Source organism: Maribacter sp. UBA3344, from assembly GCF_002362375.1.
GTDB lineage: Bacteria > Bacteroidota > Bacteroidia > Flavobacteriales > Flavobacteriaceae > Maribacter > Maribacter dokdonensis.
Genome location: NZ_DERI01000026.1, coordinates 128,191 through 185,861, shown reverse-complemented (window position 1 = coordinate 185,861; position 57,671 = coordinate 128,191). Strand labels below are relative to the sequence as shown.

Here is a 57,671-nt window from a genome sequence, read left to right as displayed (position 1 = left end):
TTCAGCCTGATTTTCACCTACGTTCAGTACTTTACTTGGAACTTCACCATATAAGTTACCGGTAAGTACCATGACGTCTTCCTTGTACTGCTCAACAATTTTCTTATCAATACGTGGTACGTAGTATTTACCGTCTACAAAGGCTATTGAAGACATTTTTGCCAAATTCAGATACCCTTTTTTGCTCTTGGCAAGCATGACTATTTGGTATCCATTATCTTTTTGAGATTTGTTGGTATGGTCTTCACATACTTGAAATTCACAACCAATTATGGGTGTGATCTCTTGTTCTGGTTCGGGCAATTCCTCTAAAGGTTCTTGACCTTCTTCCAGCGTTCCGTTTTGGGTAGCCTCATAGCGCTTTTGATTGGCTTCGTTCCTGGATTCTACTCCTTTATTATGATTGAGTACGCCGTTGACGAAATGAAAGGCGCCCATCATATTCGCATGGTCCGTCATAGCTACTGCCGGCATTTTTGCCTTGGCGGCTGCCGCTACTAGATCAGGAACACTTATGGTGGACTGTAGAATAGAGAATTGCGTATGGTTATGTAAATGCGCAAAACTTGCATTTTCTAATGTCGCTAGGTTCTCCTGTATTTCTTCTTGTGAAACTCCGCCCGTATCTTGTTCCCATAGGGCATCGGCAATTTTTTTCGATGCTTTTTTAAGGTTGATATGCTTAAGACCGATAAGTTGAATCTCTTGCGGATTAGCTTCGGAGAAATTCTTGAAATAATCGGGTTGAACGTCTAATTGTTCTTTGGTATATTGTTGCTTTCGTATAAGTTCTAGAAAACAACGTGTGGTAGCTTCAACATCGGCGGTTGCATTGTGGGCTTCACCGAATGGTTCGCCAAACAAAAATTCATGCAGTTCTGTCAGTGTGGGTAATTTGAACTTACCACCACGACCACCGGGTATTTGGCATAGTTGTGCAGTGTGTTCTGTACAAGTGTCTAAAACAGGAAGTTCTTGTAATGGGTTTTCAACACCTAAACGGTGAAATTCCGCTCCCATGATATTCACATCGAATCCAACATTTTGCCCAACAATGAATTTTGTTTTGGACATAGCAATGTTGAATTTCTCTAAAACCTCTGCAAGAGATACACCTTGTTGCTCGGCAAGTTCTGTAGAAATCCCGTGGATCTGTTCAGCATCATAGGGTATGTTGAATCCGTCTGGGCGCACCAAATAATCTTGATGTTCAATACAATTACCCATTTCATCATGCAACTGCCAAGCGATCTGTATACAACGTGGCCAGTTGTCCGTGTCAGTAATAGGGGCATTCCAATTTTTTGGAAGACCGGTGGTTTCGGTATCAAAAATAAGGTACATATCGTGTTTTCTGAGTGTTCAAAAGAGGTCAGAATTTTGACCTAAAAAGTGCCTATAAAATTACGAAAAAGGAGGTGTTGGTGAAAACGTAGTTGCTAAGAGTTATCAACGGGTGATTTTTTAGCTATTTTTATTTGGGCTATTCCTGATTTAAATAATTGAATTTGAGTGTTTTTAGAGCTTGAAAAGAATTTTGGGTTTGTTGATTCAAATAACTTTAAAACATTGTTGCCAATTCAGCATTTTGAATTATATTTGCACCCGCTTTCAGATGGGCTTTGCTTATTGATGGCGAACGAGTTAAAAAACTAGAATTAATAATCAGGGGTCGGGCACCCTACAAATTAATGTGATATGCCAGTAAAAATTAGATTACAAAGACACGGTAAAAAAGGTAAACCATTCTATTGGGTAGTTGCTGCAGATGCAAGAGCTAAAAGAGATGGTAAATTTTTGGAAAAATTAGGTATCTACAATCCTAATACAAACCCTGCAACTATTGAACTTGATGTTGATAGTTCTGTAAAGTGGTTACAAAACGGAGCACAACCAACGGATACTGCTAAAGCTATTCTTTCTTATAGAGGTGTACTTTTAAAGCATCATTTATTAGGTGGTGTTCGTAAAGGAGCATTGACCGAAGAGCAAGCTGAAGAAAAATTCAACGCTTGGGTTACTGAAAAAGAAGCTGCAATTGCCGATAAAGTTGGTGGATTGGATAAAGCGAAAGCAGAAGCTAGAGCTGCTGCATTAAAGGCTGAGAAAGAAGTAAACGATAAGCGTGCTGCTGAAGCTGCCGCTGCTGCTTTGCCAGAGACTCCAGAAGGTGAAGACGCTGAAGCGGAAGTGGAAGCTGTTGAAGCTGCTGGTGAGCCAGAACAAGCTACTGAAGCTCCTGCTGAAGACGATAAAGCATAATTTTTAATAAACGATGCGAAAGGAAGATTGTTTCTACCTAGGTAATATCGTTTCAAAATATAGTTTCAAAGGTGAGGTATTGGTTAAACTAGATACCGATGATCCTGAGATATACGAAAATATGGAATCAGTATTTGTTTCTTTAGGAAACAATCTGGTTCCATTTTTTATTAAAAGATGCCGACTTCATAAATCTAACTTACTTCGTATAGATTTTGAAGAGGTGAAATCAGAATCAGATGCAGATCGTATCATGAAATCTGGACTTTATTTGCCCCTTACCATGTTGCCAAAACTTACCGGCAACAAATTCTATTATCATGAGATTATCGGTTTTGCTATGATCGACTCCGTTCACGGTGATATTGGTATTATACAAAGTGTTAACGATACAACTGCACAAGCGCTCTTTGAGGTAGAAAAAGATGGCGCACAATTATTAATACCCATAAGTGATGATATCATCACTAAGGTAGATCGTGAGAATAAGCGTATTCTTGTAACTACACCAGAAGGTCTAGTGGATCTGTATCTATCGTAAAATCAAACACTACTGCTTATTGCTGTTTTTACAAGTATTTCAAGTATTTTTTGAGATAATCATATTTTATGATTTCATTTTTACGAATTTTGGTATTATTTAGCTTGTTTGCTCTGTTATTGGTCGAATTTTAACGGTTATTAAATGGTAAAGTTTGTAAGTTCATTACAGATTTAAAACCGCCATCAATGACCAAGAATGTAATGAGCCAATTGTTCAGCATTGCTGCTATTGTTTTTGCAAGCTGTGTATTATGCAGTTGTGCTTCCGAAGCTGATAAGACAATTGCATTGGAAGATGGCAATAAAGAAACGGCCATACCCGAAAAAATCGATTTCACTTTTCATGTAAAGCCTATTCTATCGGACCGATGTTTTATATGTCACGGTCCAGATAAGAATGCCGTTGAAGGTGATCTATCCCTTCACTCCGCCGAAGAAGCATACAGGGCTTTGGGCGAACTTAAGGACCATGCGGCCATTGTGCCCGGTAATGCAGCTAAAAGTAGTTTGGTAGAACGTATTTTCAGTGATGATCTTAATTTGATCATGCCACCACCGGAATCTAACCTTGTTTTAGAGGATTTTGAAAAGGCTATTCTAGAAAAATGGATAGCACAAGGTGCCGAGTATAAAACACATTGGGCATTTATACCACCTACTCCGCAAGAAGTACCGGAAAATGATGGTGCTAAAGTTTGGGGCAGCAATGAAATAGATGCTTTTATCTTAAATAAATTGACCGAAAAAGGGCTGAGCCCTAGTTCTCGGGCAAGTAGTGAAAAACTATTGCGCAGAATTACTTTTGACTTAACCGGATTGCCACCCACTTTAGAGCAAATAGAAAAATTCGCGGCAAATCCTTCACAAGAAAAATATGAAGAGGTTATAGATTCATTGCTGTTATCGGTGGATTATGCCGAGAATATGGCGGCGGAATGGATGGATATTGCCAGATACGCAGATACACATGGCTATCAAGATGATTTTGAACGTACCATGTGGCCTTGGCGAGATTGGGTTATTCACGCTTTTAAGGAGAATATGCCATATGACCAGTTTGTAACCTATCAATTAGCGGGTGATCTAATGCCAAATGCCAACCTGGAACAAATATTAGCTACCGGTTTTAACAGGAATCACAAGATAACTGCCGAAGGTGGGGTGATTCCTGAAGAATACCGGGTTGAATACGTAGAGGATAGAAATACCACGCTCGGTACGGCGTTTTTGGGGCTTACCTTAGAATGTGCAAGGTGCCATGACCATAAGTATGATCCCATTAGTCAAAAAGATCACTTTCAGTTTTATAGCTTCTTCAACACAATACCTGAAAAAGGCTTGTTGGATAATGCTGCAGATTTGCCCGAACCTTACATTAAAGTGACGCAGAAAGAGGTGAACGATATTCTAGGATTCATCAACCTAGAGAAAAGTGAGATGAAAGAGGTACCGGTGATGGTGATGAAAGAAATGGATCAGCCTAGGTCTTCATTTATCTTAAAAAGAGGTATTTATGATCAATATGGCGATGAGGTATTTCCTGATACTCCGGAATCCATTTTATCTTTTGATAACTATCCGAAGAACAGATTAGGATTGGCAAAATGGTTGTTTGATGATGAGCACCCACTTACGGCAAGGGTTGCGGTGAACAGATTGTGGCAGCGAATGTTCGGTAGTGGTATTGTTGCATCTTCTTTCGACTTTGGTAATCAAGGTTCGTTGCCTACACACCCTGAATTATTGGATTATCTGGCAATCAAATACAAAACTGAAGGTTGGGATACCAGAAAAATGTTGAAATACATTGCAATGTCCGAGGCATATCAGCAAGATACAAAGGCTAGTCCCGAGAAATTGGAACAAGATCCTGAAAATAAATATTTGGCGCGCGCCTCTCGTTTACGACTTTCTTCCGAGGCTATTCGTGATCAAGCCTTGGCGTTTAGCGGATTACTGAATAGGGAAGTGGGCGGTCCTAGTGTTAAGCCCTATCAGCCAGAAGGTATCTGGGAAGAAACTACGGGTGGCGGTGGTGGTAGTACGGCTTCCTATACCTTAAGTGAGGGTGAAGATGTGTATAGAAAAAGTATTTATACGTTTTGGAAACGTACCGTTCCACCACCAAGTATGATGACTTTTGACAGTAGCTCAAGAGATTATTGTTCGGTTAAAAGGCAAGAGACCAATACCCCGTTACAAGCTTTGGTATTATTGAACGATCCACAAATAGTTGAAGCCGCAAGGGTTGCCGCCGTAGGAGAGATGGAGGCAAACCCAAATGCGGAGAGCGAGCAGATAAAAACCCTGTTTTACAAAGCAACCTCTCGTATGCCCAATGAGGCGGAGATACAGTCTTTGACCGATTACTATACTGAAATGTTGTCGAAATTTGAGAACGGTGATATTTCTACAAGCGAGTATTTAAGCATAGGTAGAAGTGAAGTGCCTACGGGTTTAAACAAAGAAAAGTTAGTGGCAATGACCTTAACGGCACACACAATTTTGAATTTAGACGAAACTATAAATAGAGGCTGATTATGAGCGAAAAGAAAATAGTTGAAGAGCGGTCGCTAATTTTAAACAGAAGATCCTTTCTAGGAAAGGCTGCATTGGGAGTTGGTGGAATTGGATTGGCTTCCTTATTGGGTACAAACTTATTTAGAAAAGGTGAAAACGGATTATATACGGCAGATAGCGGACCTACTGGAGTAAAGGGCGTGTTGGATTCGCTACATCATCCATCGAAAATTAAAAGGGTCATTTATCTTTTTCAAAGTGGTGGTCCTTCGCAATTGGAGTTGTTTGATTATAAGCCGCTTTTAAACAAACGTAGAGGTGAAGATCTGCCGGAATCTATTCGTAACGGACAACGATTAACGGGGATGACTTCCGGTCAAGATAGATTTCCTTTGGTGGGCTCTAATTTCAGTTTTCAAAGACATGGTAAAAATGGCACATATATAAGTGACCTCTTCCCATATACCGCCAAAATGGTGGACGATATATGCATTGTAAAATCAATGTACACGGAAGCTATTAACCATGATCCTGCGGTAACATTTTTTCAAACGGGATCACAGCAACCGGGCAGACCAAGTATTGGCTCGTGGTTAAGTTACGGGCTGGGTAGCGAGAATGAAAATTTACCCGCTTTTACGGTGCTTCTGTCAAGAGGTTCGGGTAGACCTAACGGGCAACCGTTGTATACGCGACTATGGGGTAACGGGTTTTTACATTCCCTTCATCAAGGAGTACAATTCAGAGCGGCAAAAGACCCTGTTTTATACTTGAATGACCCTAAAGGAACTACGGCGGATGTTAAAAGATCTATGCTTGATAAATTGGCAGAACTCAATGATCAACATTACCAAGAATCTAACGATCCTGAAATTCAAAGTAGAATTGCCCAGTATGAAATGGCATACAGAATGCAAACTTCTGTACCAGATGTCATGAATACGGATGGTGAGCCAGATTATATTTATAAAATGTATGGTTCGGATGCTAAAATCCCAGGAACCTTTGCAGCTAATTGTCTTTTAGCAAGACGTTTGGCAGAGAAAGATGTTCGTTTTATACAATTGTACCACATGGGCTGGGATCAGCATGATAACCTTCCCGGAGCAATAGAAAAACAGGCTAAAGATGTGGATCAAGCGTCTGCCGCTTTGGTGGCGGATCTTAAACAACGTGGTATGCTAGAAGATACTTTGGTGGTTTGGGGAGGAGAATTCGGTAGAACCAATTACTCACAAGGTTTGCTCACAGATACCAATTATGGTAGGGATCACCACCCAAGATGTTTTACCATGTGGATGGCTGGTGGCGGTATTAAACCGGGTATTGTGTATGGTGAAACCGATGATTTTGGGTATAACATTACCAAGAACCCGGTGCATGTTCACGATTTTCAGGCTACTATGTTGCATCAGTTGGGTATTGATCATGAGAAATTCACCTATAAATATCAAGGTAGACGATTTAGACTTACCGATGTTGAAGGTCATGTGGTTAAAGACATTTTATCGTAATGCAGAGAAGAACATTTATAAAAAATACCGCCGCAGCCTCAGCGGGACTTTTAACTTGCTCTTCTTTTGGCGCAAGTATATTGGAATATAAAGATGCCGTTATTGGTCATGGCAGTCACCGGTATAAAATAGATTTGAACTGGGGTGCATTGAATTCTAATTACCATCCGGTGAACGATTGCCATGAAATGGTGCAAGATTCCAAGGGCAGGATTTTATTGTTAACCAACCATACCAAGAACAATGTTATTGTTTATGACCGTTCTGGTAAATTGTTGGAAACTTGGGGAACGGATTATCCCGGTGCACACGGTTTAACATTGAATGTTGAAAATGGTGAGGACTTTCTGTACATAGCGGATAACAATAGGCATGAGGTGATTAAGACAACCATAGACGGTAAGGTGGTACAAGTTTTTTCATATCCCAAGGAATCGGGAAAATATACTGCCAAGGAGCAATACATACCTACAGAAACGGCTATTGCTGAAAATGGCGATGTATATATTGCCGATGGTTATGGCGCTCAATACATTATGCGGTACAATGCCAAAGGGGAGTTGTTACAGACTTTTGGCGGTAAAGGCGATGCAGATCACCTTTTTAATAATGCCCACGGTATTTGTATAGATACCAGAGGCGGGAAGTCTCCCGAACTTTTAATAACAGCAAGACAGCAAAATAAGTTGAAACGGTTTACCATGGATGGGGAATTTATAGCAAGTATAGATTTGCCCGGAGCATATATTTGTAGACCGGTAATTAAGGGTGATACCATTTATTTGGCAACTATCTGGTCTGGTGATGGGTCTGATGGTACCGGATTTATCTCCATATTGGATAAGCAAAATAAACTTATATCCGCACCTGGCGGATGTACTCCTGTTTATGGGAAAAATGGTTTGGAGCCCATGTATCAATCCATCAAAATATTTACGCATCCGCATGATGTATGTGTAGATGATGAAGATAATTTATATGTTGCCCAGTGGAATTCAGGGAAGACGTACCCTATAAAACTGAATAGAATATGATCAAAAGAATTTTCTATTCAATAGCTATAGTTCTACTATTGTGCCAAGCCTGTATTTCTCAAAATACGGAACATGCACCAACAGCCTTATTTCAATTATCCAACCCTCGTGTTCAAGCGTCGTCCATATTTTTCGATTCGTATACTATGCTCAATTTCAGCATAGATATGCCAAATTCAATAATAAAATATACCTTGGATGGCAGCTCGGTAAATCAAAACGCAAAGGTGTTTTCTGAACCATTGAAAATACAGGAAAGTGCCGTAATCAAGGCTAAAATGTTTCATCCGGATTATAAAGAAAGTGATGAAGTTGTATTAGAAGTGGTAAAGATTGCCAAGAATAGTGCTATTAAGCAGGTAACAATTAAACCGGAACCTAGTGAGAAATATTCAGGTATGGGTGCCATGGGATTATCGGATTTGAAAAAAGGAAGTGCCCAATTTGCAGGGGATAAACAGTGGATGGGTTTTCAAACGGAGAAGATAACGGCATCACTTCAGCTAGAAAAGAATAGCACGGTCAATAAAATAGTGGTCAGTGTATTGACCAATCAATCCAACTGGATATTCGCACCTGGTAAAATTGAAGTTTTTAATGAGGGCGAATTAATTGGAGAAAGGACGTTTGCAAAGAGTGAACAAGAAACACCTAACAGTCCCACATTTGTACATGTACCGGTAAGTACAGGAATGTACAATACGTTGAATGTGGTAATACATCCACTAAGCGAAATTCCAGCATGGCACCAAGGAAAAGGAACAACGCCTTGGGTTTTTATAGATGAAATAATTATACAATAGCATGATTCAATTAGGAATACAAATAGGACACCTGCACCCGCTTTTTGTTCACCTGCCCATAGGTATCATCATGCTTGCCTTTATTTTAGAGGTTTATGGTAGATTAAAGTCAAAAGAATCTTTTGCTGAGGTAGTAGAATTTACACTTTTGGTAGCGGGTATTACGGCAATATTTTCACTGGGTACCGGGTGGTTCCTCGGAGAGGAAAGTGGTTATGATGAAGATTCCCTTTTTCTACATAGGTGGATGGCGGTTGCGTTTACCGTTACAACAGTACTTCTCTATTTGGTGAAACGAAGTAAAATTGGGTGGGTTAGAAAAACCTATATTCCAACGTTTTTATTGGTATTGGCATTAATTAGCCTTACCGGTCACTTTGGCGGTAATATGACCCATGGAGAAGATTATTTATTCGTAGATGAGAAAGAGGCTATTGTCATTACAAATATTGAAGAGGCTCAGGTTTACGCCCAAGTCATACAACCTATTTTTGACGCTAAATGTGTAAGCTGCCATAATGAAAGCAAGGCTAAAGGTGGTTTGCTAATGGGTTCACCTAATGATATTATTAAAGGTGGTGATACGGGTAGTCTTTTAGATACTATTTCAGGTCAAGAAAAATCTTTGTTCTTGGAAAGGGTGCATCTGCCTTTAGATCATGATGAACATATGCCTCCAAAAGGTAAGGTGCAATTGACCGATAATGAAAAGGCTTTGCTTGAATGGTGGATGGAAAATAACAATTGCTTTGAGTGTAAAGTAAATGAACTGACTAGGGAAGGAAATATAGCTGGAATATTAACTTCATTGGAACAAGATACTTCTGCAATTGCCGTATTAACGAAAGAAGCAATGGAAGTGCCGCAACAGTGGTTGCAAAATGTTAGGCACGCCGGTATATCGGTTCAAACCTTATCTAGTGAGAATCACTTGCTCTCGGTGAATATGGCAAGTATGGATTCTATTACTGACGATACGTTAGAAGTGCTTGAAGAATATGCATCCAACATTGTGGAACTAGATTTAGGGTTCAGCAATTTTAACGATGATCTTGCCTCAGAATTGAAACCGTTTAAAAATCTGTTGAAATTAAAGTTACAGCATACTAAAGTAACTGATGCTATTGGGGAATATCTTAGTGATCTTGAGCTGTTAGAGTCATTAAATTTATATGGTACCGCTGTTACCGATAAGATCGTTCTTGATTTAAAGGAAAACAAAAAGCTTCGTAATATTTATTTATGGAAAACTGATGTTACGGAAGACGGACTGGCACAATTACAGCAGAATTTACCGGGAGTGACCATTCAGCAAATTGGGGCAGATGTATTTAAGGCAACCGTTTTAGATCCGCCCACCATTATAAGTGACCGTAGTTTTTTTAGTGATAGTTTAACCATAGCTATTGAAAGCCTATTTGATGGTACTGAGATTTACTACACGCTTGATGGCTCTGAGCCAACGGAATCTTCCTTGAAGTATGATGGCGCGATCACATTAGAGACAACGGCAAATGTGAAAGCGATTGCTGCAAAAAAAGAATGGGAGCCAAGCAACATCACCGAGCGAACGTTTATTAAGAACAATATAGCCTATGCCGATGTAGATTTATTAACGGTGCCCAATGATAAGTATCAAGGGAAAAAAGGTAAAACTTTAATGGATCAAAAGCGTGGGTCTACCAATTTTGTAGATGGTAACTGGTTGGGTTTTGAAGGAAAGCACTTGAATGCAGTGGTAGAGCTGAAAGAGCAGAACGCCATTTCAAAAGTATCTGTTGGTGCATTGTCCGCACCTGCGAGTTGGATTTTTTACCCCACATCTTTTGTGGTATCTGTTTCTAATGATGGTACTAACTTTAAGGAAGTAGGGAGAAAAGATATGGGAGAAGAGAAACCCAATGCCGAGGTGAAACTCACTTTTTTCGATTTAGATATACCTACCACCCAAGCAAAGTATGTAAAACTATCCATTAAGAGTCCCTTGAAAAACCCCGATTGGCACACTGATCCTGGTGGTAAAAGTTGGATTTTCATTGATGAAGTAGTGCTGAATTAAAAAGTGGAAAAGGGATTGAAAAATGTCCATTAATAGAGTAAAAATAATAGTTATGAGTTTAAGATCAGTTTACTTTATAGTATTCCTATTGGTTATGGGGCAGTGTCTTTTGGCTCAGAAAACCGGAGTTGCTGCAAATGATAGACCTAATGTTATTTTAATTTTTACGGACGATCAAGGTTACAATGATGTGGGCGTTTTTGGTGCTGACGACATAGATACTCCCAATTTGGATCAAATGGCTAAAGATGGTGCAATGCTTACCCATTTTTACGCTGCTCAAGCTGTGTGTTCCGCCTCAAGGGCAGGTATATTAACGGGGACATATCCTAATAGGATCGGTATTCATAACGCTTTTATGCCCAATAGTAAAGTAGGTTTGAATCCTGATGAAACTACCCTCGCCGAATTATTGAAAGCGGAAGGGTATGCTACGGCTATTTTCGGAAAATGGCATTTGGGAGATGCAAAAGAATTTATGCCCAATAATCAAGGGTTTGATGAATATTATGGCATACCTTATTCCAATGATATGTGGCCGTTACATCCGCAGCAAGGTCCTATTTTTAATTTTGGTCCCTTGCCTCTTTATGAGAATGAAAAGGTGTTGGATACATTAACGGATCAAACGAATTTGACTACAGAGATTACAGAGCGCAGCGTTGACTTCATTAATCGTAATAAAGAAAATCCATTCTTTTTGTATGTACCGCATCCTCAGCCCCACGTACCTTTATTTGTGTCCGATAAGTTTAAGGGAAAGTCTAAAAGAGGATTGTACGGCGACGTTATTATGGAATTGGATTGGTCTGTGGGTGAAATTATAAAGGCTGTTGATAAGAATGGATTAACCCAAAATACCATTATTATTTTTACTTCTGATAATGGACCATGGTTGGCATACGGAAATCACTCCGGAAGTGCTTTGCCTTTTAGAGAGGGTAAGGGCACCGGGTGGGAAGGTGGTCAACGTGAACCGTTCATCATTAAATATCCGAAAGAAATAAAAGCGGGAATTACTATTGAGGCACCTGTTATGGCAATAGATATTTTACCTTCAATAGCAGCCGTTGTCAATGCCCCTTTGGCAGAGAAAGAGATAGACGGTAAAAGCGCATGGTCTTTATTTACAGGCAAAACAGATGAGAGTCCGCAAGAAGCCTATTTCTTTTATTATCGCGTAAATGAGCTATTTGGGGTGCGGTATGGGAAATGGAAGCTTTATTTTCCTCACAAGTACAGAACTATGAACGGACAAACCCCTGGTAAAGACGGATTGCCCGGGGTGTATAAAATGATTGATCTAGAGCAAATTGAACTCTATGATTTGGAGCAGGATGAAAGCGAAACTACCGATGTAGCAGCAGCTCATCCAGAAGTGGTAAAGACCATACAAAAATTGGCGGATGATATGCGAGCCAAATTGGGCGATTCCCTTTTGGACATAAAGGGTAGTGAAACCCGGTCTCCCGGGCGTATTGATTAATTAGTTTTTCTGTAATTCAAAAATCTGAAGGACATCATCATTATTGCCCACCAAGAAATAGTCATTTTGAACATTGCTTAAGGTAACCAGTTTTTTGGCGTCCCTATCTGCAAAGAACCCTATCTCTGGCCCTCTTTTAGCAGAAAAGCTCCCGGTACCATCTCCCAACAACAGTAGTCCTGTTCCTGCGTCGTTTCTTGGGGTTTCTATCTCTGAAACGTATAAGTTGCCTACGGCAAGAACATCTAATGCCCCATCGCCGTTAAAATCCCTTACAAGCATATCATTGAGATTAGATAGTTGAGCTACATTGGGCAAGTCCGTTATTTTAAATTGACCATTGCCGAGATTTTCAATGTATACCGATGCAAAAGTGTCTGCGCTGTAATGCAGGGAGTTTTTCAGTTTTTCTTCACCATATACATCCTTTAGCTCCATAGCGGCAAAAGCATCATACTTTACTATTTTTTTCTTTAGGGCAGGAATTTGTTCCGATGAACATGAAAACCCTCTTAATGGATAATGTTTTTCCTTGTTGTAATATCCTAGAACAATATCTGCATTACCATTGGCATCAAAGTCATTATAATATACATCAAAAGGTTTGTCAGAGCTGGTTTTGTACTTGTAGTTAAGACCTAAATTACCCGCTATATAATCCATATCTCCATCATTGTCAAAATCTCCTTGTTCTATGCTGAACCACCAGCCGTAGCTAGATGTAAAGTTTTCATTCTCAACCTTTGATAGGTTGCCATTATTGTTTTCAAAAATGGTAATTGGCATCCATTCGCCAACAATCATTAAATCTAAATCTTGGTCATTATCATAGTCACTCCAAATGGCATCGGTAATCATTCCTATTTGCAACAATTGTGGGGATAATGATTCTGTTTGGTTCACCAATTGCCCATTGTCGTTTACCAATAACATGCTAGAAGATGGGTTTGGGTATTGTTGCGGAGTATGTCTACCACCAACAAAAAGGTCCATATCACCATCACCGTCATAATCGGCGGATTTTACTACAGAGCCACTAATTCTACTAGCATTTAAAATGGCTCCTTTTTTAAAGGTCGCATTACCTTGGTTTAAGTAGATTCTATCCGTATAGTGAAAATCGTTATTTGGATACTCATTACCACCACTTACTACGTACAAATCTTTTAATCCGTCATTATTGATGTCCACAAATAAGGCATCTACATCTTCATAACCAGCTTCTTTTTGCCAAAATACAACCTGACTTTCTTCAAAATTGCCATCTTTTTGTTGAATAAATAGGGTAGGTGCTTGGTTGGCGGCACCGCCAATATAGAAATCATCCAATCCGTCATCATTGATATCTCCCGCGGTAAGGGCTGGTCCAAATTGAGAAAGCTTATGTGGCAACAGTATTTGTTTCTCAAAATCATCGAATTGATTCTCTTGATGTTTAAATTTTGCAGGAAAAACATCGGTCATATCTGCAAAAAGAGTCTTATCCGTTCCTTCATTTTTAACGTCTAAAATTTCAGATTCGTCAGATGAAATTTCTAACAGTTGATTTGCCGAGATGTCTCTTTTAACAGTACTTTTTCCATTGGGCCAAACAACTGTTAGACTGTCTACTTGTGTCAAATTCTTTAATCCAAAATGTAGCGTAGGTTCACTGGTAGAATAAATACCACGTACGTTTGTGGTCTCTAAGGTTTGTACACCATTTTGAGTGTACATATTTACCCTAGTTCCAAATGTTGGTCTGTTGTTTTTATCGACCAATTGTATTCTTAGATAGTTACTGTTTGGTTTTGCTTCCGAATTGTTTCTGTAAATAAATGCCTCACTGTTGATGTTATTGACCACCAAATCTAGATCACCATCGTTATCTAAATCGGCATATGCTGATCCGTTGGAGAAAGATTCATTGTCCAAACCCCATTCAGTGGAAGTATTTTTAAATTCCAAATCGCCCAAATTTTGATAGGCGTAGTTTTTTAAAGGTTGGGATGGGACCATGCTAACCGCTTTTTCAAGGTCTACGATATCCCATATACTTTTAATGTTTTGGGTATTGGGATTGTTCTGTAGCCATTGTGCTCTAGTGGTATTTATATAATGGGCTACATTTTTATCAGCATCTGTATTTCTAATATCCCGCAATAATCCGTTGGTGACATACGTGTCCTTTAGACCATCATTGTCAAAATCGGCTATAAGATTAGACCAGCTCCAATCTGTTGCAGACATGCCGGTAAATTGGGCAATGTTACTGAAGGTTTCATTACCGTTGTTTAGCTGTAGTGTATTATACATGTATTGATATCCGCCACCGTCTTCTACTACTTTCCAAAAAGCACCAATGTTCATACCGCTCATGTTAGATTTTAATCTGAAATTATCTTCAGACACCATATCCAGTACAAATACATCTAAATTTTGGTCATTATTGATATCGGCTACATCTACACCCATACTATAGTAAGACGTTTGTTTTAAAGCGTTTTTTTCAATGCTTGTAAACGTACCGTCTTGATTATTTAGAAATAGAAAATCTGGTGCATAAAAATCATTGGCCACATAGAGGTCTGGCCATCCATCATTATTAATGTCACTTGCCGATACGGCATTAGGAAAACCGGTGCGGTCTATACCTGCAGTTTTTGATACGTCTTTGAACGTAGAACCATTGTTTTTGTAAAGTTTAAGTGCATATTCCGGTATGAGTAAATTGTCCGCACTGTGATATTGAGAAAGACTTCCCGGATTTGGAGGTTGGGTCAATAGAAAAAGATCTAATAGTCCGTCTTTATCAAAATCTAAGAATGTTGCGTGTCTTGTTCTTTCGGTATTTGCAATGGACAACTCTTCAGCTTTTTCTGTAAAAGTGCCATCTCCATTGTTAATGTACACCAAATTTCTGCGCCACTCCGGGTTTTCATCATACAGTTCTCTGCTAACATAAATATCTAGGTGTCCGTCATTATTGATATCTGCAATGGTGACCCCGGTAGACCATCCATCAAAATTTTTGATACCGGCTTTTAGGGTAACATCTTCAAAAACCAAATTTCCTTTGTTCAGATATAATTTATCAGGTACCATATTTCCTGCAAAAAAAATGTCTTGCAGTCCATCATTATTAAAGTCGCCCACACCAACACCTGCCCCGCCATAAAAATTGGCATAGGCAAATATGTTTTTATCCTTATCATCTTTAATAATATTATTAAAGTCAATTCCTGTATCATTGGAACTGAGAAGTGTAAATAATTTTGGTGTTGCCTTGGTCTCTTCAGGAGCATTTTCACAACATAAAACGAGTAAGGAGCAGAAGTATAATAAATGCCTAATTTTCATGATTACAAGATACTATTTTATACAAAAAAAGGAGAGTTTCCTCTCCTTTTCAAACTCAATAAAAAATTAACTCAAAACTATTATGAGAGGTTTCACTCAAAAACCAAACTTAATTGTTATTATTCAACATCCCACCACACTCTAGTGGTAAGAACATCTGGGCCTTGTGCGGCTATTACAGCGGCATAATTATCAGGGTTGTTACTTTGTTCACTTTCAGAATACGTTAATCTTCTTGGTATAGTACCGTTGGTGACATTACCAGGGTAGTTTACCGGTGTAAGTGCCGGGAAACCTGTTCTTCTCCAGTTAGAGAAAGATTCATATTCATTTAAGAAAGTGGCAGCCCAATATTGTGTATTGATCTGCTCTAGTGCATTAGCCGAATCATAAGGATTGGCAGCAAGATAATCTGCAATGTCGGCATCTGCAATAATACCGGCATCACCATAAAGTGATAATTGTTTCATAGCAGCGGTAACTCCATTGTTATAATGTGTTTCTGCATCACCTGCTAGACCCCATCTTACATTTGCTTCTGCAAGCATAAACTCTACTTCCGCATAGGTTTGAAAAATCATAGGGGCAGTTTCTGAGGTAATTAAAAGACGATTAGGCTCAGAATAGTCGTTTAAGTTGCTGAAAAGATTATCAAGATCAACATCTTGTTCTTGTAGCATAGGAAGATCCTTACCATTGGACAGACCTCTTTGTGCGTCTGGATCTAGTCTTTCCTCCACTGTTCTATCTTCTCTATAATCTTCTATGAACAGACCAGGGTTATCAGGGTCTTCTTTGAAAATTATTTTCTGTGCAGGTAATGATGCCAATACCGTTAATCTTGGGTCATTTGCATCTTTTAATAAATTAATGAACGTATCGCTCATTCTTGGATTTCCATCAGCCGTAAACACTTCGCCAATACCATTTTTATTGTCCGCATCATGTTGTAGGTAAAAGATGTCATCATTAGATGTCATTACACCTCCGTCAATAGCTTTTGCAACCCAAGCTTGTGAAGCGGTAGGGTCTACTTTAATTAACCTAAGACCTAAACGTAACATCAAGGAATTAGCTAACTTTTTCCATTTTGCTTGATCACCATTATAGATAACATCTGCAGAACCAAATTCAGAAATACCAGAGCCTAATGCAGCAGAAGCCTCTTCCAGTTCATTTAACAAATCAGGGTAAATTTCGCTTTGCGCATCATATTTAGGAAGAAAAATACCTTCTATAACTGCTTTTCCTGCCTCGCTATAAGGTACATCACCATATAGATCGGTAAGTCTGGAATAAGCAAAGACACGTAGTATTTTTACAATTGCCTTCATTTCTTCAAGAGCTTCTTCCTCTTCTAATTGAAAGGTCAAATCCTCAATTGATTTAATGGCATTCTCATAATAGCGATCCAATAAGGATGAAGCATAACCTTTGTTCCATGTATATTTATCACCACTCCAGTAACCGGCAGTTGTAGCTACATGTTGCATCATGGTAGATTGATAGATCATGGCCGCTCTCCAGTTGTCATATCTTTCACTAGATATAAATTTCATCACCGCAGTTAGCTTATTACCCGCAGCAACTTGGGTAGGTTTTGTTGGATTTACATTCAAATCTTCAAAACCATCATCACATGCACCTACAGAAAGTAGTGCAAACATTAGTATATATATTGATTTTTTCATAGTTCTCTTTTAAAACTTTACATTGATAGTTAGACCGTAACTTCTAGAAGAAGGAACTCCAAAATATTCCAGACCCTGTGAGTTGCCAACGGTGTATGCACTTTCCGGGTCAATATTATCTACACTTCTTTTTATGTAGAATAAGTTAGAAGCGATTAGTGATACATTAACATTGGTTAAAAATACATTGTCTAAGGCTTTCTTTGGTAATGAATAACCTAGGCTTAATTGTCTGAATTTTATATAATCAGAGTCTTCAACGAATTCTTCTGCGATATCTGCAATTTCACCATAATAGTCAGCTAGATTTTCAGGTGCCACTGTCGTAGTAAATGCAGCCCCGGTTTGGTCAACACCAGATACGGTTAAACCATTTTCTCTACCTTCTAAAGTGTTTTTGTGAAGTCCATTACTATAAAGTATAGTGTTGGTACCAGAAAAGATCTGTCCGCCAAATTTTCCGTCGATCAAGAAGTTAAGGTTAAAGTTTTTGTAAGTAAATGAATTTGAAAATCCTAACGTTAATGGAGGTACACCCTCACCTAAGATTTTACGCTCACCTTCAACAGCTCTAGGTACACCATCATCACCTACTTCATAAACTATGGTACCGTTTTCATCACGCTCATAAGAAACACCAACTATAGAACCATAAGTTTCACCAACTATATGTGTAATTCTTACGTTCTGTGTTCTTGGTTCATCTAAGTTAACGTCAGAATTAACATCATCTGTTGCAACTACCAGTCCTTCATTATAAGCACCATTTACGGTCATATTCCAAGAGAAGTCATTAGTTCTGATCGGTGTACCACTGATTAAAAATTCAACACCCTCGTTGGTTACCTTGCCTAGATTTGCGCTAGCCCCGGTATAACCAGAATATAAAGATGTTGATACATCTACAATGTCATTTGTAGTTTCATTGCTATAGTAAGCAACATCAAAAGATAGTCGGTTATTAAAGAATCTCATATCTAAACCAATTTCTGTTTCACTTTTGCTAAAAGCAACTAAATTGGCATTAGGAACAATGCTACCGGAAACTCTACCTAATGGCTGACCGCTGATCGGGATTCCGAAAATTTCATAGTTCAAAGCCAATGTATAAGGATCTTGAGCACCACCTGCAACTTCAGAATAACCACCTCTTAATTTTAAGAAGCTAACGAAAGAAGGCATATTAAAAGCATCCGATAATATTAAACTACCATTAACTGAAGGGTAAAAATCATCATTTGGTGTAGTCTTGCCTGGGAATGATAACGTAGAGAACCAGTCATTTCTACCAGTAAACGTTACATATGCCCAACGGTCATAAGATAATTCTAACGAACCGTAAACGGAACCAATTTTTCTTTCCGAATATTCTCTACTACGAGATTGGCTAACTGTGTTGCCTATGTCTTCTAAGCCTGGAACAATGAAGTCGTTACCACCTAAAAATAAATTTTCAGATTTAACGTGGTTGTTGTTTGCACCTACTAATGCAGAAATGGCAAACTTATCTGTAATATCTTTTTCTGCCGCTAAAATTAAATCGGCATCCACTTGATTGTATCTTCTTTCTTCCTCGTTAATGCCTCCCAATGGTTTATAAGCCGTACCGAAAGGTTCAACGGAAGTTCTTCTAATAATGTCATTATCAATACCAATTCTACCGGTTAGCGATAGCCAATCCAATATATCATAACGAAGAGATGTTGATGCAATTATTCTATTTCTGACATCTTCATTATTGAAATTATATGCGGCAAAATACGGGTTGGTAGAAAATGTATTGTTTGAGAATTGTCTTTCAGAACCATCAGGATTGGTAGATGGCTGTAATGTAGTTACATCTATATTGCCTGGAAGTAAAGCCACTGAAAAGTTGGCATTACCAGGGGAATCTGAAAGTCTAGGTCTGTTTTGTACCTTTTCTATAATGTATTTGGCATTTACGCTACTAGTTATCTTATCTCCTAAAATAGCACTGGAGTTGAAAGAAAAAGATTTTCTGTTCAATCCTGCATTTGGTAATACATCCGCATTATCCAAATTAGATGCAGAAAGTCTATAGGTCAAATTTTCTTTAGCACTGGTTATAGCAACCGTGTTAATGAAAGTAGACCCTGTTCTATAAAATTTGTCAACATTGTTACCTAAATAGGAATAAGGTCTTGAAACACCATCGAACTGAGGAGAATTTACACCATCATAAGCTTCTCCCCATGAAGAACTACCTGCTTCTAATGCGGCGCTTTGTGAAGATGGTCTTACACCTCTAACTCCTTGTCCATATTCTGTTTGAAAATCTTGTAATGAAGTGTCTACCTTGTCAAAGGTTACGGAGCTACCTACTTCTATGCCAAAACCTTCCTGGCCCTTACCGGATTTTGTGGTAACGATGATAACACCACCCGCAGCACGAGAACCGTACAGCGCAGAAGCCGCACCACCTTTTAGTACGGAGATAGATTCAATATCATCTGGATTTAAACTAGAGATACCGTCCCCACCATCTGATCCACCCCATAAACTGGCAGAACCGTTATTACCATTTCCGATTGGAATACCATCCACTACATAAAGTGGTTGGTTGTTACCGGATAATGAACTTGCACCTCTAATGACTACTCTACTAGAACCGGCGGCACCAGTAGCATTTTGAGAGATGTTTACACCTGCAATTTTACCTTGTAAAGAATTAATTGCATTTGGAGTTTTAATGGTTGCAATTTCCTCGGCATCTACTTCAGTTAAGGAGTATCCTAACGCTTTGGTTTCTTTACGTATACCAAGTGCTGTAACAACTACTTCGTCCAATTCACTGGCATCTTCCGCTATTGAAGTGTTTACTGTAGATCTACCATTTACTCCTACTTCTTTGGTTTTGTACCCTAAAGAAGAGAAAACCAATGTAGCATTTGCATCAACGTTGATGGAGTAATTACCATCAAAATCAGTAGAAGTTCCATTTGTTGTGCCTTTTTCAACGACGTTAACACCTGGCAAAGGTGAACCGGTGTCATCTGTGACTACACCAGATACGGTCTTGTCTTGACCTATTACTGCTTGAAAAAACAGCAGCACAGCAACGGTCAAAAAACTTGAGATTTTTTTATTCATAAATGTTTGAGTTAAGTTAGTTTGTATAAAATACTGTCATAAGGTGAGCTATATTCCAATTAATTATTAAAAATTTCGACAAATAACAATTATGAAAAGCTTAACAGCGTGTTAATAAAAAGGAAATTTTTAGGTACGAAACAATTATTGAGGGTTTTGTGATGCTCTAATTACTTGCCATTGTTCTTCAGTTATGGCAGGTCCATCAAAGAAAGATACTCCTTTTGCACCGTTGCTAATAGATTGATGTATAGCTTCCTGCAATTGTTCTGGTGTCATGCCCGGCACATATATGCCAGTATGTAACTCAGTGTTTTTCCCTTTTAAATCATTAACACCTTGCTGGGTTGCATACCCGATCCAATCTATTTCTTCATTATAAAAGACATTGTAGATCATGGGTAGAACTGCATCTATATTCCATTTATCCCAACGTTGACGAACCATGTGATCTGCCATTTCTGGATAAGGAAATACCGCTGCGGTAAGTATTTTGCCATTTGCATGTGTAATTTTATATGCCTCGTCTACAATAGCTTTTACTTTATTTAAACGGAAGTTTTTCCACTCCATATCTATCGCTGGGTTGCTAAAATCATTTGGGTTTTTATGATGTTCTTTTTCAAATTCCGAAGTACAGACATCGCAATAGCAAAAGTCATATCTGGGCAATTCCGTTTCTTGTTTTAAATTGTATTTAGGAAGAAGACCTATAGGTAAAAAAATGTCCGAGTATCTAATATAATCTAAATGGAAACTTGCTACACCCTCTACTTTTGACAATCCTTCAATTAAACTTAGTATGTGTTCGCGAGATTCTTTTCTTGTGGGGCAAAGCCATTTGTAATATCCTACATAGGGTGGTTCATCAAAGCAAGACTTGCCATCTCTGCTTACAGCATACCATTCTGGATGCTGTTCTGCAACTTTATCGCCAGGGCGGTTCATAGTGAACATCCAAGCATGGACTTCTAAATTGTATTTTTTGGCTATTGGTACCAACCTAGCCAGTAATTCTGGATCTCCATAGGTATTTATAAGTATTGCATTAATACCATTGTCTCCGTACTTTTTAAACTCTTCATCAAAAGATTCATCTGTCCGTGCTTTGTCAGCAGTAATCCATGTCCATAATTTAAATGTCTCAGTGTTAGATGAAGTATCTGTAGTGGCTATTTTCTCTTTTTTTTGTTCATTTGTTCCGCATGAGATGAAAAGAGTAATAAGTACAAGAAGTAATGCCTGTAAAAACTTAGTTGGTTTGATCATAGTCAGTTGTAAATTTTCCGTCAGTATGTATAATTAGTCTGTTGTTCGTGAATGGGCTTTTTGCCCATATGTTAAAGCCAAAGTTGTTGTTTTCTAAAACAGCAACAACCGGTTTGCCCTGTATTAAAATCGGCTTTTTTTGCAGTTCCCCATGTATGGACAACCATTTTTGGTCGTTTTTGGTCTTGACATTTCTATATAGTTTGTATAAATACCATTTTATATGTTCATCATCAGGTATATCGAATTTGGTGGTTTTGCTACCTTTATTGAAATAGACATATCCCCAATGTTCTGGCTCGTGCATATTAATGACTCCCTGTGGTGACCATACCCAATTGTATTCTGGTAAAAAATTACCATTGCTATCTTTCTTTCTAGAATACGTACCATTATCAAGATCAAAATCCCAGTTTACTCTAGAGAAGTTTATTCTCCAATATTCATTTTCCGGTACTTTAGTTGTTCCACCTGGGGCTGTAGTAAAAGACCATGGTATGGCTACTTCAACAGTCCAACCTTGGTCTATGTCCGTTGAGTTGTTCAATGTGCCGTTGCAATGTATGGCGGTTTTAATGCCTTTAAAATCCCAAGCATCGGTAACGTGCCCATTATTTCTGTATGGTTTTGATAAGTAGAGGTCCCATATGGTATTTAGGGCATTTATTTCAAATTCGTAATAGTTGTGCGTATCGCCATCTGGGTCCAGGAATATTTCAAAATCGTTATTGTAAAATATTATGGTATCCTTTTGCTTTAGTGTGGCCCAAATATGTGGTTCTTCAATTTTTGCAAAAAAATAAATGTATTGTTGGTCCCATAGCATTTTGAATTTTGTGTTATACGTGGGTTTCTTAGTGCCTTCAATATCAATGAAATCGCTAGACCAACTGGTTGTCTGCCATGCACTCTCATTCATTTTGCCATCTATGGATATGTTTTCAAGTGTATTTTCTGCAATATATGAGCGTGGTGTTTCTTGGGCCATTAGGGAAATTGCTCCAAGGTATAGTAGAAACAATAATAATGCTATGGCTTTTTTAGTTTTTAAAGATTTTTTATTGATTATATCCATAGCTTAATAGTCTGTCCTGTACTTGTTGATGATCTTATAATCCTAAGAATAGAAAAATGTAAGTAGTGAATAATCTGCTACTTCTGTATTATGCTAAGCTTTTCTAAAGTTTTTGAATGCACAAACTAAGCGATGAAGTTGCTTTTCTATTTTACAAATTACACTATTGCTTAGGTCGTTTTTAACTACATTTAGAAATAATTAAGCTAAGGAGGCTATTCTGAGATTATAATTGAATATTTTTAAAATTCTTCGTAAACTGAATGTTTTTAGCTTAACAACCGTAGATTGTTGCTCAACGTCAAAAAAACGGATAAAATAAATTGGTTTTAGTAGCCTATGGACATTAGATTAATGAAGTTTTTGAGAAGGCCCAAATTTTTTGGTACAAGTGAAATTAAACCTTGGCACCATATTTTATTTTGGTCTGTCTATTTTATCTTTAATACGTTTAGGTGGACCTTTATACATGACGACTTTTTACTTTCTTTACGTACCAACCTTATAGGTTTTCCCATTCATATGTTTTTGGCGTATTTAAATGCCTATTACCTAATGCCAAAATTTATATATACCAAAAGATACTTTGAGTATACGGTATATATACTTCTGTCATTGTTCATAATGCTCTTGATGAAGTATAACCTAACGTATTACTTGGTAAGTACAGATGTTATGCCCGAAGCACAGGATGTTATCAACTCATTGACCATTGGGTATGCCGTGCAGACAATGATTGGTGAGGTTTATGTGATATCGTTTTTTACAGCGATTAAATTGACCATAGATTGGTTAAGGGAAAGTAGCAAGCTACATGATCTTGAAAAACGACAGCTAAAGACCGAACTTAGATTTTTGAGGTCGCAGGTGTCACCTCACTTTTTCTTCAATACCTTGAACAATATATATTCATTGACCTTGGAGAAATCTGACCAAGCTCCAGAGGTGGTTTTAAAACTTTCAGAGCTAATGCGTTACTTATTGTACGCAACCAAAAAGCAACGACAGGATTTAACCAGTGAAATTAATTGTATAAGAAATTACATAGATTTGGAACGTATAAGGTTCGATGATTCTTTGAAGATTGATATGAATATCTCGGGGAATCTTGATAACTGTAAAATACCACCTATGTTATTGATACCACTTATTGAAAATTGCTTTAAGCATGGGGCAAGTAAGAATATTGGGGATATGAAGATTAAAATCGATGTAAATGTTGACGATAGTTTTATGGATTTTAAAGTATCCAATTCCATACCAGTAGTAAAGAAAGAATATGTATACCCGGTAAAACGAGGAGGTATTGGTCTTTCTAATGTGAAAAAGAGGTTAGAGCTGGGCTACGCTAAGAGTGAGTACGATTTAAAGATTTTTGAAGAGGATAAAATGTTCAATGTGTTTTTAAAGCTTAAGGTAATATGATTTTAAAAGTAATAGTAGTAGATGATGAGCCGTTGGCAGTAAATGTGATTAAGAACTATATACTTAGGGTAAAAGAATTACAGCTAGAGGGTACTTTTTCCAATGCCTTGGATGCATCGACCTTTTTGAGGGACAATGAGGTAGATATCATGTTCTTGGATATCAATATGCCCTATTTGGACGGATTGGAGTTTTTAAGCACCTTGCACAAAAAACCGTTCGTAATCATGACCACCGCTCATGAAGAACATGCATTAAGGAGCTTTGAACTAGAAGCCATTGACTATTTGGTGAAACCCATTTCATTACCTCGATTTTTTAAATCCATAGATCGTATTATAGGTCTTAAGAAAATAGGTAGTAACGGTAGTGCTGAAAAAGAAGAGAAGCCTTCCATTTTTGTTAAGGTTGACAAAAAGAAGTTACAAAAGATTTATTTGGACGAGATTATGGTGATAGAGAGCCTAAAAGATTACATTAGGATCATAACACCAACGGCAAAATATATAATTCACAGAACCTTAAGCAGTTTTACAGATGAGTTACCAGGTGATAATTTCATAAGAATACACCGTTCCTATACTATAGCTGTTGATAAGGTAAGTGTGGTTGAGGGCAATAGCGTTGAAATTGGCGGTATTAGGTACACCATAGGTAGAAGCTATTTAGCAGATGCCAAAAGCAGAATACTTAACAACCTTACAGATTAAAATTTCTTATTCACTATAGAATTAAATTGCCTTGAGCCAACTATTTAAATTTAAACAATTTAGTATTGAACAAGATCGTTGTGCCATGAAAATTGGTACAGATGGTGTGTTGTTAGGTGCATGGACGCCAGTGGACACAACATTGGAATCTATTTTAGATATTGGCGCCGGTACAGGAATCATCGCTTTAATGCTGGCCCAGAGAAGCAATGCGGATGTGGTAGATGCCATTGAGATAGATGCTGATGCTTATGAACAATGTGTTGAGAATTTTGAAGGCTCCCCATGGGGAGATCGGTTGTACTGTTATCACGCCGGCTTAGATGAATTTGTTGATGAAATCGAAGACCAGTATGAGTTGATCACGTGTAATCCTCCTTTTTATTCGGAAAATGTCAGTTCTGGCAACTTACAGCGGGATCAAGCACGCCAGAACGGTTTTTTACCTTTTAATGAGCTTATTGCCTCGGCTGCTGTTTTGTTGGCGGAAAATGGATTGTTTACAACGGTAATTCCCTATAAAGAGAAAGATGAGTTTGTCGCCATGGCAGAGGAAAAAGGTCTTTATCTTATCAAATGTACTTATGTAAAGGGTAATTCTACTGCAGAGGTGAAGCGGGTATTATTGGCATTCTCAAAAAATAAAACACCATTAGAATCGTCAGAATTGGTCATTGAAACTGAAAGGCACTCTTATACTGATGATTATATAGCCTTAACTAAGGAGTTTTATTTAAAAATGTAACTATAGTGTTTCATATTGTTATATTTCTTTATTTATCTTTGATAAAAGCATAGTTATGAGACCAGATTTATTTGAAGCCCCAGACTACTATCACTTAGATGATTTATTATCTGAAGAGCATTTGTTGGTACGTGATGCCGCACGTCAATGGGTGAAAAGAGACGTATCCCCAATTATTGAAGAGTATGCCCAAAAAGCTGAATTTCCTAAGCAGATAATAAATGGCTTGGCTGAAATTGGTGCATTCGGACCTTATATTCCTGAGGAGTACGGCGGTGCGGGATTAGATCAGATTAGTTATGGACTTATTATGCAAGAAATTGAAAGGGGAGATAGTGGTGTTCGTTCTACGGCATCGGTACAGTCCTCTTTGGTAATGTATCCTATTTATACGTATGGAACCGAAGAACAACGTAAAAAATACCTACCTAAGTTGGCTACTGGCGAATGGATGGGCTCTTTTGGGTTGACCGAACCAAACCATGGTTCTAACCCTAGTGGTATGGAAACCAAGTATAAGGATATGGGCGATCATTATCTTTTGAACGGAGCCAAACTTTGGATTTCCAATGCTCCATTTTGTGATATTGCGGTAGTATGGGCAAAGAACGAGGAAGGACGTATTCATGGTTTGATCGTGGAGCGTGGAATGGAAGGTTTTACAACACCGGAAACCCATAACAAATGGTCATTGAGAGCTTCGGCTACCGGTGAATTGATATTTGATAATGTAAAGGTCCCTAAAGAAAATCTAATACCTAATAAATCTGGTTTAGGGGCGCCATTAGGATGTTTGGATTCTGCCAGATTTGGTATTTCTTGGGGCGCTATAGGTGCTGCTATGGACTGTTATGATACTGCCTTAAGATATGCCAAAGAGCGTATTCAATTTGGTAAACCTATTGCGGCAACTCAATTACAGCAGAAGAAATTGGCAGAAATGATTACGGAGATCACCAAAGCCCAGTTATTGGCCTTTAGATTAGGTCAATTAAAGAATCAAGGGAAGGCAACCTCTGCCCAAATATCTATGGCCAAGAGGAATAACGTAGAAATGGCCATAAAAATAGCACGAGAGGCGAGACAAGTTCTAGGTGGTATGGGTATTACTGGTGAATATAGTATAATGAGGCATATGATGAATTTGGAAAGTGTAATTACCTATGAGGGTACTCATGATATTCATCTGCTGATTACAGGGGCGGATATTACTGGAATGCCTGCTTTTCAATAATTTAACGGTTTGCTTTAATGGGCATAACATTTAACTGTTGAACACCATCTATCTTTGATTTGCGCGTGTAAGATGTGTGCATGTTTTTTTTAGATATAAGCTATGGCCGATGGAGACATCGGCTTTTTTAATGCTAATTTTTTCGCGACAAAAAATCGGCAAACCATTTACCAGAGGCTTTAATAGTCCTTTTTAAGGTTTTAAAATTAATATGTACCAAGCCAAACCTTGGGAAATACCCTTCTGCCCATTCAAAATTATCCGTAAAGGTCCACACGAAATATCCGTGGATATTCAACCCTTCTTTTTTGGCTTTAAGCACTTGGTTTAAATAACGCTGCAAATAATTTACCCTAGCGATATCATTTATAATTTCTCCGTCAATGGAATCTTTAAAAGCAGCACCGTTCTCGGTGATGATGATTTTTTTAATTTGCGGGTATGAACTGTATTTCTTGATCATGTTGTAAATACTAGGCGGATATACCTCCCAATCCATCAAAGTTGTAGGTACATTTCTCTTACTTGCCTTTACAATTTTAGCTCTTATGTACGGTACCAAAAGACTATATCTTACCTTTTCTCGAGTGTAATTTTGAATTCCGATAAAATCGAAATCAAACAGGCAATCTTCCATATCAGTAGGTTGAATGTAAGGTTGTAGTTTTTTTAAAACTGGGGCTTCTTTGGTTGGATAACCTAAACCCAATGCTGGTTCAATAAATAACCGATTCAATAAGGCATCAACCAGAACAGCTGTTTTCTTGTCTCTGTTATTTTGTCTGTAAGGTGAAATTTGCGAACATGAAAACGTGGTGCCTATTTGGGCATTGGGTACTAGTTTACGAAGTAATCTGCCACCTTCCGCTTGGCACAAAACAGCATGGTGCACGGCGGGAAGAAAATTTTTCAACCTTTTTTTTCCAGGTGCATGTACGCCTAGAAAGTAACCGGCACCCGTAAATACCATGGGTTCGTTCAAAACCATCCAATGTTTAACCCTATCACCAAAAGAAGTTGCGCAAAGGCTGGTAAATTCTGAAAACCATTGTATAATGTTTCTATTCGTCCATCCGCCTTTATCCTCTAACACCTGTGGAAGATCCCAATGGTATAGGGTTACCCATGGGGTAATACCTTGTTCTAGACAAAAGTCAATGACATTATTATAAAATTGAATACCTGGTTCGTTTACAGAGCCAATACCATTAGGTAAAATTCTTGTCCAAGAAATAGAGAAACGATAGTTGTCAATATTCATGGACTTCATCAATAGGATATCTTCCTTGTATTTATGATAGAAATCGCAAGATACATTGGCATTGTCACCATTTAAAACCGTATTTGGTTTGGTGGTAAATGTATCCCAAATAGAGGGTCCCTTGCCATGGGTGTCGTACGCGCCCTCAATTTGGTATGCTGCGGTGGAAACTCCCCAAGTGAAATTTTTGCCAAATTCATGGGCATTTAAAAAGAATTCTTCTTGTTCTCTCAATAGAGTAGTGGCTTTTTAATGTGTTTTTAGAGATTTCTCTAATAGTTGGCTCACAATTTGGTCGGTAATATCTGGGTAGTCTACCGGCACAATGGTTTCGGTATCTAACCAATGTTGCAACTTGGGTAAGTGTTTTGTTTTAAGCGATTTTATTACCGGTACACCCATATCTGCCAAGGCAGCTGCATTACATTGCTGCTCATATTGCCCTTTCATAGGCACTACCATTAGCTTTTTTTGCATGTGTAGGCTTTCAGCTGGTGTTTCAAAACCTGCACCGCATAGTATTCCTCTACTACTTGCCATGCTTTTTACAAATGCCTCATTGGTTATTGGCTTTATATGAATGTTCTTTTTAAAATATTCATAGGTATTGTGCTTTGAGAATACTTCCCATTTTACCCTTTTCATCTTACTTAAAAACTTCAACAATTTCTCATCACTGTAAGATGGTAGATATACGGTATAATGCTCGCCTTTGGAAATTGATGCCGATCGTATATCGTTTCTGATTATAGGTGTATAGATATTAGGTTCATAAGGTTTGAAATGAAGTCCGAATTGATGGCTGGTGGGTGCATAATTATTAAGAATCCATTTGCCCATTCTGTCCGTTTTTTTAGGCTTTGGAGCTAATTTGGAGAGTACTGCCGCTTGGTGGCTAAAACTATAGCAAGGTATATTTTTTAACTTGCACGCCCACGCCGTAACCGGTTCAAAATCATTAATGATGAGGTCGTAATCTTCTACCGGTATACTTTTTATCTCTTTTTGCAAACGCATAGAGTTTGCTTTGTAATAGGTTTTCCAAACATCTACACCTCCTTTTTTGCCGAAAATAAAGCTTAATCCTTTTAGCTGATACTTAATGGGGTAGGGTAGTTTTATATCTGCTTGAATGCCGCTTACTAAAAGATCTAATGAAACATTATGTTTTAATATTGCAGGTATTACATCTCTAGCCCTGCTCAAGTGTCCGTTGCCGGTACCTTGAATTGCGTATAGTATTCTCATTTACTCTGTTGCGTCATTCCACTTATTCTAAACTCTTCAAGCAAGCTTTGAAACAGTTCAGCTTTTTCCAGTACATAGGTTTCTTCCTTACTATCCTCTTTATGGTCAATGGTTAATTGATCTTCAAGATAAGAGTATAGTTTCCAGTGACCATTATGATACTCAAGTGCGGTTAAATTTTCTATCCAATCTCCAGAATTTAAATAGACGACTTCTCCTTTATCTGTTTTTATATTGCGAATTTCCGGTTGGTGAATGTGACCGCAAATAACATAGTCATAGCCATTTTCTATGGCAATATCTGCGGCAATCTGTTCAAAGTCGTTTATGAACTTAACGGCAGACTTTACACCGTTCTTAATTTTCTTGGACATTGAAATTGGACCCTTGCCCATTTTTTTGCTTATAAAATTAATGGCTCTATTTAATAGAATTAAAAAGTCATATCCTTTTGCACCAAGTTTGGCTACCCATTTTGAATGCTGCATGGTAACATCGAACACGTCACCATGAAAAATCCAAGCTTTTTTATCTTCAAGCGGAATCACCATTTTATTGACAATATTTAATGAGCCCATACTGTTGCCCGAAAATTTCCGCAAAAGCTCATCGTGGTTACCTGTTATATAATGTACCGGGATTCCTTTGGCTACCCACTCCAATAAAAGTTTAATGACTTTCATATGAGACTTGGGCCAATAGCGTTTGCTAAATTGCCAAATATCTACAATATCGCCATTGAGGATTACCTCTTTTGGCTTAATGGACTTTAAATATTTTAAAAGCTCTTTGGCGTGGCAGCCATATGTTCCTAAATGAACATCGGAAATGACCACAATATCAACCGGTCTTTTTTTCATAAGTGAATGAGGGATTCCTTTCTTGGGAATTTTAGAAAATTAGAAAGAGATAGAACCACCTCAAACTTGACATTAAATGCAAGAATGGCAATACATGAGGCGGCCAAATCAGTAGATTTCATATGCTGAAACTTATGACCGTAAAGTTTCAAAATTTATGATTATAGAAAGGTTACTGTTAACTTATTATTCGGTTACGAGATTGTTAAGTAATTGAATTTCAGAAATGTATTTATTAACTATTTCTTTACTAGTCTAACCTTTACAGACTTGCTTATTGGTGTTTTGCTTTTATCGGCAAAATGATTGTAGGGTACTAAAACATTGGTCTCCGGAAAATAGGAAGCCAGATTTCCAGAAGGAATATTATATGGAACGATCTTAAAATTATGGGCTGTTCTTACAATACCGTCATAAGTACTGGTAATATCAACAATGTCCAGTTTGTTTACACCAATGGCTTTCATATCGTCTATATTCATAAAAACCACTCTTCTTGCATTGTAAACACCTCTGTAACGGTCATCTAATCCGTAAATAGTGGTGTTGAACTGGTCGTGAGAACGTATGGTCATCAACATGTATTCATCTTTTTCCAAGGTGTGTTCAGGAAGTTTGTTAATGGTAAATTGTGCTTTACCGTTGGGCAACATGCTAAAATCCAATTCACGTACATTATTTGGTAAGTAATAGCCTGCGCCTTTTGAACGTTCTTCGGTATCATTGAACCCCTTTGCAACTTGGTCAATTCGCTTTCTGATCAATTCATAATCTTCACCTAAAGATTTCCAGTTCATAGGATGTTCTTCGCCGAACAAGGTATGCCCTAAATTGGCAATAATCTCTGGTTCGCTCATGATGGCCTCTGAAGCTGGTTTTAATATTCCCTTGGATCTTTTTACCCTGCCCATACTATTTTCAACCGTAAAATGACGAGGCTTGCCATTTTTCATATCCTTTTCAGACCTTCCAATAGTCGGTAAGATCAGAGCGGTTTTACCGGTGATTAAATGTGTACGATTTAATTTGGTACTGATCTGTACCGTTAAATCGCAATTTTGAATTCCCTTTGCGGTATATTCTGTATCAGATGCCGCCATTAAAAAGTTACCGCCCAAGCACATAAATACTTTGGCATTACCTTCATACATCGCTTTTAAGGAGCCTACAACATCTACACCTTCATGCTCAGGTGGGGTAAACCCTAAATGTTCTTTAATACGTGCGTTCATGGCACTATCTACAAAATGCTGAATACCAACGCTGCGATCACCTTGAACATTACTGTGGCCACGAACCGGACATGTACCTGCATTTGGTTTTCCAATAGCACCTTTCAACAATAGAAGATTTATGAACTCTCTAATATTTTCTACGCCATTCTTATGTTGGGTAAGACCCATGGCCCAGCACACTATAATTTTAGATTTATTCGCCAATAGTGCAACCGTGTCATTTATTTTTTCTTCGGATACGCCAGTTTGGGCTAATAGGTCTTCTGCATTGTAGTTTTTTAAATCAGAGATCAAAGACTCATAACCATCTGTATATTTTTCAATGAATGCATGGTCAAAAACTGTATTTCCTTTTTCTTCTAATGCAACTAATTTCTTTAAAATTAATTTTACCAGGGGTATATCTTGGTTAATGTTGACCGCCAAATGAATATCTGCCATGTCCTCACCACCGCCGATCCATCCGCCTAGATGTTGCGGATTTTTAAAATTCACTAATCCTGATTCTTCTAACGGATTTATACTAATGACCTTCCCACCGTTCTGCTTGCATTTTTCTAATGCGGATAACATTCTAGGGTGATTGGTACCTGGGTTCTGCCCAGCTATCAATATGACCTCTGCTTCGTATAAATCCTCTAAAGTGGTTGATCCCTTGCCTATGCCCAATGTTTCTCCCAAGGCAACACCGCTGCTCTCATGGCACATGTTAGAACAATCCGGAAGGTTGTTGGTGCCTAATGCACGCGCAAACATACCGTATAAAAAGGCAGCTTCATTACTTGATCTACCAGAAGTGTAAAAGATAGCCTCGTCCGGATTGTCCAACTTTTTTAATTCAGCTGCGATCAAATCAAATGCGGCCTGCCAAGAAATTGGCTCATAATGAACGTTGCCGGGTCTTAATACCATAGGTTCAATTAAGCGCCCAAATTTGTTGAGTTCGTAATCAGTAAGTCGAGAAAGTTCTTCTACAGAGTTTTTTTTGAAAAAATCTGCACCAATATGTTGGGTAGTAGCTTCATCACCTAAGGCCTTGGCTCCATTTTCGCAGTACTCAGCTACTGGTGATGGGTGTTCGGGATCGGGCCAAGCACAACTTGGGCAATCAAAACCGTCTTTTTGGTTCATGCTCAGCAAGGTGCGCATTGATCGTAATACGCCCATTTCTTTGAATGTATGCTTTAGGGCTTCACGTACGCCTAAATAACCTGCAGCATGTGTTACAGGTTCTTTTACTTCAATATCCAGAAATTCTTCAGACCCTCTAAAAGAGACGTTACGTTCGTTTTTTGCATTCATGCAATAAACTTAAGAAATGTAATAGTAACGTTTATAATCATTTCTATTAAAACTGTAGTCCAAATGATTAAAATGGGATATTTTAACTCAACTTAGGATTGGGGTAATTGTCAGATTGGTCTTCTATAGTATTGTCCAAACAGGTGAAATCTTTTTCCAATAGCAAGTACAGGTTGTTGCCAGCGGTTGTTTTCAAGGTATGGTCAAAAGTTATGATATCATTGGAAAACCAGGATCTGCCATTAGCCTCTGGCATAGAAAGGATAATACTACTGTTTTCAAAATTGATATTTAATTGCTCAATATCGCTCTTTAATACTACACCATAGTTAAATTTTGTAGTTCCAAAATTTGTACTGTCGTAAATTTCTCCACTTTCCGATAATGTTTGCACTTCAGATTGGGTTAATCTAAACCGTACAGAATCGCCTTTTATTCTAATTTTCATAGCTATAGATTCAGTTCACAACAAAAATAGCCCATCTGACAACAAAATATAGGGGGTTGACATCAATTTGTTTCTAATAATTAACCTTACTTATATATTTACAATGTAATTAAAAACGAATAAAATTTTTTCATTTTCATATAGTGTTCTCGTAAAAGAGTCCGGTCTGATAAGATCGGACTCTTTTTAGTTAAAGTCGGTTTAGAGCATAAAAAAACCCATTAAATTAAAATCTAATGGGTTCTGGTATATGTTGAAAAGGGTTATTTCCAAATGGGTGCAGGGTACTTTCCTGAATTGGATTTTTCCTTTAAACTGTTCATTGCTTTTTCCTTGTCACTGGCATATGTTACACCAAACCAATCTCCACCAGAAGGTATACATTTAACCTCAATTTCGTTGGCCTGTAACATTTCTTGTATCATTAAAGGAATGTATAGTTCGCTGTTAGCGATACGGTCATCATCTTTTAAGAAAATTCTAAATTCAGATTCAATTTTATCAAAGATAGATGGTCTACAAACCCAAAAGTTCATACTGGCCTGTTCATCACCTGTAAATTCTAAATTAGTATCCTCATCAATAATCTTATCTCCCTGTTGTACCAGTTTTAATCGCTCTTGTACAGATACAAGGTTATCGCCATTTACTTCGCAAACACCTCTAGATACAGAACCATGTTCAGATAAAGTGTCTTTAAGGGTATAGCCTAAAAGTGCATAGGCACTATCATCCGATTTCATGAAATCCGCAGCTTTTTTATAGGCAGACTGACCATAAAAATCATCTGCATTAATCACTACAAACGGTCCGTTGATCACATTTCTTGCCGTCCAAACTGCATGAGCGGTACCCCAAGGTTTTTTACGCTCACCTGTAAAAGTAACTCCGTCAGGTAAATCTGTAAGTTCTTGAGCAAGAACGTTCAATTGAATATTGCTAGGAATTCTTTTTGAAAGATGTTCCTCCAAAAAAGAAACATTTTCTTTTTTGGTAATAACTACTATTTGTTCAAAGTTATTCTGAATAGCATCATATATAGCAAACTCCATTAAGAATTCACCATTAGGGCCTAAATCATCAAATTGTTTTAGTTTTCCATATCTACTACCACTACCGGCAGCCATTAAAAGTAATGTCATGATTTTTGTGTTTAAATGCCAAAAATATGAAATGCTAATAGAAATTGTGGTTAATTTTAGATGTATCCCTTTTAAAATTGATGATTAGTTAATATGTGTCAGTATCTTTTTTTAAATTCAGTGTTCATAATTACCACCTGCAATGACGACGAGAAGAAAATTTATAAGAAACACATCAATAGCAAGTATGGGTATTGTTACAGTACCTGGTTTTGCACATAAAAAATTTAGTGTAACGGATAAACTAAATGTAGGTTTAATAGGTGTAGGTTTAAGGGGAACTAATCATTTGCAGAACTTATTACTTAGAAAAGACGTTAACGTTACCGCAATTTGTGATATAGACGAAAATAGGATAGCTATTGCTAAAAAGCATATTGCAGATGCAAATGGTAAGAGTCCTAAAGTATTTGGGGCTAATGAGCATGATTATAAAAACCTTTTAGCTCTGCAAGAGGTTGATGCCGTAATCATAGCTACCCCTTGGTTATGGCATACCCGAATGACAGTAGATGCCATGGAAGCGGGAAAGTACGCAGGTGTTGAAGTTTCTGCGTCCAATACCTTAGAAGAATGTTGGGATCTGGTGAATACGCATGAGCGTACCGGTACCCATATGATGATTCTTGAGAACGTAAATTATAGGCGAGATGTATTGGCCGTTCTGAATATGGTAAAGCAAAATGTATTTGGCGAAATGGTACATTATAGATGCGGATATCAGCATGATTTACGTCATGTAAAGTTCAATGATGGCAAAACGGCCTATGGTAAAGGTGTTGAATTTGGAGAAAAGGGGATTTCTGAATCTAAATGGCGTACGGGGCATTCTGTAAAGAGAAATGCCGATGTATACCCAACACATGGTTTAGGGCCGGTTGCTATAATGGCAGATGTCAATAGGGGCAATAGATTTGTATCTATGACTTCACATGCAACAAAAGGTATTGGCTTGCACAATTATATTGTTGGCCAGGGTGGAACAGAACACCCAAATGCAAAAATTAAATTTAAGCAGGGTGATGTCATTACCTCAACCATTAATACAGCAAACGGTGAAACTATTATTATTACCCATGACTGTAATTTGCCAAGACCGTATTCTTTAGGTTTTCGCGTGCAAGGTGCAAACGGACTCTGGGAGGTTGACGGAAGTCGTATTTATGTGGAAGGAAAGTCTGAACCACATCAATGGGATGATGCAAAACCTTGGTTAGAACAATATGATCATCCACTTTGGAAAAAGTATGGAGCGTATGCCTTAAATGCAGGTCATGGCGGTATGGATTTCTTTGTACTTAACTCATTTGTTGAATCTGCAAAACAAAACATAGCGCCACCTTTAGACGCTTACGATGCAGCTGCTTGGAGTGCTGTTACACCATTATCAGAGGCTTCTATTGCCAATAATGGCGAACCCCAAGATTTTCCTGATTTTACTAGGGGACTTTGGATCAAAAGAAAGCCTTATGAATGGATGAAAGAAACGTACTAAAGTTTAGCTGGCCTTAGCTTCATTCATTGTTTTCTCGGTCTTATGTTTGAAATCGTTTTTTGCGATGGTCAGCTTAGATTTTGGTTTAACTGATTTTGGTATCTTCTTACGCTCTCTGTCGAGCATAAAACTGGTAGATTTAAAAATATCGGGTGCAAATGTGATCCCTAAAATTATTGCGCCTAGACCAAGAAGTGTAAGCGGGTTAATGAAGTATTCGCTAAATGAGAATATGCCAATTATTAATAGTGTTGAAAAGGGTAGGGAACAAGCCAAAATGTTCAATCCAAAATTAACATCGAATGTAGGTTTTGGCTGTTCGTCTTTTTCTTCCATAGATTGTATGGCACTCATGTGGGCAAAAGGCCAAAAGCTACAGGCACTTTGCGGAAAGACTACTAAAAGTAGAATCATAGCAGGCGTTAATGCAGGTATTGTATAGGCAAAAACACCACTTATTAAAAATGCCAGGCCCATTCTGCGCAACAGCATAGAAAGTATCAATTTAAACTCTCCTTTATTGATTCTTACCGCCATACCTATGAACAAGAGTACTAACGGAGTCATTAAATCTTTAATGCTCAATGAGGTATTTTGAAAAAAGGTTGGCAGTGATGAAAGATCAAGCCCTAAGCCTAGCATGATCAATCCTATGACGATAACCAAGTTAATAGGTTCATTGATCAATGAAATAAATAGTCCTTTAAGCTTACTTTTAGAAGATTCCTGCTTATTGATTACGGAGTTCTTACGATACCAGTGCATGGCTAGCATGTATAGTAAGATAAGCACAAATATCTTGTTTCCAATATCTGCAAGTGCAGCTAAGGCTAAGGTGTCGTCACCTAGGTAAGCTACAATGAATGGAAAGCATGATAGGCCAGGTGCTGTTGAGGGTAACAACATCATCAATGTTCGCTTTTTGCTCTGTTCTTCTTTGTGTAATGATGCAGCTAAGAAGTATTTTGTTGCTGCCAACATTATAAGATTGAAAATTAATGCAACTAGGGGAAACACCAATAAGGTTCCCTTAAGTTCTATTTTTAATAGTGCAACAAAAATAGTTGCAGGTAGTGCAACGCTTAAAATCAGAACTTTTATCCCTTTTAAATCTTGCTTTGCCACTTTCTTTTGAAGTAGTAGTCCAAGTCCTATAATCAGTATTAATTCTAGGGTTTTTTGTAGTGCAAAATTCATGCTGTTGAAAATTTCATTGGGATTTGATGTTGTAAAGTAAATTAGAAATAGCCCAAAGGAGTTGAACTTTGGCTTTGTGTCAAGGCAATGCTTTATATGCCCAACTCCCGGACTAATTCAAACTTAAACGAGCACTTTTTCAAGTGCAGTTGTAAACAACTTCATTTCATCCATAGTGCCCATACTTACTCGGCACCAATTTTTACCATAGATTTCAAAAGCTCTTACACCAACACCTTCGGCGGTCATCTTCTCTAAGAAGGGTTTACCGTCCATTTGTATGGGGAAAATAATAAAGCTGGTAGAAGAAGGCACATATTCAAACCCCAATCTGTCAAGATTTTCATATACATAGTCTCTACATTCTTTATTTAGTTTTCTGGATTTATCTTTAAAGGCAACATCATCCATACTTGCCATAGCAGCGTAAACAGATGGTAAGGAGATTCCCATGCCGCCACGTGTAATTTTTTGAATAATTCCTAGCGTTTCTGGTTGTGCTACAATATAACCAACACGCAAACCTGCCATACCTTGTATTTTTGAAAATGTACGGGCTATGATTACGTCTTTACCTTCATTGATCAATGATACCATACTTTTTTTGGTGGCGTCATCCAAGAATCCTAAATAGGCTTCATCAACAAAAATGGGGGTCTTTTCAGAAACACGAGAGCAAAAATCAATAAGTTCATCATGGTCTGTCATACTACCTGTTGGGTTATTAGGATTACATATATATACCAACTTGGTGTCATCATCTACAGCTGCTTCCATTGCAGCCAAATCATGTGACCAATCTTTTTTAAGTGGAACTGGTTTCCAAGTGGCACCCGTTGCTTCTGCAACTTTAATAAGTGACATATACGCCGGGTCCGCAGAAACGATATTTCCTCCATTTTGAAAGAATACCATGGCGGTTTTTTCCAAAAGATCAGATGAGCCAGGTCCCATCATTATATTCTCTTGCTTAACACCTTCTTCAATTGCAATCTTATCCATTAACTGATATAGTTCTTTCCATGCATAACGATTTCCTTTTGGTGCGTACTCCTGCATGGCAGAAACAGCCATTGGAGATGGTCCATAAGGGTTTTCATTTGCATTTAACTTAGCCGCCAAGGCTAAAGGTTGCATTGGTGATTGTGGTAAATACTCCTTAAAAAAAGGAGTGTAGGGAATATTACCGTTGGCATCTAACGAAATAGGTTGTGACGGAAAAGCCCCGTAGGTCAAATAAGGTGCTGCCATAACTCCTGCAGCTGAAAGAACTCCTTTTTTAAGCCAATCTCTTCTGTTTACTGTTGTTTTCATCTTTGTTCAAGTTTGAAATGTTGGTAATGGGTTGTTTGTTCCTTATAAATAAAGTAACCAAACATCGATTTTATTTATCGATATAAACATGTTCGCTACTATGGTAAATGTTCATGTTTAGTGCTAAACAATATTATTGAATGTTCAAGGATTATGGAAATAGCCTATGCTTACAACGGCTTGTAAATAAAGGTTGTATCGCTTGTTTTATTGAATAATAGTTATATTTTATTTAAAATTATACCTATAATGCAAGAAGTGATTTGTCTTCTGTTGAAAATTTACGGATACGGCATAATTATTCTAAAACCCTCTTTTTATGCATTTGTCAATTTGATTAGAGAATTATAAAGAAAACCTCATTTTTAAGCCTTTTTATTGTCATATAATTACTAAAATTTAACTAATTATAAATTAAATTTGTTAAAATGGATTAAAACCTTGTAATAATTCAATGAATATTTCAAATGATTATGAAAAATGAGGAATAAACTTGATCATGTAGATTTCAGTATTTTAAATATTTTGGCAGAAAATGCCCAGACCCCGTATACAGATGTTGCCAAAAAATTAATTGTTTCTCCAGGTACGGTGCACATGCGAATGCGTAAAATGAGAGAAATGGGTCTTATTACCGGGGCAACCTTAAGTCTTGATTATGCAAAAATGGGGTGGAAGATGACCATATTTTTGGGAATCTTTTTAAGTGAGATCAGTTTATTTAAAAAGGTAATGGAAAGATTGAACGAAATTGAAGAGGTGGTCAAAATACACCACGTAACCGGAAAGTATGACGTCTTTATAAAAATGCATGCAAGGGATAGCTTTCATTATAAGCAGGTATATCAAGACGAAATTCTGAGTATTTCTGGAATACGTGGTATAGAATCTTTTATTTCAATTGAAGAAAACTTGGAACGCCATATCCAATTTGTTGAAACAGAAGAAAATTAACTAGATCAATTTCATTTTAGTAGGATCCCAATTTACCGGTTGTTTTCTAGTATAACTTTCATTTGCCAACAAAGCTGCTCCTGCTGCCCTAAGTCCAAATTTTGGGTCTTGTATTACTTTTCCATTTTCTCTTATGCTGGTAAAAAAATTATAAAAATGGTCATAATGCGCTCCTTTATAATCACGTGGTGCTTGCCAAGTTGTTGATCCCGTAGCCAATTTACTTGCTCTAGTATTTAATTTTTTAGCGGCATATTCCTTTCTTATTTCCGCTTGCATGCCTTCAGTAAATGAAATCATTGAATAACCACTGGGTTCTAAGCCTAGGTTAGAACGGTTTACGGTTACTGAATTTTGTCCAATTTCCATTTCTCCTTCAGTGCCAATTAATTTAAAACCGCCACCGCCTCCACTGCCAGCAATAAAGTTGATGCGAAATGCCGCATTAAAAGGCGAATGTGTTTCTGTTTTTGGGTAGTCATATAATGTAATGGAAACATCTGGAACATCCCTGCCGTCTTTCCAATAGCGTAGCCCGCCTGTAGCCATGGCTCTGTTAGGACCATCTGAGCTAATTACATGATTTAAGGTAGAGAAGGCATGAACAAATAAATCACCGGCTACTCCGGTCCCATAATCTTGATAATTTCTCCATCTAAAAAAGCGGTTATTGTCAAAAGGTACCTTTGGTGCGTTTCCTAAAAAAGTGTCAAAATCTACGGTGTTGTTATTGGCATCCGTTGGTATGGGATATTGCCAAGCACCTTCGGCTGAATATCTATCATTGTACATATCTAGCATTACAATATCACCAATGGCACCATCTTCATATAGTTCTTTTGCCTTTTCATTACCAAGGGAAGCCATGCCTTGGCTACCTATTTGACAGATTTTACCTGAATCTTTTTGCGCCTTTATAATTTCTTGGCCTTGGTTGAAATTTTGAACCATTGGTTTTTCACAATACACATGTTTTCCAGCTTTCAATGCTGCTACTGTAATGGTTTGGTGCCAATGGTCTGGTGTAGCAATCAACACGGCATCAATATCTTTTCTACTTAATATTTCTCGATAATCTCTTGTTACAAAAATATCATTGCCCCATAATTCTTTGGCGCGATCAAGCCTGCCCGTATATAGGTCACAAGCAGCTACAATTTTTACACCATCTACCATTAAGGCGGCTTGTGTATCATATATGCCTTGAATTCCTGAACCAATTAGTGCAATATTTATATGGTCGTTACTACCATACTGATCAAACGAATATTCTCTGTGTAGTAGTTGTACTTTATTTGTTGATGCCGATAATAAATAGGGGGCGGTGCCAAGTGCAGCAGTGGTTAAAGATGCTTGTCTTAAAAATGATCTTCTGGAATTCTTTTGATCCATGTTGTTTTGTGTTGATATTAGTTGTTGTTAGCTATTAAAAATACCAAATAAATGATGTTGCTAGGTTATCATGATTGGATAATTTGAGATTACATGATTTTAAGCGCTAACAATTTTTCAACTTAAGTAGTTTATCTATATAAATTGGTAATTGACAACATTTATGATATAAATGGCAAACAATTTTTCAAGAACAACGTAATTTTGCATTCGCTTAAAAAGAACGTTTTGTTGAAAGATATACTTATAGCAGCACTTTGGAGTATCTCCCCATTAGGAGAGGCTAAAGTTGGTATACCCTATGGTCTACTTCATGGAGTAAATATTTACGTGGTATTGGCAGTTTGTTTTTTAGCGAATGTTCTGGTATTTCCTATCATGATGTTTTTTTTAAATACCGTTAATCGATATTTATTAAGATGGCATTTCTATAAAAAGAATGCGTTGTTTGTGGCAAGACGGGCAAAAACGGGATCTGGTGATAAAATTAAAAAGTATGGGTTTTACGGACTTATATTCTTTGTAATGCTACCAGTGCCGGGTACAGGTGTCTATGCAGGTAGCATTGCTAGTTACTTATTTAAAATTGAAAGAAAGAAAGCTTTTTTAGCGAATACCATAGGCATCTTTTTATCTTCGGTTATCGTTTGGGCAACTACCTTGTTGACCATGAAGGGTATGGCGTAACATTTACCTAGTTATGTTTTTTATTCATTTATTTTGTGGATAACTATACTCGCTAATTATTCTATTACCCTAACAGGTATTTTAAATTTGCACCTTTTTTAAGTTATGGATACCCTTAAAATTGGAGATAAATTATATAATGTTGAGCAGAATGGTTTCAACGATTTTGCCAGATATTCTTTTTCTGAAGTTGTACGATTAACAGAAACACTAGCCGTTCTAAAAAACGGAGTCCGATTAATAAATAGACCTAAACAGTCTTATATTATGGAAGATGTTGGGTATTCCGTTTCTCGTAACAAGGGTACACATTGGCACATTGTGTCTTTAAAAGCCATTAGAAATGCCCAGATAGAAAATGAAAAGATTAAGGTGCATGACTGGTTTGAGAACAAACAATTTACCTTGAAAGAGAAGCAATATATTTATAAGCTTTTTAAGGGTGATGAAGATCAATAATAGGTGTATAGATCTTAGTTTTTACAAGAATTGTACAGACCGTTATTTTTATTAAAAAAGCTTTATTACCTTTACAGCGTTGTGTTGTGTCTCAAAGAATATTTGAGGCAATTGTGTTTATCGGATTTAACCGATAGAACCCAATGAAAGGCTTTCCATTAAGGGAGGCTTTTTTTGTTTTTACCCTAAATTTTATGAATAACATAGTGTACTAAAGACGCAGCAAGTTTTGCAGTTTGGTCGTCTATATCGTAATTGGGGTTTAGCTCTACAACATCCAATCCCAATAATTTGCCAGATTCAATAATCAACTTTAAGCTTTCTAGTACAATATCTGGAGAAAAGCCCATAGGTGATGCCGCGCTTACACCTGGTGCGTAGGAAGAAGAGAATCCATCAAGATCAATGGTAGTATAGATATAATCTACATCCTCCATGAACTGAATAAGCCTTAGTTGAACATGTTCTAAATAATTAATGTTAAAATGCTCTTGAAGTAGATAGTTGACATTGCGCGATTCTGCAAAATCAAAAAGGACTCTGGTATTTGCGTCTTTTCGAATACCTAAGGCCATATATTTTATAGATTCGTTCTTAGCTTCCTGTTCTATCGCAATTTGATAGAATGGAGTGCCAGAATTGTTGCCGTCAGTGTTGGCTCTCAAATCAAAATGTGCATCAAAATTGATAATACCTAATTTCTTATCTGGCTTTAAATATTTTTTTAGTCCGTTGTAATGACTATAGGCAAGATCATGGCTGCCACCAAGTACTATTGGTTTAGCACCTTTGTCAAGTAAAGAGGTGATTGTATTGGATAAATCTTCTTGTAAAGCCTCAAGGTCATCTTCTTCACATTCTAAATTTCCAAAATCAAATAATTGTGAGTTTTCTTTTAAATGATTGGTCATTTTACCCAACTGTTTTCGAATAGCGTTGGGTCCAAATGCAGCACCAATTCTTCCTAAATTACGTTTAACACCTTCATCACTACTATAGCCTAGTATGGCAATGGTTTTGTGCTCTGGTGTAATGATAGGATCCTTTATACTTGAGAATCTAATTTTCTCATGTAAATAGAGTTCTTCACCAGATACTCGACCAAACCAACTTTCTTTATTTGCTTTAGTGTAATGTGACATATATTGTTAGAATAATTTATCAATAAGTTGGTCTTCTACTAAGGTAGGGAATGTTACTTTAAATAATTTCGTTCTTTCCATTTCTCGTTGTAATGCAAACATTGCTTCTTTGTTTCTTGCCCAGCTTCGTCTTGCAATACCATTGTTGACATCATAAAACAACATGTTTTTCAATTTTCGCTCTGCATCTGTAGAGCCATCTAGTACCATACCGAATCCGCCGTTGGTGACTTCGCCCCATCCTACGCCACCACCGTTGTGTATAGATACCCAGGTTGCACCTCTAAAGCTATCGCCAATGACATTGTGTATGGCCATATCTGCTGTGAATTTACTGCCGTCGTAAATATTACTAGTTTCTCGGTATGGCGAATCGGTGCCGCTTACATCATGGTGGTCGCGTCCTAAAATTACCGGAGCACTTAATTCTCCATTTTCAATTGCTTCGTTAAAAGCCAAGGCTATTTTTACCCTTCCTTCGGCATCGGCATATAAAATTCGAGCTTTAGAACCCACTACCAATTTGTTTTGTTCTGCTTCAGAAATCCATTTAATATTATCTTCTAATTGTTGTTGTATTTCTGATGGAGCGTCTTTTTTAATCTCTTTTAGCACTTGTAAGGCTATGGCATCTGTTTTTCTTAAGTCTTCCAATGTACCTGAGGAACAAACCCATCTGAACGGTCCAAAACCATAATCAAAACACATGGGTCCTAATATATCCTGTACGTATGACGGATATTTGAAATCTATATTGTTCTCTGCCATTACTTTTGCGCCTGCTCTTGAGGCTTCGAGTAAAAAGGCATTTCCATAATCAAAAAAGTATGTGCCTTTTTTGGTGTGTAGGTTTATAGCATTGGCATGTCTTCGTAGCGATTCTTGAACTTTCGTTTTAAATGCCTCCGGTTGCTTGTTCATCATTTCGTTAGACGCTTCAAAAGTTAACCCAACTGGGTAGTACCCTCCTGCCCATGGGTTATGTAAAGAGGTTTGGTCAGATCCTAGGTGAATGAATAATTCTTCTGCAAAAAATCGCTCCCATACGTCTACCACATTGCCAATAAAAGCCAATGATACTATTTCTTGTTTGTTTTGGGCTTCTTTGGTTCTTTCTACTAAATCATCAAGGTTGTCTATTAATTCGTCTACCCAGCCTTGTTCGTGTCTTTTCTTTGCGGCAAGTGCATTCACTTCTGCACAAATAGTGATGCATCCGGCAATGTTGCCGGCTTTTGGTTGTGCGCCGCTCATTCCGCCTAAACCTGCAGTTAAGAATATTTTTCCGTTGGCATTTTCATCCGCCTTCAGTACTTTTCTAAATGCATTCATTACGGTAATTGCGGTGCCGTGCACTATGCCTTGCGGACCAATGTACATATATGAACCCGCGGTCATTTGACCATATTGGGTTACACCAAGCGCATTGTATTTTTCCCAATCGTCTTGTTTAGAGTAATTGGGAATCATCATTCCGTTGGTAACGACAACTCTTGGGGCATCTGCCGATGAAGGAAACAAACCCATAGGATGACCAGAATAGATATGCAAGGTTTGCTCCTTGGTCATTTCAGATAAGTACTGCATGGTCAAAAGGTATTGCGCCCAATTCTGAAAAACGGCACCATTGCCGCCGTAGGTAATGAGTTCTTGTGGGTGCTGGGCTACCGCTGGATCTAAATTATTCTGGATCATTAACATGATCGCTGCAGCATGACTAGTCCGTGCCGGATATGCTGAAATTGCTCTTGCATGCATATCATAATCTGGCTGAAAACGATACATGTATATTCTACCATATTTTTGCAATTCTTCTGCAAATTCAGGTGCGAGAACGGCATGCCAGTCTGCCGGAAAATAGCGTAGCGCATTTCTGATCGCCAATTTTTTCTCTTCTTTTGAGAGTATTTGCTTTCGGTTAGGAGCATGGCTTACCGTTGAAGAACGCTCCTTTCTTGGAGGTAATTCTGTAGGTATTCCCATTTGTATTTGCGCTTTGAAATCCATTTTTTAAATTTTATACTATAGAATTAGTGCTTTTTAGGAGTACACCCTTTGGGGGCTAGAGGGCTCTGTGCCTATCAAAAACCAACACCCCATTTTTCCATATCATACAGGGCTTTAAATTTCCTTGGTTATAAAGAATATCTTGATAATTATCCGAATGAAAAACGGCCAGGTCAGCTAAATGTCCCACTTCCAATTTACCGCGGTCTTCTAATTTTAAAGCGGCGGCGGCTCTAAAAGTGATTCCTGCCAAGACTTCGGCATTGGTCAATTTTTCAAAAGTTCCCAATATACTGGCTTGAGTCAATAAATCGCCCATGGGGGCAGAACCTGGGTTGTGGTCACTGGCTATGGCGAGTGCTGCACCGGCATCTAATAATTTTCTAGCGGGCGTAAAATTGCACCCAAGTCCTATTGAAGCACCTGGTAAGGCTACGGCTATGGTATCACTGTTTGCCAAAAGATCAATTTCGTTGTCCGTACTAGCTTCAAGATGATCCGCGCTAATGGCATTATAATCTACCGCTACCTTGCTTCCACTTGTTGAAAACTGGTCTGCATGTACGGTGATGTCAAACTTCAGGTCGTTGGCTTTCAAGAAATATGCTTTTATATCTTCCGAAGAAAAAGCGCTCTGTTCTATAAAAGCGTCAATTCTATTTGTTAGATTTTCTTTTTTAAGAACAGGGAATAACTCCTCGCTTATCATTTTTAAGTACGCTGTTTCGGTTCCCTTAAAATCTTTGGGTAACATATGTGCGGCAAGACATGTAGTTATCAATTCGGGCAATGCCACTTTATCGGCTTCTTTAATAGCGCGGAGCATTTTCAATTCTTCATCTACTGTTAATCCGTAGCCACTTTTAACTTCTAGCGTTGTGGTACCGTTTTTTAAATGACGATTGGCTCTTTTTATGGTGTTTTTGGTCAATTCTTCCATACTTGCTTTTCTGGTTTGGGTAACGGTATCCCAAATACCACCACCTGCATGTGCGATTTCTAAGTATGATTTTCCGGCATTTCGCATGGCATAATCTTTAGCGCGTGATCCGCCAAAGCAAATGTGGGTATGAGCATCTATAAAACCGGGTAAGCAAACATGATTTCCTTTTAGTTGATGAATAGCTATTTCTGGGAATTTCAATTTTAAATCTTCAAAATTGCCTATTGCCAAAATCTTTTCATTTTCTAATACCATACCGCCATCATCAATGATCTTTAGTTCATTGTCTAAAATGGCGCCTTTTAGTTTTAGCCCCGTCATGGGAATAATCTGTTTAAACGGACCTATGAGTGTTCTCTGTGTCATGCAACTAGTAATTTTCGAACTCTTCTGAGTGTTTTGTTTTTAAAGATATGTTATGTTCTGCTTGTACGCAGTCTATAATGTTTAGTATTGTCCGATCCTTGATCATTGCAATACCCTTTTCAATATCATCTGCAAATACACGGTCTTTACTGGCAAAGGCAACACGCTCACGAACGGCATTATGAACTTCTTCTAAATAAATGCCCGATTTCAATGGTTTTCTAAATTCAAAAGCTTGGGCGGCTGTCAACAGCTCAATAGCCAATATTTTTTCAACATTGCCAATTACCTGCAATGCTTTTCTACCGCCAATGGAGCCCATACTAACATGGTCTTCTTGACCAAGTGAAGTAGGAATACTATCCGCGCTTGACGGAAAACATAGTCCTTTGTTTTCACTTGCCAAAGCCGCAGTGGTGTATTGTAAGATCATATATCCGGAATTGATACCTGTATCGTTCATGAGTAATTTGGGCACACCGGGACTATTTCCTTCCAGTGAAAGATAAATTCGACGGTCTGAAATATTACCGATTTCCGATGCGGCCAAACATGCATAATCCAAAGCCATTGCTAGAGGCTGACCATGAAAATTACCACCGCTTATGGTCAATTCTTCATTGATGATAACAGGGTTGTCCGTAACCGAATTTAATTCTACTTCCAATAATTCTTTAAGATGTAACCATGCTGTTCTTGAAGCACCGTGAACTTGTGGTATACAGCGAATGGAGTAGGGGTCTTGTACTTTTTCGCAATCTACATGGGCTTCCATAATTTCTGAACCCTTCAGTAATTTTTTAACCCTTTTTGCAACATGAACATTTCCTTTAAATGGGCGTAGCGCATGTAGTTCATTGTAAAATGGTTTTACTGACCCTTGTAGACCTTCTATCATCATAGCGCCAATAACATCTGCCTGAGCTAAAATAGCATGTAATTGTACTACCACTTTTACGGCATGTGCCGCTATAAATTGAGTACCGTTTATAAGTGCCAACCCTTCTTTTGGTCCTAAGGCAATAGGTGCTAACCCTGTTTTTTTGAAAAGTGATGCTGTTGAAATTATTTCACCTTGGTATTGCACTTTACCTAAACCGATTAATGGTAAAAATAAATGGGATAACGGAGCTAGATCCCCAGAAGCACCAACAGATCCTTGGGAGGGGACCACAGGTGTGGCATTGTTTTCAATGTGCCAGATTATACGGTTTAAGGTTTCAATGGCTATTCCCGAATATCCCTTAGCCAGTGACTGGGCTTTAAGAATCAGCATTAGTTTAGCGATGTCATTGTCTACGGGTTCACCAACACCAACGCTATGACTTTGAAGTATGTTGGTCTGTAGAATATTGGTTTCGGACTTTGATATTTTGGTCGTACAGAGCGGGCCAAAGCCTGTATTTATGCCGTAAACTGGATGACCTTTATCTACAATGTTTTGAACTATTTTCCAGCTATCGGCTATTTTTAGTTCTGTAGCTCTGGAAAGTGTTACCGCATATTCATTGTTTACGATCTGCATGGCTTTGCCCGCCGTAAGCCAATCTTCTCCTAATTTAAAGGTCTGTTTCCCCATAGCTTTTGCTTTTCAAGAATTTTATTAAAATTAATATCTATTTTTAATACTTGGTAATATCAATTTTATCATCAATTCATAACTATGAGTAATCAAATAGAATTGCGGCACCTAACGTATTTCTTAGCGGTAGCCCAAGAACTACACTTTAGAAAGGCCGCGGAAAAATTATTTATTTCCCAACCCGGTCTCAGCAGGCAAATAAAGCAAATGGAAGAAATTCTTGAAACCCAATTGTTTGAAAGAAACAAGAAAAAGGTGGGTTTAACACCTGCGGGGCACTATTTAAAAAAAGAGGTTGAATACATATTCAGCCACATGGAAAAAGTAGAGCGTCAATTGAAATTGGTAGGAGATGGTGATAGTGGCGAGTTACGGATAGGTTTTTTGGGATCTGCTATGCAACAGGTAATTCCAAAAATGCTTTTACGGATAAAAGATAATTATCCTAAAGTAAAAACATCTTTAGAAGAGCTTTCTAATTTTGCCCAGGTAGATGCGGTTTTAAAGGATAAGTTAGATATGGGTTTTGTCCGTGTAAGTAGGGTGCCTAGTACATTGGAAATGAAAACGGTATTTACCGATACTTTTTCTCTGGTATTGCCAGAAAGATATCCTATGTTGACCAGAGAGTTTGATGGTATGAATCGATTTGCGAATGAAGATTTTATATTATTTAGTCAGGCTTATAGTCCGCTGTATTATGATACTATTATCAGTATATGTAAAGATGCGGGATTTGCTCCAAAAATTTCTCATAAATCGGTTCACGCGCATACCATATTTAAATTGGTAGAGAATCATATGGGCATAGCTATTGTGCCCACATCTTTACAAAATGGCTTTCAAATGCGGGTAAAGTTTATTGAGTTGAAGGAGATACCCCAAAGAGCTAATTTGTCTGTCATTTGGAAAAAGGAACATACCAATCCTGTTCTTAAGAATTGTATGGAGTTGCTATTGGAAGGATAGAGTGACACTATCAAGTAAACTTTAATACTTATCTAACAGTGAGTGGTCATTTGAAAAGTTAATTTTACTTTTTTTGAGAAAAGAGAAAAGAGAAAAGAGAAAATAGAGCGTGATGCGCTTAACGTATTGCGTGCAAGGAACAAACGAACAACGAACAACGATAATTATGATATTAGATATAATAAAGAAGAGACGATCGGTATTTCCGGTACAATATAATGGTACGCCCATTGAGAGAGCGGATATAGAGAAGGTGTTAGAAGCTGCAAACTGGGCGCCAAACCATAAATGTACAGAGCCTTGGCGATTTAAAGTCATTCAGGGTGATGCAAAGGACAGACTTGGGGCGTTTTTGGCAAAAAAGTATGAGGAGTTAGACCCAAAGCCAAAGACATCCAAGATTAAAAAGTTACAGGAGAACCCAAAAAAGGCAGCTGCTATTATTGCTATTTGCATGCAAAGAGATCCTAAAGAATCTTTACCTGAATGGGAAGAAATAGCAGCCGTTTCTATGGCTGTGCAGAATATGTGGTTGCAGTGCACGGAAATAGGCATTGGTTCCTATTGGTCTTCACCAGGGCTGATAAAACACATGGGCGAGTTTTTAAACCTGGCCAATGGTGAAAAATGCTTAGGTTTCTTCTACATGGGCAATTTTGATGGAGAATTAAATAAGGGTAAACGCGGGTCTATTAAAGCAAAAACCGAATGGATTACCGAGTAATTCCTTTCTTTAGTTGAAGAAAGGAAACAACGCATTACTATGCTCCCATGCTTTTGAAATGAAGAGTCCCAAATAAACTATGGCGACCATGAATTTCAAAAATGTCCCCGTTAAAAAACCTAGAAAAGAACCAAAAGCCGCTTTCGTAGCGGTTTTTTTATCCGCCTTATTTAATAACTCTCCTACCAAGGCACCTACAAAGGGCCAGATAATTATTCCAAAAGGTCCTAGAACTGGGAAAAATAAGGCGACCAATAAACCTATGGTAGTACCAATAACTCCGGCTTTAGTACCCCCAAATTTTTTGGTGCCCATGGCTGGTATTACATAATCTAACCCAAAAACAATCAATGCAATCGCCAAGGTAATGCCCAAGAAGGTCCAGTTCATGGCTATAGCGCTAGTAGAGTAGAGTAAAAGTAGACCTACCCAACTAATTGGTGGTCCTGGTAGTACAGGTAAAAAACTGCCCAGAATGCCTACGAGCATTAAAACAAACCCAAGAACTAATAAAAAAATATCCATTGTAAATAATTAGTGTTGCCTATAAGACTAATATAGGGTGCATTTGTTACATGAAGGGTAATCAAAATAAAATTTTTCAACTATAAAATTAGTTTAAACTAAATATTTAGTTATATTTGATCGTAGAACTAAAAGATTAGTTGAATGAAGCAGTTGACAAAAGCAGAGGAGGAAGTAATGATCGTATTATGGGACTTGCAGAAATGTAACGTAGCATCGATCATTGAAAAATTACCGGAACCAAAACCCGCTTACAATACCGTTTCTACCATTGTAAGAATACTGGAGAGCAAGGGTTTTGTTGATCATGAACAACTGGGTAAAGGCTATTTGTATTTTCCTTTGGTTAAGAAATCTGACTATAGCAATCAGTCCATCAACAAATTGGTAGACGGTTATTTTCAAGGTTCCTTTAAAAGTATGGTGTCATTTTTTATGAAGAAGAACGATATGAGCCTGTCAGAATTAGAATCGGTACTAAATGAAATTAAAAAGGAAAAACCATGATACAATACATTTTTGAGAGCATTGCCTTTCAGCTTCTTTTTCTGGTTGTTTATGATTTTTACTTGAAGAAGGAAACCTTTTTTCAATGGAACAGATTATATCTATTAGGAACGTTTGTATTGTCTTTGATTCTGCCTTGGGTAAAAATTGAAGCTTTTAAGCAACAGGTTCCACAAGCTTTTGCCCAATACCCAGAATATTTATGGAGAATAGAAAATGCTGATGTAGTCGTTAAAGTTCAAGAATCAGCCGGCTGGAATATTACTTGGCAAGAAGGTATTCTTTATGGCGGAATGTTAGTGGCATTGTTGTTATTCGGATTGAAGATTAGACAATTATCTCTCTTGAGAAAGAGCGGAGAGAAGGTTACTTATCCATCATTTACTCAAATTATTATAACAAATAGCAACATAGCTTTTTCATTCTTTACATCGATTTTTATTGGAGACAAGGTGTTGAAAATGAAACACGATACCATAATTGCCCATGAATTGGTACATATAAAACAAGGGCACACGTATGATTTATTGTTCTTTGAGTTTATGAGAGTGGTAGGCTGGTTTAATCCGCTAGTGTACGTATATCAAAATCGTATTTCAGAATTACATGAATTTATTGCCGATGCTCAAGTAACAAAAGAGCACAAATCAGATCATTATGAGCAGTTGTTAGCTCAGGTTTTTCAGACCGAACATATATCATTCATCAATCAATTTTTTACAAAATCATTAATCAAAAAACGAATCGTCATGTTACAAAAATCAAAATCAAAGAAAGTATGGCAGTTGAAGTATTTGCTACTAGTACCAATGGTGTTTGGAATGCTTCTATATACTAGTTGCGAAATGGATAAGACCACAACGGATGGTCAAGATTTAACTAAAAGTGATGAACTGTTAATGGCAGAGGTAAAGGCGGAGATAGAAAAGAATAATTTGGATATAAATTATATAACCACCTCTGGGTTATTAGAAAAATACAATGACCCAGAAACAACCATATCTAAATATGAATTTTTTCAATATGGGGTATTGCAAAGTACAATGTTAAAAAACGTTCAGGAAGGATGGGCAAAAGATCATCCGGAAGAGGAAGCTCTTAATATTGCTTTTATGTTACCATCTACAGAACGGTATAATAATTTTGTAAGTCAAAGAAAAGCATATAAATTATTAGATAATGACTTAAAATCATCGGTTAAAGCATTTGGAAAGGATATTGCTTTTTATGATAACGGTTTAGGGGCTTATCCATCAGATTTTCTTGAATATAAAGTAAGTAATACATCGAAACTTAGTTCAAATGAATTGCAAAAATTCAATGAATTGTTAGTTAGTTTAGAAAATGAACCTGATTATTTAACGAATATCATTCTTTCTGATGACTCAAATGTTTTTTTAATAAAGACCGAAATTAAAGATTTAAGGGGAAGTATTGAGTCTCGAAGTGTGGAGATTGTAAGCGAAGAAGAATTTGAAGATATGGATAATGTCAATGTTGCTTTTGCAATAGTAGAGGAAGTTCCTGTTTTTCCCGGTTGTGAAAATGCAGATGACAAACGAGCTTGCTTTAATGAGAAAATTCAAAAACACATTAGTAAGCATTTTAACTATCCGCAAGCTGCTATAGATGCTAATATTGAGGGGCGAGTAAGTACATTGTTCACCATTTCTTCAGAAGGAACTATAGAGAATATTAAAATGCGAGGTCCAGATAAGTTATTGGAAGATGAGGTGAAGCGTATTATAAAAAGACTACCACAGATGACTCCAGGAAAGCAATCGGGTAAACCTGTGAATGTACCTTTTTCGATTCCGGTTCAATTTAAACTACAAGAGGATAGTGATAGTGCTAATGTTGATGATAAAAAATACATTTATGATAATGATGTACCTTTCAGTGTAGTTGATGAAGTTCCAATTTTCCCTGGCTGTGAAGATGTAGACGATAAGCGCGCTTGCTTTAATGAGAAAATTCAAAAACACATCAGTAAGCATTTTAACTATCCCAAAGCAGCTATAGATGCTAATATTGAGGGTAGGGTAAGTTCTATGTTTATGATTTCTTCAGAGGGAACTATAGAGAACATAAAAATGCGCGGTCCTGATAAATTATTAGAAGATGAGGTAGAACGTATCATAAAAAGGTTGCCACAAATGACTCCGGGAAAGCAATCAGGGAAAGCTGTTAATGTACCTTTTTCAATTCCTGTACAGTTTAAGTTGCAATAAAAAACTAATTAAATGAATCGACTTTTTATAGTAATTCTATTGATGCTAATTGCTAAAGTCGAAGCCCAATCTTCGTCCTTGACTCTTGCCGATAGTTTATATTCAATAGGTAATTATTCTAAGGCAATTAACGAGTATTCTAAAGTTGGCGGACTTTCTGCTGCGCTACAGATAGCAAGAAGTTATAACGCTACTGGCAATTATGAGAAAGCTATCACACAGTATAAATATGTTGTTGAGGAAGATGTTAAAAATCAACTCGCACAATTTGAACTTGGGAAATTATTGCTGAAAGTAAATAGGTTTGAAGAGGCAAAATCAGTGTTTACAAATTTGTCCAATCTCAATACAACTAATCCGGAATTTCTATTTTATTTGGGGGAAGTCAATCGTCATTTAAATGCTACAGACGCAAGTTTAAAACAATACAAAAAAGCAATTAGATTAGATAGTACACATCTAAGAAGTCTGTTTCAGCTTGCAAAACATTACACAATAAAGCAAGAGCGAGACAATGCTTTAACGTATATTTTACAAGGCTTGCGTTATTATGAGAATGATGTCTCGCTCATTAATTTACATGCGTTGGTTCTCTTTAACGATTATCAATATGAAAAGGCTATTCCATGGTTTGAAAAGGTTCTAGAATTAGGGGAGGACAAAGATTATGTGTACGAGAAATTAGCTTTTTCGTATAACAGAAATTGGGAATTTAGTAAAGCAAAAAAAGCTTATCATATTTTGATAAAAAGAGACGATACCAATTCACAGACGTATTTTGACCTTGCGAGTGTTTATCAGAAAGAAAGCAAATTAGACAGCGCTAAAATTTATATCAACAAAGCAATGGAAGTTCAAAAACCGATTTTTGCTAATGGTTACAATCGATTGGCAGAAATAGCACGCGAGCAAAAAGATATTAAATCTGTTTTTGAACTTTATGAAAAGGCTTACCAAGAAGATAGAGCAAACGTTCGAATTTATTACAATTTAGTCACTACCTACGATCAATTTGGTGCCGACTTGCAAAAGAAACTAGCCTATTATCAAATTTTTCTAAAGCGATATCCGAACGAACATCCATATTACTATGAAATGGTCAGAAAGCGTATTTCTGAATTAAAGTCAGAAATCCATTTTACTAAAGATTAAACTCCTCAAAAAAATCGTAATTTCACCCGTAGAACAGGTGTAATGAAACGAGTTATCTATTTTCTTGTGTTAATTCTAATAAGTTCTTGTTCGTTCTTTGATTCTAAACAAAAAAGAACGCAAGAACTTATTAATGAAGAATTAGGCCATATAGATTGGAACAGTGTAGATTCTTATCCTTTTTTCTATAGCTGTGATGAGGCAGTAACCAAAGACCAACAGAAAATTTGCTTTGAAGAAACCTTGATTTCCCATTTTCAAGAAACATTAAATGATTTTGAATTTACCTTAACGGATAAGGAAAGTGAAACCGTTGATGTCATCTTTGTAATAGATACTTTGGGAAAGATAAGAGTGTCCAACATAGAAAAGAATGTATTGGTGCTAGATCAAATGCCAGAATTTGACGGTGTGGTTACCCAAAGCTTAAAGAATCTTCCTAAACTTGCACCCGCTATAAAAAGGGGAATTCCGGTAAATACCAAATACCGTATACCCATTCAATTAAAAACAAACTAAGCATTTTGGCGAACGAAAAAATAATTTTGGGTATTGACCCTGGTACTACTATTATGGGTTTTGGTCTCATTAAAGTGGTGGGTAAAAAAATGGAGTTTGTTCAAATGAACGAATTGCTTCTACAAAAGTATAACGACCCATATACCAAATTGAAGCTGATTTTTGAACGAACCATAGAACTTATAGATACCTATCACCCAGACGAAATTGCGATCGAAGCTCCTTTCTTTGGCAAGAACGTACAGTCTATGTTAAAGCTTGGTAGAGCACAAGGTGTTGCTATGGCAGCCGGACTCTCGCGTCAAATTCCTATTACGGAATATCTTCCCAAAAAAATAAAAATGGCCATTACCGGTAATGGTAACGCCAGTAAAGAACAAGTGGCAAGAATGCTGCAAAGTGTATTAGGACTTAAAACACTCCCTAAAAACCTAGATAGCACGGACGGACTAGCTGCTGCCGTTTGTCATTTTTATAATGAAAGCAGAATTGATGTTGTCGGTAAAAGCTACTCTGGCTGGGATGCATTCGTGAAGCAGAATGAGAAACGTGTTAAGAAGTAGGGTTAAGTTGGCAGTATCAGTTTTCAGTTAGCAGTAACAGTAATAAGTAAAAACGTTTTATGCAATTTCAGGATTTATTGTCTTATAAGAAGTCTTTTGCGCTTGCTATGAAGATATTTCATGCATCAAAAAACTTTCCTAAAGAAGAGAAATATTCTTTAACTGATCAGATAAGACGTTCATCTAGAAGTGTAAGTGCCAATATTGCAGAAGCATATCGAAAAAGAAGTTATCCTAAACATTTTGTAAGTAAGTTAACCGATAGTGACGCTGAGAATTCGGAAACACAAACATGGTTAGAGTTTGCATTAAAGTGTGAGTATATTGAACAAAAAGTGTTTAATGATTTAATAAGTGATAGTGAAGAAGTAGGTAGGCTTTTAAATTATATGATTAATAACCCAAGTAAATTTGGTTCAGAATAAGTACAGAAAACTATTACTGAAAGCAAATACAGGTACTGTCAACTGATACTGCCCACTGAAAACTGATATTATGTCCGGAATCTACATCCACATCCCATTTTGCAAGCAGGCTTGCCATTATTGCGATTTTCATTTTTCTACTACAATGGGGAAGAAAGAAGCAATGGTGAAGGCATTGTGTAAAGAGCTGGAATTGCGCAAAGCCGAGTTTTCAGGTGAACAGGTAGCTACTATTTATTTTGGTGGTGGTACACCTTCGGTCTTAGAGACGGAAGAGATTGAACAACTGATTGCTGCGGTTCGGGAATATTATGATGTTGTGGATAACCCGGAAATTACCTTAGAAGCGAATCCTGATGATTTATCCGAAGAGAAAATTCTACAACTGGCAGCTAGCCCAATTAATAGATTGAGTATTGGCATTCAATCTTTTTTTGAGGAGGATTTAAAGTTGATGAACCGTGCGCATAACGCTCTGGAAGCTGAAAAGTGTTTGCAATTGGCAAGCGCACATTTCGATAATATTTCAATTGACCTTATTTACGGAATGCCTAATATGACCTTAGATCGGTGGAAACAAAATATTGATAAAGCACTAAGTTTCGGTATTCCTCATATTTCAAGTTATGCCTTAACGGTTGAGCCAAAAACGGCATTGGCGAAATTTGTTGAAGACGGATTGATTACTCCCGCTACCGACGAAGAAACTCAAGAGCATTTCAACGTATTGAATGAAACCTTATTGTCAGCAGGATATGATTGCTACGAAATCTCCAACTTTGGGAAACCCGGGTATTACTCCCAAAACAATTCTGCTTACTGGCAACAGAAAAAGTACATAGGTGTTGGTCCGTCCGCACATTCTTTTGACGGTGTGCAACGTGGGTGGAATATCAATAACAATCCCAAATACATAAAATCCATAGCACAGAACATAGTACCCATGGAGGTTGAGGTACTTTCTTCGACCGATAAGTATAACGAGTATGTGATGACGGGCTTGCGTACTATATGGGGAGTTTCCTTATCTAGAATTTCAACCGAATTCGGACCTAAATACAAAGAGTACGTTTTATGGCAAGCTGATAAATTTATAGCAGAACACTTGCTGTTCGTGGATGGTGATATTTTGAAAACCACTAAAAAAGGCATGTTTTTAGCCGATGGTATTGCGGCAGATCTGTTTATGGTGAATTTGAAATAGTACAAAATATGCTGTCAGTTCGAGTGTTTTCTACAAGAAAACGTATCGATAACGGGATTTGGTACACACGGGCTTCTCGATACCCTCCTAAACGGCGGGCAAGCAAATTTCCCCCTGCCTCGAAATTCACTCGAAGTGACATTGGTGCTTGAAATAATCTGTTTGTAAGGATTGAAGTATAACGTACTGTCAGTTCGAGTGATTTTTTATTGAAGTGAAACGGAAATGAAAAATTGTATCGACAACGGGTATTCGAACACGCGAGCTTCTCGATACAAATTTCCTTGTGCCTCGTAAATTCACTCGAAGTGACATTGGTGCTTGAAAAAATCTGTTTGTAAAGATTGAAGTATAACGTACTGTCAGTTCGAGTGGTTTTTTATTGGAGTGAAACGGAAATGAAAAATTGTATCGAGAACAGGTTTGGAACATGAAAGTTTCTCGATTTACCGAAATTTCTTTTTCGCAAGATTCGGTAATTTTTCATATTCCCCAGCTATCAAGGCATTCTTCTTCGCTTGAGACCATTTTTTTATTCGTTTTTCGGTCTCTATAGCCAAGTTAGGATCAGTAAATTCACAATAAAAAGCGAGTATTACAGGTCGTCTTTTGCTTGTGTAACTATCTTTATATTTTCCAGATTGATGAGATTCTAACCTTTGAGTTAGGTTAGAAGTTATTCCGGTATAAAAGCTTCTGTCAGCACATTCCAATATATAAACATAGTAAGTTATCACATTTTCAATATACGATTTAGATAGTAACAAAAAAGTTCTCGATACAAATTACCTCGTACCTCGTAAATTCACTCGAAGTGACATTAGTGCTTGAAATAATCCGATTTTAAAGATTGAAGTATAACGTACTGTCAGTTCGAGTGTTTTTTATTGAAATGAAACGGAAATGAAAAATTGTATCGAGAACTGGATTTGGAACACTCGAGCTTCTCGATACCCTCCTCAACGGCGGGCAAGCAAATTTCCTCGTGCCTCGTAAAT

46 protein-coding genes (1 of these 46 running past the window's edge) are annotated in these 57,671 nt (G+C 37.5%); 25 read left to right on the top strand and 21 right to left on the bottom strand.

What is annotated here, in order from left to right:
- Positions 1–1,344: part of a DNA polymerase III subunit alpha coding region (locus B2Z27_RS16510; protein ID WP_286814469.1), annotated on the bottom strand (this coding region is incomplete at its 3' end). 752 nt of the annotated region lie to the left of the window's left edge; the window shows 1,344 of its 2,096 annotated nt.
- Between the two features lie 354 nt (positions 1,345–1,698).
- Here B2Z27_RS16510 and B2Z27_RS16505 point away from each other — a divergent pair.
- The 8 genes from B2Z27_RS16505 (at position 1,699) to B2Z27_RS16470 (ending at position 12,221) form a co-directional block, all read left to right on the top strand.
- A complete protein-coding gene (locus B2Z27_RS16505) occupies positions 1,699–2,262 on the top strand; it encodes a 30S ribosomal protein S16 (RefSeq protein WP_091607202.1) in 564 nt (187 codons plus the stop codon).
- Positions 2,263–2,275: 13 nt separating this feature from the next.
- Positions 2,276–2,803 (top strand): ribosome maturation factor RimM, encoded by a 528-nt coding sequence (rimM, locus tag B2Z27_RS16500; protein ID WP_058104061.1) that lies wholly within the window; start codon positions 2,276–2,278, stop codon positions 2,801–2,803.
- Positions 2,804–2,991: 188 nt separating this feature from the next.
- Entirely contained in the window at positions 2,992–5,343 is a 2,352-nt protein-coding gene (locus B2Z27_RS16495) for a PSD1 and planctomycete cytochrome C domain-containing protein (protein ID WP_286814468.1), read from the top strand.
- 2 nt (positions 5,344–5,345) lie between these two features.
- Complete coding sequence (locus B2Z27_RS16490) at positions 5,346–6,839, top strand: DUF1501 domain-containing protein (RefSeq protein WP_286814467.1); 1,494 nt, start codon at positions 5,346–5,348, stop codon at positions 6,837–6,839.
- The gene (locus B2Z27_RS16485) at positions 6,839–7,873 is read left to right on the top strand and encodes a 6-bladed beta-propeller (protein ID WP_286814466.1); all 1,035 of its coding nucleotides are present in this window, start codon (positions 6,839–6,841) and stop codon (positions 7,871–7,873) included. Before B2Z27_RS16490 ends, B2Z27_RS16485 begins: the two co-directional genes overlap by 1 nt.
- On the top strand, positions 7,870–8,676 hold the full coding sequence (locus B2Z27_RS16480) for a chitobiase/beta-hexosaminidase C-terminal domain-containing protein (protein ID WP_286814465.1): 807 nt from the start codon (positions 7,870–7,872) through the stop codon (positions 8,674–8,676). The genes B2Z27_RS16485 and B2Z27_RS16480 overlap by 4 nt, the downstream gene beginning before the upstream one ends.
- A gap of 1 nt (position 8,677) precedes the next feature.
- Positions 8,678–10,735 (top strand): FN3 associated domain-containing protein, encoded by a 2,058-nt coding sequence (locus tag B2Z27_RS16475; RefSeq protein WP_286814464.1) that lies wholly within the window; start codon positions 8,678–8,680, stop codon positions 10,733–10,735.
- Positions 10,736–10,787: 52 nt separating this feature from the next.
- Entirely contained in the window at positions 10,788–12,221 is a 1,434-nt protein-coding gene (locus B2Z27_RS16470) for a sulfatase family protein (protein ID WP_286814463.1), read from the top strand.
- Here B2Z27_RS16470 and B2Z27_RS16465 read toward each other — a convergent pair whose 3' ends face one another.
- From B2Z27_RS16465 to B2Z27_RS16445, 5 genes are all read right to left on the bottom strand, one after another.
- Positions 12,222–15,560, bottom strand: a complete 3,339-nt coding sequence (locus tag B2Z27_RS16465; RefSeq protein ID WP_286814462.1) for a VCBS repeat-containing protein — start codon at positions 15,558–15,560, stop codon at positions 12,222–12,224.
- Between the two features lie 119 nt (positions 15,561–15,679).
- Positions 15,680–17,251 (bottom strand): SusD/RagB family nutrient-binding outer membrane lipoprotein, encoded by a 1,572-nt coding sequence (locus B2Z27_RS16460; protein WP_286814461.1) that lies wholly within the window; start codon positions 17,249–17,251, stop codon positions 15,680–15,682.
- 9 nt (positions 17,252–17,260) lie between these two features.
- Entirely contained in the window at positions 17,261–20,362 is a 3,102-nt protein-coding gene (locus tag B2Z27_RS16455; RefSeq protein WP_286814460.1) for a SusC/RagA family TonB-linked outer membrane protein, read from the bottom strand.
- 144 nt (positions 20,363–20,506) lie between these two features.
- The gene (locus tag B2Z27_RS16450; RefSeq protein ID WP_286814459.1) at positions 20,507–21,631 is read right to left on the bottom strand and encodes a family 10 glycosylhydrolase; all 1,125 of its coding nucleotides are present in this window, start codon (positions 21,629–21,631) and stop codon (positions 20,507–20,509) included.
- Entirely contained in the window at positions 21,615–22,706 is a 1,092-nt protein-coding gene (locus tag B2Z27_RS16445) for a carbohydrate-binding family 9-like protein (RefSeq protein WP_286814458.1), read from the bottom strand. Before B2Z27_RS16445 ends, B2Z27_RS16450 begins: the two co-directional genes overlap by 17 nt.
- 339 nt (positions 22,707–23,045) lie before the next feature.
- On the opposite strand from B2Z27_RS16445, the gene B2Z27_RS16440 reads away from it, so the two are divergent.
- The 4 genes from B2Z27_RS16440 to B2Z27_RS16425 are packed head-to-tail and all read left to right on the top strand — an operon-like array spanning position 23,046 to position 26,820.
- On the top strand, positions 23,046–24,131 hold the full coding sequence (locus B2Z27_RS16440) for a sensor histidine kinase (protein WP_215998588.1): 1,086 nt from the start codon (positions 23,046–23,048) through the stop codon (positions 24,129–24,131).
- Complete coding sequence (locus B2Z27_RS16435) at positions 24,128–24,841, top strand: LytR/AlgR family response regulator transcription factor (RefSeq protein WP_071341178.1); 714 nt, start codon at positions 24,128–24,130, stop codon at positions 24,839–24,841. The genes B2Z27_RS16440 and B2Z27_RS16435 overlap by 4 nt, the downstream gene beginning before the upstream one ends.
- A 31-nt stretch (positions 24,842–24,872) precedes the next feature.
- Positions 24,873–25,586: a tRNA1(Val) (adenine(37)-N6)-methyltransferase gene (locus tag B2Z27_RS16430; RefSeq protein ID WP_286814457.1), complete on the top strand. Its 714-nt coding sequence runs from the start codon at positions 24,873–24,875 to the stop codon at positions 25,584–25,586.
- Positions 25,587–25,641: 55 nt separating this feature from the next.
- Positions 25,642–26,820, top strand: coding sequence for an acyl-CoA dehydrogenase family protein (locus tag B2Z27_RS16425; protein WP_286814455.1), 1,179 nt, complete (start codon positions 25,642–25,644; stop codon positions 26,818–26,820).
- Between the two features lie 133 nt (positions 26,821–26,953).
- On the opposite strand, the gene B2Z27_RS16420 is transcribed toward B2Z27_RS16425, so the two are convergent.
- The 6 genes from B2Z27_RS16420 to B2Z27_RS16395 all read right to left on the bottom strand — a co-directional run bounded on the left by B2Z27_RS16420 (position 26,954) and on the right by B2Z27_RS16395 (position 34,316).
- Positions 26,954–28,315 carry a GH1 family beta-glucosidase gene (locus tag B2Z27_RS16420; protein WP_286814453.1) on the bottom strand — a complete coding sequence of 454 codons (1,362 nt, stop codon included), beginning with the start codon at positions 28,313–28,315 and terminating at the stop codon, positions 26,954–26,956.
- A 15-nt stretch (positions 28,316–28,330) separates the two neighbouring features.
- The gene (locus tag B2Z27_RS16415; RefSeq protein WP_286814452.1) at positions 28,331–29,329 is read right to left on the bottom strand and encodes a glycosyltransferase family protein; all 999 of its coding nucleotides are present in this window, start codon (positions 29,327–29,329) and stop codon (positions 28,331–28,333) included.
- On the bottom strand, positions 29,326–30,189 hold the full coding sequence (locus B2Z27_RS16410) for a UDP-2,3-diacylglucosamine diphosphatase (RefSeq protein ID WP_058104044.1): 864 nt from the start codon (positions 30,187–30,189) through the stop codon (positions 29,326–29,328). The genes B2Z27_RS16415 and B2Z27_RS16410 overlap by 4 nt, the downstream gene beginning before the upstream one ends.
- Positions 30,190–30,428: 239 nt before the next feature.
- Positions 30,429–32,726 carry an FdhF/YdeP family oxidoreductase gene (locus B2Z27_RS16405; RefSeq protein WP_286814451.1) on the bottom strand — a complete coding sequence of 766 codons (2,298 nt, stop codon included), beginning with the start codon at positions 32,724–32,726 and terminating at the stop codon, positions 30,429–30,431.
- Between the two features lie 82 nt (positions 32,727–32,808).
- Positions 32,809–33,174 (bottom strand): DUF7009 family protein, encoded by a 366-nt coding sequence (locus B2Z27_RS16400; protein ID WP_286814450.1) that lies wholly within the window; start codon positions 33,172–33,174, stop codon positions 32,809–32,811.
- 263 nt (positions 33,175–33,437) lie between these two features.
- On the bottom strand, positions 33,438–34,316 hold the full coding sequence (locus B2Z27_RS16395; protein WP_286814449.1) for a nucleotidyltransferase family protein: 879 nt from the start codon (positions 34,314–34,316) through the stop codon (positions 33,438–33,440).
- Positions 34,317–34,458: 142 nt separating this feature from the next.
- Here B2Z27_RS16395 and B2Z27_RS16390 point away from each other — a divergent pair, with 142 nt between their 5' ends.
- Complete coding sequence (locus B2Z27_RS16390) at positions 34,459–35,811, top strand: Gfo/Idh/MocA family protein (RefSeq protein WP_286814448.1); 1,353 nt, start codon at positions 34,459–34,461, stop codon at positions 35,809–35,811.
- 3 nt (positions 35,812–35,814) lie between these two features.
- Here the strand turns inward: B2Z27_RS16390 and B2Z27_RS16385 are convergent, their stop codons facing one another.
- Complete coding sequence (locus B2Z27_RS16385; RefSeq protein WP_286814447.1) at positions 35,815–37,008, bottom strand: AEC family transporter; 1,194 nt, start codon at positions 37,006–37,008, stop codon at positions 35,815–35,817.
- A gap of 123 nt (positions 37,009–37,131) precedes the next feature.
- Positions 37,132–38,322, bottom strand: coding sequence for a pyridoxal phosphate-dependent aminotransferase (locus B2Z27_RS16380; RefSeq protein ID WP_286814446.1), 1,191 nt, complete (start codon positions 38,320–38,322; stop codon positions 37,132–37,134).
- Between the two features lie 480 nt (positions 38,323–38,802).
- Here B2Z27_RS16380 and B2Z27_RS16375 point away from each other — a divergent pair, with 480 nt between their 5' ends.
- Positions 38,803–39,276, top strand: a complete 474-nt coding sequence (locus B2Z27_RS16375; RefSeq protein ID WP_058104038.1) for an Lrp/AsnC family transcriptional regulator — start codon at positions 38,803–38,805, stop codon at positions 39,274–39,276.
- Here the strand turns inward: B2Z27_RS16375 and B2Z27_RS16370 are convergent, their stop codons facing one another.
- Positions 39,277–40,668, bottom strand: a complete 1,392-nt coding sequence (locus tag B2Z27_RS16370; protein WP_286814445.1) for a Gfo/Idh/MocA family protein — start codon at positions 40,666–40,668, stop codon at positions 39,277–39,279. It lies immediately after the preceding gene.
- A 228-nt stretch (positions 40,669–40,896) separates the two neighbouring features.
- Here B2Z27_RS16370 and B2Z27_RS16365 point away from each other — a divergent pair, with 228 nt between their 5' ends.
- Both B2Z27_RS16365 and B2Z27_RS16360 read left to right on the top strand, forming a co-directional pair.
- Positions 40,897–41,355, top strand: a complete 459-nt coding sequence (locus B2Z27_RS16365) for a COG2426 family protein (protein WP_058104328.1) — start codon at positions 40,897–40,899, stop codon at positions 41,353–41,355.
- A 105-nt stretch (positions 41,356–41,460) separates the two neighbouring features.
- On the top strand, positions 41,461–41,814 hold the full coding sequence (locus B2Z27_RS16360; RefSeq protein ID WP_058104036.1) for a hypothetical protein: 354 nt from the start codon (positions 41,461–41,463) through the stop codon (positions 41,812–41,814).
- A 185-nt stretch (positions 41,815–41,999) separates the two neighbouring features.
- Here B2Z27_RS16360 and hutG read toward each other — a convergent pair whose 3' ends face one another.
- The 4 genes from hutG to hutH are packed head-to-tail and all read right to left on the bottom strand — an operon-like array spanning position 42,000 to position 47,851.
- Positions 42,000–42,956: a formimidoylglutamase gene (gene hutG, locus B2Z27_RS16355; protein WP_286814444.1), complete on the bottom strand. Its 957-nt coding sequence runs from the start codon at positions 42,954–42,956 to the stop codon at positions 42,000–42,002.
- A gap of 6 nt (positions 42,957–42,962) precedes the next feature.
- A complete protein-coding gene (locus tag B2Z27_RS16350) occupies positions 42,963–44,963 on the bottom strand; it encodes a urocanate hydratase (protein WP_286814443.1) in 2,001 nt (666 codons plus the stop codon).
- Positions 44,964–45,018: 55 nt separating this feature from the next.
- Positions 45,019–46,272 (bottom strand): imidazolonepropionase, encoded by a 1,254-nt coding sequence (gene hutI / locus B2Z27_RS16345; protein WP_286814442.1) that lies wholly within the window; start codon positions 46,270–46,272, stop codon positions 45,019–45,021.
- 4 nt (positions 46,273–46,276) lie between these two features.
- The gene (gene hutH, locus B2Z27_RS16340) at positions 46,277–47,851 is read right to left on the bottom strand and encodes a histidine ammonia-lyase (protein ID WP_286814441.1); all 1,575 of its coding nucleotides are present in this window, start codon (positions 47,849–47,851) and stop codon (positions 46,277–46,279) included.
- An 84-nt stretch (positions 47,852–47,935) separates the two neighbouring features.
- Here hutH and B2Z27_RS16335 point away from each other — a divergent pair, with 84 nt between their 5' ends.
- Complete coding sequence (locus tag B2Z27_RS16335; RefSeq protein WP_286814440.1) at positions 47,936–48,823, top strand: LysR family transcriptional regulator; 888 nt, start codon at positions 47,936–47,938, stop codon at positions 48,821–48,823.
- Between the two features lie 166 nt (positions 48,824–48,989).
- Positions 48,990–49,547 carry a nitroreductase family protein gene (locus tag B2Z27_RS16330; protein WP_286814439.1) on the top strand — a complete coding sequence of 186 codons (558 nt, stop codon included), beginning with the start codon at positions 48,990–48,992 and terminating at the stop codon, positions 49,545–49,547.
- A gap of 9 nt (positions 49,548–49,556) precedes the next feature.
- On the opposite strand, the gene B2Z27_RS16325 is transcribed toward B2Z27_RS16330, so the two are convergent.
- Positions 49,557–50,072, bottom strand: coding sequence for a DUF456 domain-containing protein (locus B2Z27_RS16325; protein ID WP_074671806.1), 516 nt, complete (start codon positions 50,070–50,072; stop codon positions 49,557–49,559).
- Between the two features lie 144 nt (positions 50,073–50,216).
- Here B2Z27_RS16325 and B2Z27_RS16320 point away from each other — a divergent pair, with 144 nt between their 5' ends.
- The 7 genes from B2Z27_RS16320 to hemW all read left to right on the top strand — a co-directional run bounded on the left by B2Z27_RS16320 (position 50,217) and on the right by hemW (position 56,673).
- Entirely contained in the window at positions 50,217–50,579 is a 363-nt protein-coding gene (locus B2Z27_RS16320; protein ID WP_058104028.1) for a BlaI/MecI/CopY family transcriptional regulator, read from the top strand.
- Entirely contained in the window at positions 50,576–52,810 is a 2,235-nt protein-coding gene (locus tag B2Z27_RS16315; protein ID WP_244745318.1) for a M56 family metallopeptidase, read from the top strand. The genes B2Z27_RS16320 and B2Z27_RS16315 overlap by 4 nt, the downstream gene beginning before the upstream one ends.
- A 12-nt stretch (positions 52,811–52,822) precedes the next feature.
- Positions 52,823–53,962 carry a tetratricopeptide repeat protein gene (locus B2Z27_RS16310; protein WP_210708417.1) on the top strand — a complete coding sequence of 380 codons (1,140 nt, stop codon included), beginning with the start codon at positions 52,823–52,825 and terminating at the stop codon, positions 53,960–53,962.
- A gap of 42 nt (positions 53,963–54,004) precedes the next feature.
- Complete coding sequence (locus B2Z27_RS16305; protein ID WP_210708416.1) at positions 54,005–54,481, top strand: hypothetical protein; 477 nt, start codon at positions 54,005–54,007, stop codon at positions 54,479–54,481.
- Positions 54,482–54,486: 5 nt separating this feature from the next.
- Positions 54,487–55,044 carry a crossover junction endodeoxyribonuclease RuvC gene (gene ruvC / locus B2Z27_RS16300; protein ID WP_058104024.1) on the top strand — a complete coding sequence of 186 codons (558 nt, stop codon included), beginning with the start codon at positions 54,487–54,489 and terminating at the stop codon, positions 55,042–55,044.
- Positions 55,045–55,103: 59 nt separating this feature from the next.
- Entirely contained in the window at positions 55,104–55,469 is a 366-nt protein-coding gene (locus tag B2Z27_RS16295) for a four helix bundle protein (protein WP_210708415.1), read from the top strand.
- 70 nt (positions 55,470–55,539) lie between these two features.
- Complete coding sequence (gene hemW, locus B2Z27_RS16290; RefSeq protein ID WP_286814438.1) at positions 55,540–56,673, top strand: radical SAM family heme chaperone HemW; 1,134 nt, start codon at positions 55,540–55,542, stop codon at positions 56,671–56,673.
- 446 nt (positions 56,674–57,119) lie between these two features.
- Here hemW and B2Z27_RS16285 read toward each other — a convergent pair whose 3' ends face one another.
- Positions 57,120–57,410 (bottom strand): GIY-YIG nuclease family protein, encoded by a 291-nt coding sequence (locus B2Z27_RS16285; protein WP_286814475.1) that lies wholly within the window; start codon positions 57,408–57,410, stop codon positions 57,120–57,122.
- Between the last annotated feature and the right edge of the window lie 261 nt (positions 57,411–57,671).

Coding starts and splice junctions, on each gene's coding strand:
- B2Z27_RS16295 (WP_210708415.1), top strand. CDS start 55,104: ATGCAATTTCAGGATTTATTGTCTTATAAGAAGTCTTTTGCGCTTGCT.
- B2Z27_RS16460 (WP_286814461.1), bottom strand. CDS start 17,251: ATGAAAAAATCAATATATATACTAATGTTTGCACTACTTTCTGTAGGT.
- B2Z27_RS16350 (WP_286814443.1), bottom strand. CDS start 44,963: ATGGATTTCAAAGCGCAAATACAAATGGGAATACCTACAGAATTACCT.
- B2Z27_RS16415 (WP_286814452.1), bottom strand. CDS start 29,329: ATGAGAATACTATACGCAATTCAAGGTACCGGCAACGGACACTTGAGC.
- hutG (WP_286814444.1), bottom strand. CDS start 42,956: ATGTCACATTACACTAAAGCAAATAAAGAAAGTTGGTTTGGTCGAGTA.
- B2Z27_RS16490 (WP_286814467.1), top strand. CDS start 5,346: ATGAGCGAAAAGAAAATAGTTGAAGAGCGGTCGCTAATTTTAAACAGA.
- B2Z27_RS16465 (WP_286814462.1), bottom strand. CDS start 15,560: ATGAAAATTAGGCATTTATTATACTTCTGCTCCTTACTCGTTTTATGT.
- B2Z27_RS16360 (WP_058104036.1), top strand. CDS start 41,461: ATGGATACCCTTAAAATTGGAGATAAATTATATAATGTTGAGCAGAAT.
- B2Z27_RS16435 (WP_071341178.1), top strand. CDS start 24,128: ATGATTTTAAAAGTAATAGTAGTAGATGATGAGCCGTTGGCAGTAAAT.
- B2Z27_RS16400 (WP_286814450.1), bottom strand. CDS start 33,174: ATGAAAATTAGAATAAAAGGCGATTCTGTACGGTTTAGATTAACCCAA.
- B2Z27_RS16505 (WP_091607202.1), top strand. CDS start 1,699: ATGCCAGTAAAAATTAGATTACAAAGACACGGTAAAAAAGGTAAACCA.
- B2Z27_RS16385 (WP_286814447.1), bottom strand. CDS start 37,008: ATGAATTTTGCACTACAAAAAACCCTAGAATTAATACTGATTATAGGA.
- B2Z27_RS16395 (WP_286814449.1), bottom strand. CDS start 34,316: ATGACATTACTTTTAATGGCTGCCGGTAGTGGTAGTAGATATGGAAAA.
- rimM (WP_058104061.1), top strand. CDS start 2,276: ATGCGAAAGGAAGATTGTTTCTACCTAGGTAATATCGTTTCAAAATAT.
- B2Z27_RS16425 (WP_286814455.1), top strand. CDS start 25,642: ATGAGACCAGATTTATTTGAAGCCCCAGACTACTATCACTTAGATGAT.
- B2Z27_RS16445 (WP_286814458.1), bottom strand. CDS start 22,706: ATGGATATAATCAATAAAAAATCTTTAAAAACTAAAAAAGCCATAGCA.
- B2Z27_RS16480 (WP_286814465.1), top strand. CDS start 7,870: ATGATCAAAAGAATTTTCTATTCAATAGCTATAGTTCTACTATTGTGC.
- B2Z27_RS16455 (WP_286814460.1), bottom strand. CDS start 20,362: ATGAATAAAAAAATCTCAAGTTTTTTGACCGTTGCTGTGCTGCTGTTT.
- B2Z27_RS16405 (WP_286814451.1), bottom strand. CDS start 32,726: ATGAATGCAAAAAACGAACGTAACGTCTCTTTTAGAGGGTCTGAAGAA.
- B2Z27_RS16370 (WP_286814445.1), bottom strand. CDS start 40,668: ATGGATCAAAAGAATTCCAGAAGATCATTTTTAAGACAAGCATCTTTA.
- B2Z27_RS16450 (WP_286814459.1), bottom strand. CDS start 21,631: ATGATCAAACCAACTAAGTTTTTACAGGCATTACTTCTTGTACTTATT.
- B2Z27_RS16475 (WP_286814464.1), top strand. CDS start 8,678: ATGATTCAATTAGGAATACAAATAGGACACCTGCACCCGCTTTTTGTT.
- B2Z27_RS16330 (WP_286814439.1), top strand. CDS start 48,990: ATGATATTAGATATAATAAAGAAGAGACGATCGGTATTTCCGGTACAA.
- B2Z27_RS16305 (WP_210708416.1), top strand. CDS start 54,005: ATGAAACGAGTTATCTATTTTCTTGTGTTAATTCTAATAAGTTCTTGT.
- B2Z27_RS16380 (WP_286814446.1), bottom strand. CDS start 38,322: ATGAAAACAACAGTAAACAGAAGAGATTGGCTTAAAAAAGGAGTTCTT.
- B2Z27_RS16495 (WP_286814468.1), top strand. CDS start 2,992: ATGACCAAGAATGTAATGAGCCAATTGTTCAGCATTGCTGCTATTGTT.
- B2Z27_RS16310 (WP_210708417.1), top strand. CDS start 52,823: ATGAATCGACTTTTTATAGTAATTCTATTGATGCTAATTGCTAAAGTC.
- B2Z27_RS16315 (WP_244745318.1), top strand. CDS start 50,576: ATGATACAATACATTTTTGAGAGCATTGCCTTTCAGCTTCTTTTTCTG.
- B2Z27_RS16325 (WP_074671806.1), bottom strand. CDS start 50,072: ATGGATATTTTTTTATTAGTTCTTGGGTTTGTTTTAATGCTCGTAGGC.
- B2Z27_RS16335 (WP_286814440.1), top strand. CDS start 47,936: ATGAGTAATCAAATAGAATTGCGGCACCTAACGTATTTCTTAGCGGTA.
- hutI (WP_286814442.1), bottom strand. CDS start 46,272: ATGACACAGAGAACACTCATAGGTCCGTTTAAACAGATTATTCCCATG.
- B2Z27_RS16320 (WP_058104028.1), top strand. CDS start 50,217: ATGAAGCAGTTGACAAAAGCAGAGGAGGAAGTAATGATCGTATTATGG.
- B2Z27_RS16470 (WP_286814463.1), top strand. CDS start 10,788: ATGAGTTTAAGATCAGTTTACTTTATAGTATTCCTATTGGTTATGGGG.
- B2Z27_RS16485 (WP_286814466.1), top strand. CDS start 6,839: ATGCAGAGAAGAACATTTATAAAAAATACCGCCGCAGCCTCAGCGGGA.
- hutH (WP_286814441.1), bottom strand. CDS start 47,851: ATGGGGAAACAGACCTTTAAATTAGGAGAAGATTGGCTTACGGCGGGC.
- hemW (WP_286814438.1), top strand. CDS start 55,540: ATGTCCGGAATCTACATCCACATCCCATTTTGCAAGCAGGCTTGCCAT.
- B2Z27_RS16390 (WP_286814448.1), top strand. CDS start 34,459: ATGACGACGAGAAGAAAATTTATAAGAAACACATCAATAGCAAGTATG.
- B2Z27_RS16375 (WP_058104038.1), top strand. CDS start 38,803: ATGAGGAATAAACTTGATCATGTAGATTTCAGTATTTTAAATATTTTG.
- B2Z27_RS16440 (WP_215998588.1), top strand. CDS start 23,046: ATGGACATTAGATTAATGAAGTTTTTGAGAAGGCCCAAATTTTTTGGT.
- B2Z27_RS16410 (WP_058104044.1), bottom strand. CDS start 30,189: ATGAAAAAAAGACCGGTTGATATTGTGGTCATTTCCGATGTTCATTTA.